Source organism: Sphingomonas sp. (genome assembly GCF_050725575.1).
Taxonomy (GTDB): Bacteria; Pseudomonadota; Alphaproteobacteria; order Sphingomonadales; family Sphingomonadaceae; genus Sphingomonas.
This window is the reverse complement of record NZ_JBOHHW010000007.1, coordinates 56,710-114,380: the sequence shown is the minus strand read 5'-3', so window position 1 is coordinate 114,380 and position 57,671 is coordinate 56,710. Positions and strand designations below refer to the sequence as shown.

The window sequence follows — 57,671 nt, the reverse complement described above, 5'->3', positions numbered from 1 at the left end:
AGCCTGGAGATCACGCTCGACGATGGATCGATTAACCGGCTGGTTGGCTTCCATGCGATCAACGAGGAGCGGCTGCAGGACCTCAATGCTGCAACGCTTGGTGAGCTGCATGTCGAGGATCATCTGATGCCGATCTTCATGGCGCTTGCCTCGCTCGGCAATCTCACTGAGCTGATCGCACGCAAGAATCGGCGAACGAGCGGTGGCTGAGGCGGATCCCGGAATCTTCGGCGCGCTTGCCGCAATCCCGGAGGTCATTGTTTCGGGGCCGGAAGCGCTCGACCGGCAACTGCGCACGGCGGATCGCCCGTTCATTGTTCGTGGCCTGGTGTCGCACTGGCCGCTGGTCGAGGCGGGGCGCCAATCGGCACGCGGTGCGCGCGATTACCTGCTAAGGCGGCGACGGGAGCGTCCCTTCACCGTTTCGGTGGGCACGCCCGGCAGTGACGGCCGGCTCTTCTACGACCACGCGATGGGGATGAATTTCCGCACGCTGCGCGCCAAGCTGCCGGAAATCTTCGCGCAGATAGACGCGCTCGAAGGAAAGGCGGATGCGCCGCCAATCTATCTCGCCTCGATCGACATGCATGAATTCTTCGCCGGACTGCATGAAGCAAACCATGTCGATCTCGGTGATCGCGGGCCGCTTGCCAGCATCTGGATCGGCACGCGCACGCGCATTGCGGCGCACAATGACATTCCCGACAATCTCGCCTGTGTGGCGGTCGGCCGCCGCCGCTTCACGCTTTTCCCGCGCGAGCAGTTCCGGAACCTCTATCTGGGACCGGTAGACAATACGCCGGCGGGCCGCGCCGTCAGCATGGTCGATTTCCACGACCCGGATTTCAGCGCGCATCCGCGCTTTCGTGACGCATTGGTCCATGCGCAGGTCGCCGAGCTGGAGGCCGGCGATGCGCTCTATATTCCCGCCATGTGGTGGCATCATGTCGAGGGGCTGGAGCCGTTCAACGTTCTGGTCAATTACTGGTGGCGTGAAACGCCGCGCTGGCTCGGCCAGCCGCAGGATGCGCTCAACCACGCATTGCTGGCGATCCGCGACCTGCCCGAAGATCAGAAGCGTTATTGGCGCGACATGTTCGACTATTATGTCTTCGGCAATGATGAGGACGTGGTCGCGCATATTCCCGAAAACGGACGCAGCATCCTCGCGCCGCTGACCCCCGAAAGCGCCGGCCGCATCCGCGCCTTTCTACTAAGGGCGCTCAGCCAATGACGGATGAAGCACGGCATCCGCGCCGTATCGTGATCGCCGGCGGCGGCACCGCCGGCTGGATGGCTGCGGCGGCGATCGCGCGGACCATGGGGCGTACGGTCGACCTGACCCTGGTCGAATCCGATGCGATCGGCACGATCGGGGTGGGTGAATCCACCATCCCGCCATTGGCTATTTACAACCGGCTGCTCGGCATCAACGAGGCCGAGTTCATGCGTGCGACTCAGGCGACGTTCAAGCTCGGCATCCTGTTCGACAATTGGAAGGAGCCCGGGCACCGCTATTTCCATTCGTTCGGTTATACCGGCAAGGATCACTGGTCGGCCGGCTTCCAGCATTTCTGGCTCTACGCTCGTGAGAAGGGATATGAGCAATCCTATGACGATTACTGCCTGGAAGTGATCGCGGCCTTGCAGGGCAAGTTCGCACATCTGCCCGACGATGCGATGAATTATGCCTATCAGCTCGATTCGACACTCTACGCCAAATTCCTGCGCACCATGGCCGAGACGGACGGGACCAAGCGCGTCGAGGGCAGGATTTCACAAGTCGAACTCGACGGCGAACGCGGCGACATCGCTGCGCTGGTGCTCGATTCCGGTACGCGGATCGAGGGCGATCTGTTTGTGGATTGCACAGGATTCCGCGCACTGCTGATCGAACAGACGTTGCACGCCGGCTATGACGACTGGACGCACTATCTGCCGTGTGATTCCGCGATCGCGCTACAGACCGAAAATGTCGGGCCGGCGGTCCCTTATACCCGTGCGATGGCGCATGATGCCGGCTGGCAATGGCGTATCCCGCTGCAGCATCGTTCCGGCAATGGGCTGGTCTATTGCAGCCGCTATCTGAGCCGTGAAGACGCGCTCGAACGGCTGCTCGGCAATATCGAGGGTGAGGTGCTGACCGAGCCGAATTTCCTGCGCTTCCAGGCCGGGGCCCGGCGGCGGCAATGGCATCGCAATTGCGTCGCCATCGGCCTGTCGAGCGGCTTTATGGAGCCGCTGGAATCCACCAGTATCCATTTGATCCAACGCGCGGTACTGCGCCTGCTGAGAATGATGCCGCAGGGCAATATCAGCGAGCGTGACATTGCGGAATTCAACGATCAGCAAAATGACGACATGCTGCAGATTCGCGATTTCCTCGTCCTGCACTATAAAGCGACCGACCGGCGCGACAGCCCCTTCTGGCGCTACTGTGCGACCATGCCGATTCCCGATACGCTGGCGCAGAAGATCGAGCTGTTCCGCGAAACCGGCCGCGTGTTCCGCAAGAATGAGGAATTGTTCGCCGAAAACAGCTGGGTGCAGGTGATGATGGGCCAGGGGATCATGCCGCGCGCCTATCACCCGATCGCCGAAAAATTGCGCGATGATGAGCTGGAGAAATTCCTCGGCACCCTGCGCAGTAATGTCACCCGGACCGTCGCGACGCTGCCCGCGCATGCCGATTATGTCGCGCGCTATTGCGGCGCGGCGCAAGCGGCGCCTGCGGCAGCGCAGGGCTGAACGGGATGGCGCGGCGGCGGCAAACGGTCACGATCAAGCATGTCGCCGCCGATGCGGGCGTGTCGCTGCAGACCGTCAGCCGGGTGATCAACAAGGAGCCGAATGTCCGCCCGGAGATGAAGCTTCGGGTGCAGGAATCGATCGACCGGCTCGGCTATGTGCCCTCGATCGCGGCGCAGCGGATGAGCGGATCGCGATCCTATCTGATCCTCGCGCTCAATGATCGGGAGCGCACGATTGCCGATTGGCGCGGGCGGCAGGGGACCGACTGGGTCGACCAGATGCTGCTGGGCGGCATGCTCACCTGCGCCGAGCATGGCTATCGCATGATCATTGAACTGGTCGACACGCATAGCGACCATATCGAGCGCGAGCTGCTCGGCGCGATCGCCGCGTTGCAGCCGGACGGGGTGATCCTGACACCGCCGCATTCGGAAAATCCGCTGATCATCAACTTGCTCCACGATCACAAGATCAGCTTCGCACGGATCGGTTCGCTGACCGCTGGTCCCGGTTTTGCCCTGACGATGGACGATGAGCGCGCCGCGCGGCTGGCGACCGAGCATCTGATCGACCTCGGCCACCGCAGGATCGGCTTCATCGCTGGCCCGGCCGATTATGAGCTCAGCGCGTGGCGTGTCGATGGCTGGCGCGCGTCGATGGCCGCGGCCGGGCTGGAAACCGATGGTCTGTTGGCACAGGGTGATTTCAGCTTCGCCTCGGGCAAACGAGCGGCACACCAGCTACTCGACCAGGATGCGCCGCCCAGCGCGATCGTCGCGAGCAATGACCAGATGGCGCTGGCGACGCTGGAGGTGGGGCGGGAGCGTGGCATTGAGGTACCGCGCGATTTGTCGCTGATCAGCTTCGACGATACGCCGATCGTGCGTTTCACCCATCCGTCGCTGACCGCCGTGGTCCAACCGATCGCGGAAGTCGCCGCGCGTGCGGTCGAGCTGATCATTGCCGATAAGGCCGGGCGCGAGGTACCCGACACGCCAATCGTGGTGCCGGCGACATTGGAGCTGCGCAGCTCGACGACTGCGCCCCGGCACGACTGAACCGAAATATGCGATCTGGCCTGGCTCGTCGTTCGCCAGAATCCTAGTAGCCGGTAAAGGCCACCAGATCCCCATCGAGCGGCAGCCATGATGGCCGCGCTCTGGTGATCGCCGTGGTGATCGTTGTGTCGACAGTTACCTTGATATGCGGATCGAGCGTATCGTCGATCCTGGCCGATCCAAGCCGCGTCACCCCATCGATCTGGAACGGCAGCCCTTCCGACCCCTCGAACGTTGCGCGGTCGCTAATGTGAAAATGCAGATGAGGTCCGCCCGCCTGACCGGTCTGGCCAAGGGCACCAATCACGTCGCCACGATGGACATGGTCCCCAATATGGACCTTGACGCTGCCGTTACGCAAATGAGCGTAATGGGCAAACACGCCCGGTGCGATTTCGATCACAACGAAATTGCCGTAGAGTGAGCGGCTGGTCAGGTTGTCGGGCTGTCTTTGCGGTGCGAGCGGCCTGCCATCCGCGAGGCCGTCGCGCGCGTCGCGCACTACCCCCTCGCCAACCGCCAGCACATCGGCGCCGAACCCTACCCAATCCGCATCGGATGAAGCGGCGAGCTGGTCGCGCGGCACCTTGGAGACGTGACCGGTGGCGTCCAGGCCGAACCAGTCGATGGCGAAGCGTTGCGGGATCGTCACCTGGCCATCGATTGCGACCACGCCGCCCCAATGGTGCGATAAATGATTGCCTGGCCCTTCATCGGCCAGCCAGGGACCTCCTTTTAATGGTGGTGTGATATGTATCGGCGGTCGATCGTTGACGGCGACGCGGACATTGTCCGCGACCTCGACCTTGCCATCCCTGGTTTCGAATTCGAATCTATGACGCAGATAGGCGGCATGTGGCGCTGATGTCGGTTGTGTCAGCCAGACGAACAGCAATACGCGGCGGCCGCCTTCGATGACAATGCCGTCGAGTACCGACACGTCTTCAGTATTCTGCGAGAGCAGCTCCTTCAGCTCCGTGCCGCTGAACGTTGCGAGCGGCGTTGTCGCGCTGTCGGCATAGATGCTGACCCGTTTCAGACGCAACGCCCCCGTTCCGGCGTAGAAATTCGTAACATGAAGTTCGTAGCCGAGGTGGCGCTTTGCGTCGCTACCCATGACTGGCCGGGGTAGCGTGGGAATGCGTATTTCCACTTCGGCTTGGCGTGGGATTTGCGCCGACAGGGGCAAGGGGAGAATGGCGGTCGACCAAGCGAGCGCCGGTAAGATAGATCGCCAACCCGAAGCACCCATGTTCAAATCCACCATCCGATCGCCAACATCGCAGGCTCGCGCCACGCGACGATTCAGTCCTCGTGCACCTGAAGGAGATGACGGATAGAGCCGTAGTGGCGCAACATTTGTTTTGTACGATAGGGCGTCGGGACGTATCCGTAACGACATGACTCCGAGCAGAACCACGTCGGGCATGTACGTCACGGAAATTCCGGCTTCTGGAACAATCACGGGCGTTCCGACCGCAGTCCCGGTTTTTATCGGCTATACGCAATGTGCTGGTGATCCGGCGACTGGCGCGGCGCTTTACGGCATTCCCGTCGCGATCACCTCGATGGCACAGTTCATCGCCTGTTTCGGCAGTGCTGCGCCGCGACCCTATGCCGTGTCGGTTGCCGCCGCGGAGGCGACGCCGGACTTGCTGGCCAATTTCACCCTGGCCGGCACCGGCCCGGATGAGTTTACCGTCGCGACGACGGGCTTCAGTCTGAAGTCGGTATCGCCCGATACCGCGGGGCCATTCTGCCTGTATTCGCATCTGTGCCTGTTCTTCGCCAATGGCGGAGGCCCTTGTTATGTCGTTTCGGTCGGTAGCTATTGGCGCGGCCAGTCGCCGGTCGCCCCGCCCGATCCGGTGCCGTCGGCCTGGATTCCGGCCGCCATTGTTGTGGGGGATCCGGCAACCGGTGCGCACGGCCTGCTGACCGGCCTCGCTGCGGCCGCCGGGATAAGCGGGCCGACAATGATCGTCATTCCCGAAGCCTGTCAGTTGAACCTGGCCGATTATGGACGTGTCGCCTGCGCCATGCTTGCCCAGGCAGGCACTTTGCAGGACCGTATGGCGATCCTCGATCTGCCCGGATGCCTGGCGGCCAATACGGTCGCCGGTCTTCAGGCGTGCCAGGATGATTTCATCGCCGCGATCGCGCCGCAGGCCGCCCATGTCGGTTATGGTGTGGCCTATGCGCCTGCGCTCAATAGCTCGATCGTCGCGCCGGGCGATATTCTCTATACCAACCTGGTGGCCGCGAACGGCGACAATTCGGTCGTCAACAACATCCTGACCACCCAGGCCAATATGCTCTATTCGGGCGCGCAACTGGCCAATGTGCAAATCGCGATCGCCGCCGCCTTTCCGGTCACCCAGAGCAGCATCAACACTGCGCAATATTCGGGATCGACCACAAGCGCCGCCACGCCACCAATTGCCTATCCAACACCGGGCACCGATCTGCCGGCATGGCAATTGACGCTCGACCGGCTGTTGCTCGATGCCCTGCCGGTATTCCAGCAGATCGTGCAGCTGATCGCCGCCGACATGAACGTGATGGCGCCCAGTGCTAGCCTGGCCGGCCTATGGGCCATGAACGACAACAAAAATGGGGTATGGGATGCCCCGGCGAATGTCGCGCTCGCCGGCGTGACATCGCTGCTTTGCGACATGAGCGACGCGCAACAGGGCGGTTTCAACACGCCATTGAATGGCGAGGCGATCAACATCATCCGCAGCCAGCCGAACCGCGGATCGGTGGTCTGGGGTGCGCGGACGCTCGACGGCAACAACCAGGACTATCGCTACATCCACGCGCGCCGGACGCTCATCTATATCGATCAGTCGATCAGGATGGCGCTGCAATCTTACGTTTTCGCCGCCAATGATGCGCTGACCTGGACAACAGTAACAGCCTCGGTTTCCGCGTTCCTGACCGGCGTCTGGCAAGCGGGCGGATTGATGGGGTCGACGGCGAGCCAGGCCTTTACCGTGACTTGCGGCATCGGCTCGAGCATGACCGCGCAGGATATGCTGAAGGGTGATATGATCGTTTCGGTCACGCTGCAGATGGTGCATCCGGCCGAATTCATCGAGTTGACCATCGCCCAGGCGATGCAGGGGTGAGTGTGGCCGTATAGGGGCTGGATCGCGCTATGTCGCCCACCTGATCGCTGACCGCGCGCCGCCGATCAGGCGCGACATGATCAATTCCTCGACTCCGGTATAACCGAGCCCAAGGTGGTCGGGCCGCACCGCGATGGCATCGCCGAGCCCAATGGTACCGGTCCGCAGCGCCGCCCGGCCGACCCGGCTCCAGCGTCGCGCGGTTTCCCAGCGAATCAGCGTCAGGCTCTCCGCATCGACGCTGCGTGTCGCCAGGAAATCCTCCTGCAACCGCGCGAGTGCCGTGCCGAGCTGAATCAGCGCGGCTCGGTGCGGCACTGGTTCCTGCCCCATGATATGCTGCACGACGAGCTGCGCGATCTGCTGCGCCTCCTCGCCGAACAGCGCGGCATAGGCCTCGGCCAGCACCAGCCTGGCATGGGCGCGCATCGTGTCGACAAAACATTGCGATGCCCCGCCGCAGTGTCGGCGATAGACGAGTAGTTCGTCATCGAGCCGCGCGATCCGGCCAAGCGCTGCCAGCCGGTGATACAGGTCGAAATCCTCAGCATAGAGCATTGCCGGGCGCGTGAAGGGGGAAAGCTGGCGCGCGGCGTCGGCGCGGATCATCACCGACGACCAGACCAGCGGATTTTCAATCCGCAACAGCCATTCAATCAGCAGTGGCGTGGATGCTGGCGCGTGACCGGTCGCCGACAACCGTCCGTCTTCCAGCGCTGTCGCGGCGGTGCCGAGCAGGACGGTGTCGGGATGCGCCTCCAGATAGGCGACCTGCCGGGCGAGCCGTTCCGGCCGGCACAGGTCATCCTGGTCGAGTCCGGCGATATAGCGGCCGCGCGCTTCCGCCACGGCGCGATTGCGCGCCCGCACCGGCCCCTGATTGGCCGCGCTTTCGATCACGCGGAGCCGCGGGTCATCGATCTCGCGCAGGACGGTGAGCGTATCATCGGTCGAACGGTCGTCGACCACGACGATCTCGAAATCGCTGAGGGTCTGCGCCTGCAAGCTGGCGATCGTCTCGCCGACCAGAGCGGCGCCATTATACGCCGCCATGATCACGCTGACGACCGGAATCGTCATGCGACCGCCCGCTCCCGTTCGCCATCGGCGTCGCCCAGAATCTGGTCGACGATCATTTGCCCGATATCATTCTGCCACAGCCACAGCCCGTTGGCCTGGCCCGAGAAGCTCGCTTCGCCGCCAAGTGGGCCCCAGGGCACGAAGCCGGCTGCCAGGCCGATGCCATAAACACCGGGGACCGGCGCGCCGCTCGCATCGATCACGCGGCAGTGCGGATCGACCATCGCACCGCCCTGCTGCGCGGAGAGGATGATCGGATTGCCATGCTGGTCGCTGATCGGCAGCGCATATGGGCGATAGCCCAGCGCCGCGACGACCAGATCGGCACGGCCGAGATGATCGCGCGCCAACTGATCGTCCGCGCCGGTGATGCGGTGCAGCGCGATGCGCGGATCAGGTGCGCGGCCATCGACGCCGAGCATGCGCAGCACCAGCTCGCGTGCTTCAAGCCGAAAGCCCGCCAGGCGATAGACGAAGCCGCTGACCGGGCAAATGTCATCGGGGCCGAAATCGGTGAAGCCCTCGGCATGCGCCGCCTCGACCGAAGGATAGAAAGGGCGCAGTGGGCGGCGGTGGAGCAAGGTGATGCCGCCCGCGCCGAACGGCAAAGCGGGAATGCCCTTGAGCAGCAGCGCGATGCTGGTCAGTGCGCTGGTCGACCCGCCAACCACTGCGATGCGCGGCGCGCGCTTGCCCGCGAGCAGATCGGCGACCTTGGCGAAGCCGCCGAGCGACAGAACCTCGTCGGATTGCAGCAGCTTGCCGCCGGCATGATCGACCAGCGAGATGCCGGCGACATTCTGCTGCACCAGCCGGTCGAGCGGCTGATGGCCACCGGTGGCGATGACGATCTGATGCGAAAGCTGGTCGAATTCGACGCCGTCGGCGCGGCGGCGGATCCGCGTGCACCACAAGCCATCGGCGGTACGCCGACTGCCCAGCACGTCATGCGCGGTCAGAACCGATCCGCCATTGGCGGTGACGATATCGGTGAGCCGGTCGCCAGTCGCGCGCAGCAGCGGCCCGGCCTCGACCAGCGGCACACCCAGCGCATCGGCATAGCGTTCGACCGCGCGGCCGGCCGGATGCGCCATGATCGCGGCGAGTTCGGGGTGGGGGTTGTCCTTGACTGCGGTCAGGAACGTCTGCGCGGTGCTGTCGGAATTGATCGCATAGCGCCCCAGCCGGCCGCCGCCGATTGCATCGTCGCGCTCGACCATGACCAGCCCGGTGCGGGCGAGATCGGCCAGCCGGCCCTTCTTGCTCGCCGCAGTGAGCAGCGCAGTCCCCGCTGGCCCGCCGCCGACGATCAACGTCGCGGCAATCGCGCGGCGTTTCGGTTCGGCTGGGACGCGCGCGGCTTCCGCGGCGCAGATTGCGGTGAAGGTCGCGGCGATCTGGTGCGCATCCTCGGGCGTCATCGCATCGGTGATCGGTAACGACAGCATGCGTGCCGCGACACGGTCGGCGACCGGCGTCGGCTCGATCAGCGCGCTGGTCTGGAACAAGAGCTGTTCGGCGAGGTGCGGGCTGAAATAGCGACCGACGCCGACGCCGGCCGCTTGCAGGTCGGTCACGATCCGGTCACGATAGGGCGCCAGCGCATCAGGCAGCAGCACCGGCATGAACTGCATCGCCCGCCGCTGGCCAGAGACCGCCTGCAAAGTGAAATCGCTCAACGTCTCGCGGTACGCCGCCTCGACCGCGGCGCGTGCCTCGCACACGGCTTCGATCTCGCCGAGCTTGGCGCGCGCCAGTACGGCAATCACTTCGGGTAGTTTGGCGTTGATGCCGGGCAGGGTTGCGCTGCGCCCGCCTTCAAATCCGAAATTGATCATTGCGCGCAACCGGTCGATCAGCCCCGCATCGCCGCTATGGATCAGCCCGCCCTCGGCCACTGCGAAGGTCTTGGTCGCGTGCATCGAGTAAACCACGGCGAACGGGGCATCATGGCCGAAGCCGTCACCCGCGCCGTCGCGCGTGCCGAGCGAGGATGCAGCGTCGATCACCACACCGACGCCGAAGCGCCGCTGCAGCCAGGCATAGCGATCTAGGTCGATCGCATTGCCAAAGGTCGCATAGGGGATGATCGCGCTGACGCGGTCGCCATAATGGTGGAGCATCCGCTCCTCGGCCTCCGGGCAGGCGCTCCATTCGTCCGGATCCACATCGCAGATCAGCGGTGTCAGGCCCGACCACAAAGCTGCCTGGCCGGTCGCGGCGAAGGTCAGGCTGGGTATCAGGGCGAGCCCCTCGAGCCGTCCGGCCTCAATCGCGGCTTGCTTGATTGCGACCATCAGGCCGAGCGTCGCATTGGCGACCGCCAGGCTCGCGCCGCGGCCGCCGAACAGCGCCTCCGTGATCTCGGCCTCGAACGCGCGGACTTCTGGCCCGTTATTGCTGAACACGCCCGACTCTTCGACCCGACGCAGCGCATCGAGCTGCTCGCTCAGGCGCGGCGGATTGGGGGCGATAAGAGGAAAGTGACGCATCGTCCGCCTTATGCCGACCGCCGCCTAAAAAGCCGTTACGACCCATCAGTTGCGATTCGGGACGTTTCCGGTTGCCTGCGTGCCGCCGCGCGCCGTATCATCGCGGAGGGTACGAAAAGGGAGACGCTGGATGGCGACCGAGTTCCTTCTCAACGGGGCGAAAGCGACGTTCGACGGTGACCCCGATACACCCTTGCTATGGGTGCTGCGCGATCATCTCGAACTGACCGGCACCAAATATGGCTGCGGCATCGCGCAGTGCGGCGCGTGCACCGTGCATCTCGACGGCAAGAACCGTCGCTCATGCGTGACGCCGGTCGGCACCATCGCCGGACGCAGCGTCACCACGATCGAGGGTGTGAAGGGCAAGACGGCGGATGCGGTCAAGGCGGCTTGGGTCGCGATCGACGTGCCGCAATGCGGCTTCTGCCAGTCGGGCCAGGTGATGTCGGCGATCGGCCTGCTCTCGATCAAGCCCGACCCGAGCGACGAGGATATCGATCACGGCATGGCTGGCAATATCTGCCGCTGCGCGACCTATGTTCGCGTCCGCCAGGCGATAAAGGATGCGGCCAGATCCGCGGGAGCGGCGGCATGAACGCGCCCTTCGATGCCAAGGGCACAAGCCGCCGCGAATTCCTCGGCACGTCGGGCCTGGTGCTTGGCCTCGCATTGCCGCTGGGTGGTCGCGCTGCCGCGGCACCGGCCAAGGCTGCCGCGCCGTTCGCGCCCAATGCGTTCGTGCGCATCGCCGCCGACAATAGCGTCACGGTGATCATCAAGCATGTCGAATTCGGCCAGGGCCCGGCGACCGGCCTGACCACGATCGTCGCCGACGAGCTGGATGCCGACTGGTCGCAGATGCGGATCGACTTCGCACCCGCCAATGACCCGCTCTACAAGAATCTCATCTTCGGCACGATGGGCACCGGCGGATCGACCGCAATGGCCAATAGCTGGATGCAGCTGCGCAATGCCGGAGCCGCCGCGCGCGCGATGCTGGTCGAGGCTGCGGCGCGGAAATGGAAAGTGCCCGCCGCCGAGATCAAGGTCTCGAAGGGCGTGGTCAGCCATGGCAAGCGCAAGGCGCGCTTCGGTGAGCTTGCCGCCAATGCGGCGCTGCTCCCGGTGCCGGAAAAGCCGGTGCTCAAGACCCCCGACCAGTTCACCCTGATCGGTACCGACGTCCCCAAGATCGATACGCTGGCCAAGACCACCGGCACCGCGCAATTCACCATGGACACGCGCCGCCCCGGCATGGTGATCAGCGTGATCCAGCATCCGCCCGCATTCGGCGGCACGGTCAAGGCAGTGCGCGATGCCGCTGCGTTGAAAGTGCCCGGCGTGGTCGCAGTCAAGGCGATACCGCATGGCGTGGTGGTCTATGCCAAGGACACGTTCGCCGCGATCAAGGGCCGTGCCGCGCTCGACGTGGACTGGGACCTGTCCAAGGCCGAGACCCGCTCAACCGAGACGATGATCAAAACCTATGCCGAAGCGGCCGCGACGCCGGGCAAACAGGCCGAGGCGAAGGGCGATGCCGCTGCCGCGATCAACAGTGCTGCCAAGACGCTCGATGCGACCTATGTCTTCCCTTATCTCGCGCACGCCCCGATGGAGCCGCTCGACGTCGTGATCGAACCGCGCGACGGCGGCGCGGATGTCTGGATGGGCAGCCAGTTCCAGGTCGGCGAGACGGCGGCGATCGCCGGCGTGCTCGGCGTGCCCTTTGCCGGCATGACGCTGCACGAACTTTATGCCGGCGGCAGCTTCGGCCGGCGCGCGACGCCGGCGATGGAATTCGCGGTCGAGGCCGCGACTGCGGTCAAGGCATTGGGCGGCAAGACGCCGGTCAAGCATGTCTGGACACGCGAGACCGACTTGCTCGGCGGCCGTTATCGCCCGCTCGTCGTCCACCGCGCGCGCGGCGGGGTCGATGCCAAGGGCGAGATCGTTGGCTGGGACTCGGTCATCGCTGCCCAGTCCTTCATGATCGGCACCCCGTTCGAGGACAAGTCCAAGGGCTATGACGATTCGATGATGGAGGGCGTCACCGAAAGCTCCTATGATTTCCCCGCCTTCCGCGCCGGTTTCCACGTCATGCAGAACGGCGTGCCGACGCTCTGGTGGCGCTCGGTCGGCAACACTCACACAGCTTATGCGGTCGAAACCTTTCTCGACCAGCTGCTCGAGCTGGGCGGTCAGGACCGCATCGCCGGCCGCCTGAAACTGATGAAGGATGACCGCGCCAAGGCAGTGCTCAACCGCGTCGCCGAACTGGCCGGCGGACTCGACGCGAAAACCGGCCGTGCCCGCGGTGTCGCCTTCCACAAGAGCTTCGGCAGCTATGTCGCGCAGATCGCCGAACTGTCGAAGGGCGCGGATGGTTTGCCGAAGGTGCACAAGATGTGGTGCGCGATCGATTGCGGCATCGCGATCAACACCAATGTCATCCGCGCGCAGATCGAGGGCGGGATCGGTTATGGTCTCGGCCATGCCCTCTACAGCGAGATCACGCTGGGTGAGGGCGGGGTGGTGCAGCAGAGCAATTTCGACAGCTATCGCTCACTGCGCATCGGCGAGATGCCGGAGGTCGAGGTGGCGATCATCAAATCGGGCGCCAATCCGACCGGCGTCGGCGAACCCGGCCTGCCGCCGACCGCCCCCGCCATCGCCAATGCGTGGCGCAAGCTGACCGGCAAGGCCGTGCGCCGATTACCCTTCGCGCATGGAGACAATGCATGATCATGCCCCGTCATGTCGTGCTCGCGATGAGCGCGCTCGCCCTTCCCGTTGCCGTGCTGGCCGGCGGTGGGGGCGGCGGGCAGGCGCTGCGCCTGCCCGCCTCAAGCGTCGAAGGCGGACCGGCCGATGGCGATGCGCGCTCCGCCGCTTTGTTCGTTGAAATGGGCAAGGTCATTCAAAGCCCGCGCTGCCTCAACTGCCATCCCCGCACCGATCGTCCCAATCAGGGCGATGCGATGACTCAGCATAATCCGCCGGTGGTACGCGGCCCCGACGGGCACGGTGCGGCCGGGCTGGAATGCGCGACCTGCCATGGCCCCGCCAATGTCGCGTTCGCCAATGGCTCGGGCAGCATTCCGGGACATCCCAAATGGCACCTCGCGCCGATCGCCATGGCATGGGAGGGCAAGACGCTTCGCCAGATCTGCGAACAGATCAAGGATCCGAAGCGCAATGACGGCAAGACGCTCGAGCAGCTGATCGAGCATAACAGCCATGACAGCCTGGTCGGCTGGGCGTGGAATCCCGGCAAGGGCCGCACGCCGGCGCCGGGCACTCAGGCCGAGTTCGGCGCGCTGACCCGGGCATGGGTGGAGAGCGGCGCGAAATGCCCGGCATGACCCGCAGTTTCGATACCATCACGCTCGGCGTCGATGACGGCATCGCCACCATCACGCTCAACCGGCCCGACAAGCTCAACGCCTTCAACAAGGCGATGATGGAGGAACTCGTCGCGGCATTCGATGCGACCGATGCCGATGACGATGTGCGCTGCGTGATCGTCACCGGCGCGGGGCGCGGCTTTTGCGCCGGGGCAGACCTGTCGGCCGGCACCGCGACCTTCGACTATGACAAGCGCGGCGGGTGGAATGGCGCAGAATCGCCGACCCGCGCCGATGGCAGCATCGATTATGCCCATCCCGCGGTCCGTGACGGCGGCGGCATTCTGGGCCTGCGCATCTTCGCCTCTAAAAAGCCGGTGATCGGCGCCATCAACGGCCCGGCGGTCGGCATCGGCGCGACCATGACCCTGCCGATGGATTTCCGCCTGGCGAGCGATACGGCGCGCTTCGGCTTCGTCTTCGCACGGCGCGGCATCGTGAACGAGGCATCGTCGAGCTGGTTCCTGCCGCGGCTGGTCGGCATCGGCCAGGCGCTCGAATGGTGCTATTCGGGTCGCGTATTCGGCGCGGAAGAGGCGCTGAAAGGCGGGCTGGTGCGCAGCCTGCATGCGCCCGACGATCTCCTGCCCGCGGCGCGTGCGCTGGCGCAGGAATTGACCGGCAACAGCGCGCCGGTCTCGGTCTCATTGCTGCGCAAGATGCTGTGGACCGGGCTCGGCATGGGACACCCGATGGAGGCGCACCGCATCGAAAGCCGCGCGGTCTGGGCGCGCGGCGCGAGCGGCGACGCGGCGGAAGGCGTGGCAAGCTTTCTCGAAAAGCGCGAACCCGTCTTCCCTGATCGCGTGTCGACGGCGTGGAATGACTTCGCCGACTGGTTCGACGACCCGCCTTACGATTGAGAAGGCCGCCCCGGCCGAAGCCGGGGCGCCCGCCGTCAGAACTTGGTGCCGGCGCGAACGCCGATCGTGCGCGGCGTGTTGGTCACGATATAGCCGCGCTGGCCGCAATTGCCGCATGCCTGGAACCGCGACAGCTCGGCGCGCTCGTCGAATGCGTTCTGCACGAACAGTTCAAGCGAGTAGGAGCCGAACTGCCCGCCCACCGCGAAATCGGCGGTGGTGTAGGATTTGAGGCGTCCCAGCGCGGTGGCCGCGTTGAAGAAACTTGCCGGATCGGCAACGGTCGCCGGATCGGTCGGGTCGAGGAAGGTGCCAATAAACACCTTGTTGCGAATGTCCGACGTTGCCGAACTCTGATGCGCGACGACGGCCTGGACATAGGCCTTGCCCGATCCGACAGGGGCCGTGTAGCGCGCCGTGCCGTTGATCTTGAAGCGCGGCGTGATCGGCAGGCGCGTCCCCTTGGCCGCCGAGATATAGTTGATCTGCCCCGTTGGCCCCGCGGTCGCGCAAGTGAAGGTCGGGTCGTCATAGCCGCACAGATTCTGCAGCGTCTTGGCATCGGTATAGGATCCGGCGGCCGTCAGGCTGAGCCCGCCGGTCGACAGGTTCGCGTCCATTTCAATGCCCCGGATACGGGCATTGGGGCCGTTATGGATTTCGGTGAAGCTGTTCGCGCCGAGGAAGGAGAACTGGAATTTCTTCCATTCCTGCTGATAGACCGCGCCGTTCAGCCGGAGCAGCCCGCCGAACAAGGTGGTTTTCGCACCGACCTCGTAATTGGTCAGATAATCGGCGGCATAGGGTTGCACATCGGCACGCCGGTTGATGCCGCCGGGCCGGAAACCGCGCGACCAGGTGCCGTAGAGCAGGATGTCCTCAGTCGGCTTCCAGGTCAGGTTGAGCCGGTGAGTCACGCCCTGACCCTCGGCCTCGACCGGATCGACCCCGCCAGTGCGGGTGTTATAGACGCCAAGGTTGGTACAGGGGCCGCCATCGACTGCGGGCGGCAACAGCGTTGTTCCCGCACCGGCCAGCTGGGCGTCGCGCAGCCTCAGCCCCTGATTGGTGAAGCATCCGGCGACGCCGGTGCGCGAGCTGCCTGCTGCGTTTGGCGGCGGGTTACCCGTCCCACCCTGGATATAGGCGGGATTCCGCCCGAAGCCGAAAAAGCCGATCAGCGAATTGTCGTAGATGAAGGCGCGCGCGCCCGCGGTCAGCGTCAGATTGGGCAGGATGTCGTAGCTTGCCTCGCCGAACATCGCGTAATCCTTGTCGACCCGGTGCTGCTGGGTCAGCCACAGCGTGCCCGGCGCCCCGTTGACCGACAGCAGCGGCGCAAGGTTGGCCACCTGATAGTCCTGATGGATCAAATTGCTCTGGCGCTGATAGAATAGCCCTGCGACGACGCGGAACCGTTCGTCCTGCGGCGATGCGACGCGGAACTCCTGGCTCATTTTCTTGAAGTGATCGGACGCGATCACATACTGGCGCGGGTCGATCGTCAGCCCGGCCGCGTTGTGGAAATAGAAATAGCTCGAGATGCCGTTGTGCGTCGCATAAAGCGAATCATAGGCTTCCGAATAATCGGTATAATCGGTCGCCGAATGGGCCGTACGGTCGAGATAGGCGCCGGCATAGGTCGCGTCCCAATTGCCGATCTTGCCCTCGATCGTCAGCGCGGCCTGGACGAAGCGCTCGCGGCGGCTGTCGGCATTGAAGCGCTGCACCTTCAGGTCGCCGACCCGCGGATCATATCCGAACAGGCCCTTGCTGCGCTGTTCCTGGTAAATCACTGATGGCGTGACCGTCCAGTTATCGTCGAGATCGACCTTCAGTGCCGCACGCCCGCCATAGGTTTCGTTGGTGTTGAAATTCTTCTTCACCAGCGCTGCGTTGGTGACCGTACCGGTATAGCCGGGCGCCAGCGGCGCTGCCGGTGCCGATACGTTGAAGTTCCGCGTGCCGGCGACATTGTCGATATAGCCGGCGTCGCGCTGGTAGAATCCGACCACGCGCAGCGCCGCCATGTCCGATAGTGGAATATTGACAAAGCCTTCCGCCTTGCCGCCCACGCCGCCCTTGGCAACGGTATTGACCTCCGCATCGACCGCGCCGGAAAAGCCGGTCGTATCGGGCTTGTTGGTGATGATGCGGATCGTGCCGGCCTGCGACGAGGCGCCGTACAGCGTGCCCTGCGGCCCGGCGAGACTCTCGATCCGCGCCACGTCATAGACATGGACGTCGAGCGTGCCGCCGATCGTCGTCACCGGCTGTTCGTCGAGATACACGCCGACCGAGGGCAGCGAGCCCGAATGATTCCCGTCGCCGCCCGATGCGACGCCGCGCATATAGACGGTGGTCACGCCTGGCTGGGAGCTCTGGAACGCGACCGAGGGGAGGAGCTGCGAATATTCGGCGAAATTGCTGATGTTGAGCTGGTCGAGCTTTTTCGTGCCGAGCGCCTGGATGCTGATCGGCACGTTCTGGAGATTTTCCTCGCGCTTCTGCGCGGTGACGATGATGTCGTCTGAATCGTCGATCGCGGGGCGGGTGTCCGCCGGTGCCTGATCCTGCGCCAGGGCAGGGCAGGCGGTGACCGCCGCGGTGGCCAGCATGGCGGCCAATATGGTGCGGCGCTTAGTGACGTGCATGACGATCCCCCGAAACGACATTCTGTTTCGACAGACTGTTCGCGCCCGCAACAATCGTCAACGGTCCGATATGGACCTTCTCATTTCATGGCGGGAACGTGACAGTTTTGCCACGCCCGAGGGAGAGATCAGGCGAAGCGGGGCGTGTCCGGATAGTGATCAAGCACCTCGCCCAGCGCCGCCTTGAGCGGATCGAGCCATGGCTCGAACGGTTTCCACGCCTCGGTCCCTTCGCGGAAGATCGGCTGGCGCACCTGTTCGGAGCTTGCGGTACGCACCGCGCGGTCGGTCTTGTGGAATTCAAGGCACGCCTGCTCGAAGTCGAGCCCGCATGCGGCGAGCAGGGCGCGGACCTCGGCCTCGGTATTATCGACCATGTTTTCGTAGGTCACTCGGTGCACCCGTCCCGGCAACGCCGTATCCACATGCGCCATCAGCCGCACATAGCCGCGATAGTAACGGCCCATATCGTCGAGCGAATAGCTGAACGCCTGGCCTCGCGCGAAATGCTGTTTGTAGTTGGAAAAGCAGCAGCCGAGCGGATGACGGCGCGCGTCGATGATCGTCGCATTGGGCAGGATCAGGTGGATCAGCGGAACATGCGCCCAGTTGTTGGGCAGCTTGTCGATGAACAGGGGCCGGTCGGTGCGGCGCTGAATGCGGGTGCGCTGGAGATATTCCTCGCCCAGCGCGCGCAGCCGGTCATGCGGTACCCCGCCAAGCCGATCGGGATAATCGGCCCAGCGCCGCGCAAGGATCGGAATATCGGGAAGCTCGGAGGTTCCTTCGACCCGGCTATGGCTCGACAGGATCTGCTCGACCAGCGTCGATCCCGCGCGCGGCATGCCGAGGATGAAGATCGGGTCGGGCGCATCATAGCCCGCCGCAACGCGCGCGGCGAAGAAATCGGGCGTGAAAAGCTGAATGCTGCGATCGACCAATGCCTCGGTCTCGTCGGCGTCATAGACGATTCTGGTCCGCCGCAACCTGTTGCCGGCCGCATAATGCGCGAACGCCGCCGCTGCCTGTCTGCGGTCCTCGAACGCCTTGCCCAGCGCGAAATCGAGATGGAATCGGTCCTCGTCCGAAATATCGGCCCGGGCCAATGCCGCTTCCATTGCCGCGATATCATCATCGTCGAACTTCACGGTCTTCAGATTGGCGAGGCTCCACCATGCCTCGCCCAGTTCCGGCATCAGCGCAATCGACCGGCGATAGGCGGCGACGCCGTCCGCCTGGCGCCCGACCGTCTTCAGCATATGGCCGTACGACATCCACACTTTGGGCTGGCGCGGCGCGGATTTCAGCACCTCTTCGTACAGTGCGATCGCGTCGTCGAAGCCGCCGATCCGCGCCAGCGCCGCGGCCTTCAGATTGGCATGGCCGGGATTGTCGGGTTCTTCCTCAAGCACCAGGTCGAGTTCGGCGATCGCTTCGTCCGGCCGGTTCTGGCGATACAGCACGATGGCAAGGTTGGCGCGCGCGGCGGTGAAACCCGGCGACAGTTCGACCGCTCGGCGCAACAGATTCTCCGCATCCCTGTAGCGCCCGATCCGCCCGGCCAGTTCGGCGAGCATGCGGATCGCCTGCACATCGAACGGATCTTCCTTGAGGTGCGTCTTCAGCAGCGGTTCGGCCTCGGACAGACGATTGTCGTGCAGCGCCAGCGCGGCGTCGATCAGGCGCTGCGGCCAGCGGGGTGTTGGAACGGCGGCAAAGGTCATCGGCATTGAGCTTTAGCCTCGTTCAACCATCTTCGTCACCCCGGACTTGTTCCGGGGGCCCTGGTGAAGCAAACCGGGGCGGTAGAATTTGCGGACTGGCGGATGCCGGAACAAGGTTCTCCTGAGCGAAGTCGAAGGGACCGGCATGACGGTGGGGGTTAAATGACCAAGGTATCACGTCGCGCGCTGGGGTTCTGGACCTGCCTCGCGCTGGTCATGGGCAACATGATCGGGTCGGGCGTCTATCTGCTCCCCGCGACGCTTGCGCCGCTTGGCTGGAACGGCATGATCGGCTGGATCGTGACGATCGGCGGTGCGCTGTGCCTCGCCTTCGTGTTCGCGCGACTGGGCGCAAAGCTGCCGATCGCCGGCGGTCCCTATGCCTTTACTCAGGCGGCGTTCGGCCCGGGGGCGGGATTCGCCGTCGCGTGGAGCTATTGGGTGCTGATCTGGGCGGGCAATGCGGCGATCGCGGTCGCGGTGGTCAGCGCGCTCAGCCTGATCTTCCCGATCCTCGGCAAGCTGCCGGCGCTGGCCGCGCTGGCGATCATCTGGGGGCTGATCGCGGTCAATATCCGCGGCGTCGGTCTGGCCGGGCGCGTACAGTTCGTGACCATGGCGCTGAAACTGGTGCCGCTGGTCGGCGTTATCGCGCTGGCGATCTGGCTGTTGCTGCGCGACGGGTCGGGGGCGATCGCCGCCAATCCGCCGGTGCCGATCGGCGCCGGAGCGATCGCGGGGGCGGCGGCGATCACCTTTTGGGGCTTTCTCGGCGTGGAATCTGCGACCGTGCCGGCCGACAAGATCGACAATGCCGCCCATGTCGTGCCGCGCGTGACGCTGATCGGCACCGCGCTGACCGGTCTCGTCTATCTGCTCGTCTCGGCGGCGACCGCGTTCCTGATGCCCGCCGCGGTCACCGCCGCCTCGCCCGCGCCGATCGCTGAATTCCTTGGTCGCGAGCTCGGATCGGGGACGGCCGATCTCGCCGCGCTGTTCGCCGCGATCAGCGCGTTCGGCGCGCTCAACGGATTCATTCTGCTACAGGGCGAAGTGCCGCGCGCGATGGCGCAGGGCGGTGTGTTCCCGGCCTGGTTCGGCAAGGAGGGCGCGCGCGGCACACCGGTCCGCGCGCATCTCGTCTCCGGCGTGCTCGTCACGCTGGTCGCGCTGTCCAATTATGCGCGCGGCATGGGGGAACTGTTCACCTTCATCGCCTCGGTGTCGCTCGCGGCGGGCATGCTTGCCTATCTCGCCAGCGCACTCGCCGCGATCAGGCTTCTGCCGGACGATCTGCCGCTCAAGATCGCGTCGCTGTTCGCGGCGGCGTTCGTGCTGTGGATGGTCTATGGCCTTGGGCTGGAGGCGGACCTTTGGGGACTGGCGCTGCTCATCGCTGGCCTGCCGGTCTATCTCTGGGTCCGCCACAGCCGCGCCGCACCGGCCTCATAGGCCCAGCCTTATAGGCCCAGCGACATCAGCCGGGCGACCGCGTGCGCGCGGTTGACCGCGCCCAGCTTGCGCCGCGCATTGTCGACATGGAAACGGGCGGTGGTCTCGGCGACGCCCATGATTGTCGCGATCTCCCAGTCGGTCTTGCCGTCGGCGACCAGGCCGATCGCATCGCGTTCGCGCACGCTGAGCGATGCGGTGCCGGGCTCGCCCTCGGCCAGCGGTGCGCGCAGCAGCCGTTCGGTCAGGATCGCGCCGGCGACGTACAGCGCTTCGGCGGTCTCGTCCTCGATCGCCGGGTCGGCAAAGCCGATATGGAGTGATGCGACCGCGCCGTCATAGCCATAGGCGGTCACGCCAAGCGCGTCGCCAATCCGCCCCTCGCTCATCGCGTCCCAATAGTCGCCGAAGCGGCGGTCCCGGCGCGGCGCGAAGTCGCTGAAGCGATAGCGCGTCATGCCGCGCGCGATCGGCTCGACCAGCGGATTGACCTCGAAGCAGATATAGCGGTGGCTGGTCCCGCCGATCCAGCCGCTCACGCAGCGCCGCTCGACCAGCCCGCCCGCCGCCCAGTGGCGCGCCGCGGTCAGCTGTCCGGGCGGTCGGCGATAATGCCGTGCCTGGAAATAGCTCACGCCGAGCGCCTGGGTTGCGTTGGAAAAATCGCGCGCCGCCTGCGCTGCATCGCGTGCGGCGACAATCGGTTCGATCAGCGACATCATCTCGCCAGGCATCGGCTCCTCCGGGCCATGCGGACGGCCTGCCAATGACTAGGCAGCGGTCCGACCGGCGGCAATGGCTTTCCGATCCAGAACCGATCGGTTCCCACCCCCTCGATTCCGTGAGGTGACCGCATCGCGACCGCTCGGTTACGCCCGGTGCACCGAGCAGCGGCAAGGGGGGTGATCGATCATGGCGGAAATCAAATGTCCAAACCGGGACTGCGTCCATGGGCAGGTACCCTGTCACGACTGTTCCTATGGCGAAATCACTTGCCCCGGTTGCCGGGGAAACCGGGACATGGACTGTCCTGAATGCCGCGGTGCCGGCTATTTCGCGCGCGGCGCAGAATATGAAGCCTGCACGCATTGCGGCGGCCGGGGATCCGGATTGCAGTTTGGCGACTTCACCAAGGGAAGCGGGCGCGTTTCCTGCCCCGATTGCAAGGGCAGCGGAAAAATGACCTGCCCGCGCTGCCACGGGCGTCAGAAATTCACCTGCCATGTTTGCGACGGGACCGGGCATGTGCCCGATCCGAACGGCTGAGGATCGAAAAATGGGCGCTGCACCGCTCTCCGATGAGCAACGCGCTCTGGTACAATCCGGTATCGATGCGCACCTCGCGCGGCTCGCCGATCTCAAGCCGCGCTACGACGCCGATCTCGCGACCCTTTATGACCGGATGCTCGCCGTGCCGGATCCTCGTGCCGATATCCATGCCCTGATGCTCGACGAACTCGGCCGCTGGGGGGCGGTGTGGCGGACCGAGGTCACCATGCTGGTCAATCGCTGCGCCCTGCTGGACTCGGACGCGGCGACACCGTGGCGCGACCTGCTTGCCGGGCATGACCGGCTGGCGGCCGAGATCGGGCAGCGCGGGGCCGAGTTCGGCAAACAGGCGCATAAGGCCGATCACGACATAGGCATGAAGCGGCTCGACCTGCAGCGGCAAACGATGGAGCGCCTCAACCGCCTGCGCCAGCGCTTCTGGTGACCGCGGCCTATCCGAACAGCCGGCCCAGCACGCTCTTGTCGCGCAGGATTTCGTGCGCCGCATTATGCCCCGGCGCGCCGGTCACGCCGCCACCCGGATGCGTGCCCGCGCCGCACATATACAGGCCCTTGATCGGCGCGCGGTAGTCGCCATGCCCAAGCACCGGCCGCGCCGCCCAGAGCTGGTCGAGTGACATATGGCCATGCATGATGTCGCCGCCGATCAGCCCGAACTTGCGCTCCAGATCAAGTGGCGAATGGATCTGCCGCGCGATGATCGATCCCTTGAAATTGGGCGCATGTTTGGTGACGGTATCGACGATCAGGTCCGCCGCAGCCTCGCGCTCATCGTCCCAGTTGCGGCCGTCTGGCAGCACCGGCGCGAACTGCTGGCAGAACAGGCTGGCGATATGCTGTCCCGGCGGGGCCAGGCTGTCATCGACTGAGGTCGGGATCTTCATCTCGACGATCGGCTCATCCGACCAGCCCTTGGCCTTCGCATCGGTGAACGCCTTGTCCATGTAATCGAGCGTCGGCGAAATGATGATGCCGCAGGTATGATGCTCGGCCACTTCCTTGCCCGGCAGGACCGAAAAATCCGGCAGTTCGGACAGAGCGACATTCATCCGGAACGTGCCGGAGCCGGCCTTGAAATTGTCCATCCGCCGCGCGAACTCGGGCGTCATATCGGCGCGGTCGACCAGCTGGCGATAGAGCAGGGCCGGGCCGACATTGGCCGCGACCACCTTGGCGGCGATCTCCTCGCCGCTTTCCAGCTTCACGCCGGTCACGCGGTTGCCGTCGACCAGCACCTTGGCGACCGGCGCTTCCAGGCTGATCTCGACGCCCAGCTCAGTGCACGCTTCCGCCATATATTTGGTGATCGCGCCCATGCCGCCGACGCTATGGCCCCAGGCGCCCTTCTTGCCGTTCACTTCGCCGAACACATGGTGGAGCAGGACATAGGCCGATCCGGGCGTGTCGACGCTGGCGTAATTGCCGACCACCGCGTCGAACCCGAACGCGGCCTTCACATAGTCATTCTCGTACCAGCTATCGAGGAAGCTGCGCGCCGATTTGACGAACAAATCCATCACGTCGCGCTGCGCCTCGATATTCATGCCAGTAAGCTTGCGGCCCTGTGCCGCCGCGGCGATCAGCGCGCGCACGCCGCCGCCGGCATTGGGCGGGGTCTTCAGCGCCATGTCGCGCAGCACCTCGGCGACGCGCTCCAGCGCTTCCTCATATTTCGGGAAGGTCTCGGCATCCTTGGGCGAAAAGCGCGCGAACTCGGCCTGAGTCCGTGCCGTGCCGCCGCCAAGCTTGAGATAGCCATCGTCATGCGGGAAGAAATTGGAAATGGTCCGCTCGATGATCTTCCAGCCGCGCTCGTGCAGCCGCATGTCCTTGATCACCTTGGGACGCAGCAGGCTGACCGTATAGCTCGCGGTCGAGTTGCGGAAACCGGGATGGAATTCCTCGGTGACGCACGCCCCGCCAATCACGTCGCGCCGTTCGAGCACGCGGACCTTCATGCCCGCCTTGGCGAGATAGAAAGCGCAGACCAGGCCGTTATGCCCGCCGCCGATGATCAGTGCGTCGTAGGATTTGGTCATTCTGCTTCCCCCATCCATCATTCCGCCTCGCGCGGAGATGACGGTTGTTATTCGGTTACGGCACGCGGCCGGCGGCTCCAGCCCGGCGCGGGCGCGCGGTGCTGGCGCGCCTCCGGGATGATGCGGCGGATCTTCTTGGCAAAGCTGCGCAGGCACACTTCGCTCGCGCCGATCGGGCCGGCGGTATAGGTCTGCGACGCCATGCCGCGCTGCACGCGCTCGATCAGCCAGGTGTCCTCGGCATTGACCGTGCGGTTGATCCGCCAATTGGCATAGCGCACCAGCTTCATTTCCCGCCGGTCATCCGGCAACGCAAAGCACATCTCGCGCAGCAGGGTCGTGGTCGGCGTCAGCGGCAGCCACTGCATGAAATCGATCTGGTCGGCATACAGGTCGAACGCCATGTTCGGCCACAGCTTGAAATAGAGCCAGAGCCGCTGATTCTCCTCGGGCAGATGATCCACCTCGGGCAGATGCTTCTGGTAGAAGCGCTCCCATGGATTGGCCGAGGGGCGATCGACCAGCCGGCCCGACATCTTGTCGACATAAGGCTCGGCCTCGATCGCATAGCTTTTGCCGAACAACCGGGTCAGCCCGTCATGCGCGACCGGGATGTGGAGATTGTCGGAATAATTGTCGCCGACATTCTTCCAGTTCACCGCCCGCTCGCGCGCCCGCACCGGGCTGATCGTCTCCATCTCCTCGAACCGGTACGGCGCGACCTGATCGTCATAAGGCGCCATCATCTCGGAGACCGCCGGCCCGCCATCATCCTCCAGCCGCACGAACACGAAGCCGCGCCAGATCTCGACCCCGATCGGGACGAGCCCGTTCTTCGCCATGTCGAGCGCCGGATAATCGCCGCGCATCGGCACGCCGCTCAGGCGCCCGTCAAGCTCATAGGCCCAGGCATGATAGGGGCAGACCAGCTTCTTCGCGCAGCCCTGCGGCCCTTCGACCAGCCGCATCGCGCGGTGACGGCAGACATTGGCGAAGGCGCGGACCTGGCCATCGTCGCCGCGCACCGCCAAGACGCTTTCGCCGATATAATCGAGCGTGTGGTAATCGCCCGCCTTGGGAATATCGCCGACATGGCACACGATCTGCCAGCTCGGGCGGATGACGCGCGCCACCTCGACGTCGAAATATTCCGCATCGGTATAGAGCCAGCCGGGCAGGCTCCAGTCCGCATCGGGGTCATGCGCTTCCATATCGGCAAAACGATGCGCCATCCCGGCCTCCCGCTTCTGGGTGATCCTTGTTGAACGATCGTACAACAGGCTGCGCGGCAACGCAATTGCTGTTATGACGGGGCGATGACCCAGCCTGCCTTCTCCCGCGCCGAACCCGATGCGCGCCGTCTCAGCCTGATCGAGGCGACGGCTCGCGTGCTTGCGTCGCATGGCGCGGCAGGAGCGTCTGTAAGAGTGATCGCGGTCGAGGCCGGCGTGTCGCCCGGGCTGGTCAGCCATTATTTCGACGGCGTCGATGCGCTGGTCGCCGCGACCTATGTGCATGTCGGTGAGCGGGTCAGCACCGCGCTCGATGCCGGTGTCGCGGCCGCCGGCCCGGATCCGCGCGCGCGGCTCGACGCCTATGTCACCGCCAGCTTCCACCCGCCGATTGCCGATCCTGGCCTGCTCGCGACCTGGCTGGCCTTCTGGAGCCTGGTCAAGGCGCGGCCGGGGATCGCCGCGCTGCACGACGATATCTACGCCGCCTATCGCCGCGACCTGGAGGCGTTGCTGGCGGAATGCGGTGTCGCCCCCGCCGACCTGCGCCTGACCGCGATCGCGATCACGGCTTTGGTCGACGGGCTATGGCTCGAACTCTGCTTGTCGCCGACCACCTTCACTGCCGATGAGGCGCGCGGCATCGCCGGGCGCCAGATCGCGGCGCTGTTGGGTTAAGAGATCGAGCCCGAAATCCATTATGATCGTATAACCATCTGATATACAACGATATTATACTGAAATAGCTGAAGCGGCGGCGAGAAAGTTTGACACAAACCGGTGTCCCATATCTCCTGCCGCCGATCGGGGCGCTCGACCCTATTTCGACAGGTCAGTGATCAGCGATTTCCAATAGGCCATGGATGGCTTGAGATTGGCCAGCGGCGTTCGTTCATTGAGGCCGTGGCTGAACGAATCCGAATCCTTGATGAAGGTCGGGCTGACCCCGTAGCTCGGGATGCCGCGGCTGCGGAACCACATCGAATCGCTCGCCCCGGCCGACATGCCGGGAATGATCGGTACGCCCTTGTAGCCGATGTCGAGCGCCTTCCTGACCGCCTTCATCACATCGGCGCGCATCGGTGACGCGTCATTGGGGATGGTGCCCATTTCGACATATTTGATCGTCATCGCCGGGTCGGCCGCGACCTCGACCAGCTTCGCCTGGACATCCTCGACCTTCACGCCGGGAAAGATGCGGCAATTGATCAAGGCGGTGGCGCGCTGCGGCAGCGCGTTGATCGCATGGCCGCCGCTCAGCATCGTCGCGACACAGGTCGTGCCGATCTGACCGATATAGGAGGGGTTGGCGGTCAGGGTCGCGATCGCCGCCTTGTCGGTCTGGTCGGCGGCAAAGGCGCGCATCGCCGCCGCGGTCTCGCCGGTCTGCTGCTTGGCGGCTTCGGTGAAGAAGGCCTTGGTCAGCGCATCGGCCTGCGGCGTGAACTGATAGGCGCCGATCCGGTCGAGCACGGCGGACAGCTGATAGATCGGGTTGAGCTTGCGCGGCGCGCTCGAATGGCCGCCGGGATTGGTGAATTCGAGCTGGAAATCGGCATAGGTCTTCTCCGCGCCCTGCAGCGTGAAGAATTGCGGATGGCCGTCCTCGGCCAGCGACCCGCCGCCGCCATCGGCATTCAGCACCAGCTCGGCATGGGCGAATTGCGCCGCCAGTGCCTGAGTGGTCTTCATCGTCGTTTCCTCATCGCCCGAATAGGCGATGACGATGTCGCGGCGCGGCTTGAACCCGTCGCGCTTGAGCTGCAGCAGCGTCGCGACCACTTCCGCCCCGTCGAGCTTCATGTCGGTCGCGCCGCGCCCGAACAGATAGCCATTCTCGATCACCGGCGTGAACGGGTCGCGCTGCCAGTCGGCGGGCTTGGCCTCGACCACGTCCATATGGCCGGACAGGACCAGCGGCTTGGCCGCGCTGTCGGTGCCGCGATAATAAGCGACAAGCATCGCAGTATCGTCGACTTTGGTCACCGTCACATCGTCGGCGGCAAACCCGCCCGCGACCAGCAGGCCCTTCAGATACTCGGCATAATCGGGGGTCTGGTTGCCGGGGCCCTGCACGGTGCGAAAGGCGATCGCGCGCTTGGTGATCTCCAGCGCTTGCGCTTCAGCCTGGCTATTGTCGGCGCCCTTGGCCTGTGCCGTCCCCGTCATCAGCGCAAGCGCCGCCACCATCGAACCCAAATGCCGCATCTGCATGACCCCTTATCGTTGAGCGCGCGATGCTAGGGGGCGACGCGCGCACGTCAACGGGGGCAGCCTACCCGTCATGGGTGGGGCTCGGAAGGCGCCGGGCGGGCATCATGGCGGCCCCCGGGTGCGGCGTTACTTGCTCTGGCTGTTCGTCACGGGCGCGGTGTCGTCAGCGGCCGGCTCGCCGCGCGAGGTGCGCGCTGTCATGCCGGTGGCGGAGGCATCGTCGAGCATCTGCTCGTCGGGCGCGACGGCGGCAGGCTCCGGTGCGGCTTCGGCGGTGGCGTTGGTTTCAATGACCGGCGAGGCTTCCGGGGTCGGCGACGCGCTTGGCTCGGGTGTCGGTTCGCTGATCGCTTCGCTGTTCTCGGTCGGTGCCGGGGCTGGTTCGGATCCTGAGCAGGCCGTCAGTCCGGCGGCCAGCAACGCAGTGCTGGCGACAAGCAGGGCTTTGCGGATGGTCTTCATCGTCATTCCTCGAAAAACAGTATCAGAATATCAGGTTTTAGCGCGCGGCGAGCGCCTGGGTGGCCGATCGTGCCTCGATCTTGCTCGCCAGCGTCCCGTCCCATTTATACGGGTCGTCGCGGAAGCTCACCACCCCGTTCGCATTGGCGAACGCGGTCCAGTACAGCAGATAGACCGCGACCTGATCGGTCAGTTTCGCGCGCACGGTCTTGCCCTCGGCGATCGTCGCGTCGATCGCGTCCGGCGTCCATTCGGGCGTCGTCCGCATCAGCAACTTGGCGAGGTCGGCCGGCTTTTCGAGCCGGACGCAGCCATGGCTCGCCAGCCGGTCGAAGCGCGAGAAACCCGCCTGCGCCGGCGTGTCGTGGAGATACACCGCGAACTGATTGTCGAAATCGAACTTGAACTTGCCCAGCGCGCTCTTTTCCGACGATTGCTGGAGCCGCTTGCTGCCATCGCCATTGTCGATGATGCGGAAGCCATTGGCCTTGAGATAACCCGGCTTCTTCTTTTCCTTGGGCCAAAGCTCGCGATTGGCGATCGAGGAGGGTACATTCCACGGCGGATTGAGCACCACGCTGTGAATCCGCGACACCAGCATCGGCGTTTCGTCACCGGGCCGGCCAGTCACTGCCTTCATCGACATCACCGGCGCATCGCCGTCGAACACGGTCAGCACGGCTGCTGCGATATTCACCTGGACGCGGTTCTTCTCGATTTCACCCGGCAGCCAGCGCCACCGTTCCATATTGGCCATGATCTGGCGAATGCGCGCGTCGACCGGCACGTTGAGCGCGGCGATCGTCTGACTGCCGACGACGCCGGCCGGGTTGAGACCATAACGACGCTGTGCGCGGCTCACTGCCTCCGTCAGTGCGGCATCGAACTTATCACCTTTGGCGTCGAGCTGCGGATCCTCGACCGCAAGGCGCTGGCGCAGCGCCAGCACTTGCTTGCCGCTTGATCCCAGTTTCAGCTCGGGGCCGGCGGTCAGCGCCGACCAGCCGCCGGCATCGGCAATGGCATGATAGCGGGCGAGCCCCGCGGCAAGCGCATCATAACCGGCATAAGGCGGCGGCAGCGAAGCGATCCACGCCGCCAGCCGGTCGCGCTTCAGCGCGTCGATAAAGCCCGGGCGCGGGTCATAGGCTTGCGGCCGGATGCCCCATTGAAGCTGGAAGTCGGCGGTGTCGAGCCGCCCGGCATGCACGGCCTTGGCATGGTCGAGCGCGGCGCCGATCAGCGCATCGCGATCGAGCTTGGTCGCATGCGGCGCGGAATCGGCGCGCAGCCCCTGTGCGACCGAATCCTTGTCGAGCAGCACGGCGAGCTGTTCCGCCTGCGCATCGGTCAGGTCGGGAAGCACCATCGGCGGCTGGACCGGCACAGTCGGCACCACCGGCGGCGGGGCGACCCGCTGCGGCAGCGGCACCTGCTGGGCCGTGGCGGGCGCCGCCACGAGCGATACGGCCAGCGCAGCCGTCAAAAAACGGCGGCCGGCGGTGGAAGCCAGGATACATCCCTGATCGTAAAGCATATACATGTCCGAACCTCTGCCAAGGAACGCGCGATATAGAAAGCTCATACTGCGGCAGGATGAACGGACGAAGGTAAATCACGTGCGATGCGCATACCTCGGCCAGCGTGATCGCAGCGCCGGCAACCAGGACAGCCGACGCCAGACGAGACGCTGACGCTGTCCCGGTGCCGGCGTCGCTCATATGCTGGCGCCGTTGTCGATCGTCCAGGCGGCGCCCGTCACTGACCGCGCGGCGTCCGAGGCGAGATAGGCGACGATATCGGCGACCTCGCCCGGGTCGGCAAAGCCGGTGGGATTGGCCATCAACTCGGTCTGGTGCGTCGCGCCGGGCCCGTCCTTCGGGTTCATGTCGGTATTGGTCGACCCCGGATGCACGACATTGACGGTGATCCGCCGCGGCCCGAGTTCGCGCGCCAGGGCGATGGTCAGGCCGCCGATCGCCGCCTTGCTCGCGGTATAGAGGCTGAGCCCCGGGTGCGGCGCGCGCAGTGCCAGATTGCTGCCGATCGACACGATACGCCCGCCATCCGGCATCGCCGCCAGCGCCGCACGCGACGCGACAAAGGCGGCGCGGACATTGACTGCCATGGTGTCGTCGAAATCGCTCGCGGTCAGTTCGGCGATCGGCGCGGCGTGGAAGATGCCGGCATTATTGACCAGGATATCGATCCGGCCAAAGGCCCGCGCGACCTCCGCCACGGCGGCTTCAACAGCGACGGGGTCACGATTGTCGCTATGTATCGCCAGCGCCCGGCCGCCCGCTTCCTCGATCGCGCGTACCACCGCCTGCGCCTGATCGGCGCCCTGAACATAGGTGAGGGCAACGATCGCGCCGTCCCGCGCCAGCCGCCTGGCGATCGCGGCGCCGATGCCGCGGCTGCCGCCAGTGACCAGTGCCACCTTTCCTTCGAGGGTCTGCATGGTAAATCCCTTTCTGTGTTGATCAATACAGAATTCCTGCAACGCCTTGCAAGCTTGCGTCAACCGATTATTGTAACGAGTGGCACAAAAAGAGATTGACGATGGAAAAGCGTGGCCGCCCCCGGGCCTTTGACCGCGATGCGGCGTTGCAACGGGCGATGGAGCTGTTCTGGGAGAATGGCTTCGAAGAGACGTCGATGACGGACCTGACCGATGCTATGGGTATCGCATCGCCCAGCCTCTACGCTGCGTTCGGCAGCAAGGAGGCGCTGTTTCGCGAGGCGGTCGATCGTTACAAGGGCCGTGTCGGCGTCGAGATCTGGAAGGCGCTGGAGAGCGAGCCCGACATCGTCGACGCGATCGGCGCCTTCCTGATGAACACCGCGCGCTCCTACAGCGATGAAGCGACGCCCCGGGGCTGCATGATCGTGCTTGGCGCGCGATCGACCGGCCCATCGAGCCATCCGGTGTGCGATACGTTGAGGCGTCATCGCGCGATGAACCTGGACCAGCTGCAGCAGCGATTCGAGCGCGCCGTGGCCGATGGGCAATTGCCGCCGCACTTCGATTGCGCCGCTGCCGCTGCCTTTTACGCCTCGCTCCAGCACGGCATGTCGATCATTGCCCGCGACGGCGCGGACGCTGCCACGCTCGAATCGATCGCCATTGGCGGGCGGCAATCCTGCGCCGCATTGCGGGATGCGCGCGGATGATCTTCGAGAGCAGGCTGGAGACCCCGCGCCTGATCATCCGGCCCTTCATTCCGGCGGACGCATCGACGCTGGTGGCATTGTTCGCCGATCCGCAGGTGGCGCGATTCGTCGACGACGGCACTGCATTGTCGGCCGACAATGCGGCCTTATGGGTGCTCAGATCGGCCGAGAATCTCGCCCGCCACGGCTATGGCACCGGGGCGGTGGAGCGAAAGGAAGACGGGCTGATGATCGGCTGGGCCGGGGTCGCGCGGCCAGCGGACGGATCGCAGGAGATCATCTATGGGCTGGCGCGCGCTTTCTGGCGGCGGGGCTATGGCGGCGAAATCCTCTCGGCACTGGTCGAATTCGCGGCCGGGCGCGGCATCGATCCGGTTCGCGCGACGGTCGATCCGCGCAACCTGGTCTCGGTCCGGCTGCTGACCGGGCACGGATTCGCGCTCGCGGCGCGCGGCTATAACGGCGATGCGGATTCCGACCTGTACCAGCTCGGATCGTGACGTGTGACGGCACCAGGGGAAAATGGTGCCCGAGGGCGGGTTCGAACCACCGACACCACGATTTTCAATCGTGTGCTCTACCAACTGAGCTACTCGGGCACTGCCGGACATGTCCGGCGAGAGGCGGCCTCTTAGTCGTCGTTATCGGCGGTGTCCAGTCCGGTTGAGGAAGCATTTTCAGCTTCCGGATCGGCCGGGCCGACCGGGATGCGATACCCCTCGCCGAGCCATTGCAGCAGGTCGCGGTCGCGGCACCCCTGGCTGCAGAACGGCTTGTGCGAGTCGCTCGGGGGCTTGCCGCAGATCGGGCAGGCGATTTTCTTCATATCTCTCTCGTCTCGAATATCGGCTCGACGCCGGTACGGCGGGCCAGCGCCTCGCGCCAGTCACGCCGCGTCGCCAGCAGGTCGCTGACGCGTCGGGACACGATATGGTGTCGCGGGGCCGGCGGGGGAATACGCTCGATCATGCGCAGCAGCGCGCGTGCCTCGGCCCCGGCAGGGTCGGCGCGCAGCCGCTCGGGCAGCGAGGCGCGGGTGCGCGGGCGGACGATCTGCAGGAAACCGAAGCCGTTCATCGCGGTGCGCTCGAACGGCAGCGGCAGCGCTTCGTCGATCGCGGCGGCGACAGCCTGGCGCGCGGCTTTGCCCGCCAGCGTTGGAAAGTCGATGCCGATCGATCCGCCGATATCATGGCGCAGGATCGCGGCGGCGACGGCATGCGCCGCGGCAATGGCAAGCGGCTCAAGCGCGCCGCCACGATCCTTGGCACCATCGACATCGAACAGGGTCATCGCCGGCGTCGGCGTCATGCGCAGCGCGCCGCCGGCAAAGGCGATCTCTCCGCCGGTCGCTTCTTCCAGTATTTCGGACCAGCCCGCCGCTTCGAAATGATCGGCCTCATGCGCGCGGCACTGCCGCACCGGGTGGCCGGTGGCGGTGATCCGAGCAAGCAGGTCTGCGCCCGTGACGGGCGGCGAATCACTCGGGACGCAGCGGGCAAGCTTGGCGCGGCCGGGTTCGGGAATGGCCTCGCGGATGATCTCGACGCTCAGCCTGGCGCCCTGGGTGATGCCGGCGGGAAGCGGGGAGAGCAGGGCCTCTGCGCCATCGTCGAACATGACCCGGCCTTCGCGGCCCTTGACCGTGATATCGACCAGGCGCGTAACCGCGACGGTGCCGACCAGCGGGCCGATCGTGTCGGGCTCGATCCGCGCCATGATGATCGTGTCGTCTTCGACCAGCGCAGCGCGGCACTCGCCGATGCCCGCTTCGTAAAGCCATTCAGCCAAGGGGGAGGCCGGCGCTGGTCAGCAGCGCGCGCGTTTCGAACAAGGGTAGCCCAACCACGCCCGAATGGCTGCCCGACAGGAAGCGCACCCAGCTCTCCGCCCGACCCTGAATCGCATAGCCCCCGGCCTTGCCCATGCCTTCGCCGCTCGCGACATAGGCATCGATATCCAGGGGGCCGAGCGGCTTGAAGGCGACGATCGTGTCGGACAGGCGCGTGCGCGCCTTGCCCGTCCTGTCGATTACGCACACGGCGGAGAGGCAATGATGGCGCCGGCCGGAGAGCAGGCCGAGCATGCGGCGCAGATCGGCCTCGTCCTCGGGCTTGCCGAGAATGCGCTGGCCGACCGTGATCGTCGTGTCGCCGGCCAGGATGACCTCAGCCGGTGCACGATCGACCGCATGCGCCTTGGCGGCCGCGATGCGCTCGACATAGACGCGGGCCCCTTCGCCTTTGACCGGGTCTTCATCGATATCGGGCGCAGCGATGCGATCGGGCACGATGCCGATACGGGCCAGCAACTCCAGCCGGCGCGGGCTGGTCGATGCAAGGACGAGACGGGGCACGCTATCGGGCACAAGATCGGGCTCGGGGGCCATGCCCTCGGCTCCGTTACTTGAAGCGATAAGTGATGCGGCCCTTGGTCAGGTCATAGGGCGTGAGTTCGACGAGCACTTCGTCGCCGACCAGCACGCGGATGCGGTTCTTGCGCATCTTGCCGGCAGTGTGACCAAGAATTTCATGGTCATTCTCAAGCTTCACGCGGAACATGGCGTTGGGCAAAAGCTCCACCACCTGGCCGCGCATTTCGAGCAGTTCTTCCTTGGCCAAACAAACCTCTGGTGATTTCGGGGAATTCTTGAACGCGGGCCTTTAGCCGAAGACGCGCGAGAAGGGAAGCGGGGGACTTCATGGCAGAGATTGAAGCGTGTCGCCGTGCAGGGGCGGATCGATTCAACCACCATAGCGATCATGCCAGAGTCGCGGCGGTCGGGATCTTCACCAGGTGCCGGCCGGCTCTTTCTCATGATGAATATAAAAAACGATCGGCACCGCTGTTCCGGTGAACGGCGACCCCTGTTCCACCCCTGTTATGCCGCAATCCACCCCTGTTATTCATAACAAGGGTGGACAGACGTAAGATACTGAAAAAAGGGAGTAATTCTGTTCGCAAAATCCAACTTAACAGGGGTGGCTTTTTTTATTTCTCGGAAACAGGGGTGGTTACCCGCGCGAGGCGGTCCGCGCACGCAACAGCGAATCCTTGCGTGCGGTGCGTTCGCTGAGCGCCCAGCGCAGCGCCATGCCGATGCTTGCGGTGCCGGCGCGGACCAGATGGCGCTGCCCGCGCGATCGGGTCAGGCCGTGCATCGCCGCGGCCCAGGGTGGCAGCAGGTCGATCCCCGCTGCCATGGTCAGCGATTGCATCGGCTTGACCGCCAGCGTGTCGGCGGGCGGGTTGAACAGGGCATGGGCGATGGTGCGGGTGCGCTCGTCGCTGCGCAATTGCGGACGCATCGCCTGCAGATAGGCGTCGACCGCCGCGCGTGTCCGCGGGATGTCGGTCGCGCCGAGCCGCTCTGCGACCACTGCGACCTCACTGAAATAGCGGTCCTGTCGCGCCACCGGCATCGCCGGGTCGCGATAGCGGCGATAGGCGGCCAGGAAGCTCGCCGATTCGGCGACATGCACCCAGGTGAGCAATACCGGGTCGGTCGCGGAATAGGGCGTGCCGTCCGGCAAAGTGCCGCTGACCCGGTCATGGATGCGGCGCACCCGGTCGATCATCGCCTCGGCCTGTTCGGTCGAGGCATAGGTGGTGCCGCCGACGAAACGCGCAGTGCGGCGCAACCGTCCGCGCATGTCGCGGCGGAAATCGCTATGGTCCCATACACCGGCCAGCGCCGCGGGGTGGAGCATCTGCAGCAGCAGCGCCGCGACGCCGCCGACCATCATCGTCGCGAAATCGCCATGCACCTCCCACGCGACCGACCCGGGGCCGAACAGGCCGTCATCGCCGGTCGACAGGTCGAACGGAATATCATTGGGCGACGGACCGACCAGGCTGTCGATCTGGCGTTCGACCAGGGCGCGGACCGGGTTCATGCCGGTGATGTGGGCCAGCGGACCCGCAATCGCAATCCTCCCTCGGCGGGACGCGGTCTATTTGACGAATCGTGTGATCGGCGCGGGCGGCTTGCTGCCCTTCTTTCCCGCTGCAAACGCACGATGCGTGCCGTTGCGCAGCCGTTGCAGGATTGCGGTGATGGCGGCGGCATCGAGCTTTCCGTCGTGCATCTCGGTGAGCGAGTCTGTTTTCGTATCGCGCAGCGCGAAATAGGTCAGCGGCTGCCGCAACGACAGGCCGTCGGGCGCCTCCTTCTCGATGGCCGTGATGGCTTGCGGCGGGAAAACAACGCGCACAGCGCTGACAGTCAATCCGTCACCGGGCGAACATTGTGCAGCCACCCAGATGGGGTCGGCCAAGCCGTTTTCCTTGGTCTTTGCGGGCGTGACGATGTCGGCGTTGAGCCGGTTGGGGTCACATGGCTCCACCTTTGCGGCAAACACATCCGGCAGCTTGCTGTTCAGCATCGATACCAGCATCTCCGGGATATATGCATGGACGGGGAGCGGGCGATCGACCTGGCAGGCGGTGGCCGAACATGTGTTGTCAAGCGCCAGGCTTTGCCACGGAAGCGCGCGCACGAACGAATCCGGCACTGTGAAATCATTGTCCTGCAACGTCACACGAACCTTGATCCGCCATTTGCCGGTTTCGAAATAATAGAGGTTGGTTTGCCAGCTCTGCGGTCCGAGGCCGATCTTGTAAAAGGCCTTTTCGCCCACCAGCGGCCGGGCGGTGCCGACGCGGAATGGCCCCTCCGACCAGAGCTGCGACAGGAGCTGGTCCTTCAACCCGGCGACAATGGCGGCTTCGGCGCCCTGAAAATCCGCATCGGCTGCGCTTGATGTTGATGGATAGACATAGACCGAGGCAATGGTCCGCTTGCCCCCGTCGACGCGTTCATAATCGACCGCGACATCGCCCTGCGGTGCCAGAACCTTGGCGTCGCTGGTGCGCTGAAATCCCTCCACGGACGGCGGGAATATCCATCCGCTTTCGGCATGGCGAATGTCCGTCGCGGGGGCCGTCTTGCCGTCGGCTGTCTGGGCGGATCCCGGTGCTGCAAGTAGAAAAATGGCCGCGATGGCCAGCAACCGATATGCCTTGGTCATTTCTGCGTCCCCCTGGTCGTTGATCCAAGCATCACATGATGACGCAATCGGCAACTCACTCCGGCGGTCCGTTGCCGGCCGCGTGGAAAGCCGCTCACGCCGGATTATGCTCCTTCAGAAACGCCTCGAGCTCGGTCAGGAACTGGACGCGATCGGCCTGGCGCGAGAAATGATGGTCGCCGAGCGGCTGTTCGACATAGCGATAGGGTTTGCCCGCCGCTTTCAGCTTCTCGGCCATCTCGCGCGACTGGCGAACCTGCACGACGCGGTCGAGCTTGCCATGTATGATCAGGATCGGGGTGCTGAACTGGGCGGCGTAGTTGATCGGCGACACGCTTTTCAGGTCAGGCGCAAAGCTCCGGAAATAGTCGTTGGTCTGCCCGCCATTCAGGAAACCCCTGTCGTAACGCTGCATCGCCGGCATGTCGGAGACGCCGGCGAAGGATACGGCGCAGCGATAAATCCCCGTATCGCGCTGCGCCGCGCGGAATGCGGCATAGCCGCCATATGACCCCCCGACGATGCACACGCGCTTTGCATCGGCCAGGCCGGAGCTGGCCGCCCATTTGACCGCATCGACCAGGTCGTCCTGCATCGCCAGGCCCCATTGGCCCTGGCCCTTTTCGTTGAATGCGGTGCCGAAGCCGGTCGAGCCGCGATAATTTGGCTGCAACACGGCATAGCCACGACTGGCAAGGAACTGGGCCTGCCAGTCCCAGCTCTCATCGTCGCGTACGGCCGGGCCGCCATGTGGCATCATGATCAGCGGCAGGTCCTTTGCCGCCTTGCCTTTGGGCAAAGTGAGGACTGCGGAAATCTCCAGTCCGTCGCGCGCCTTGTACTTGATCGTGCTGACCGGCGACTGGGCGTCGGTGCCCAGTGCTTCATTGACTTTGGCCAGGATACGCAATCGGCCTTCGTCCGGGCGATAGACATAATAGGCGCCGGGGCGGTCGGCGCCGGCGACCTTGACGATCAGCACGCTGAAATCATTGCTCCAGGAGGTAATCTGCGCGTGCCGCGCGCCGATTGCCTGGTCGATATCGGCCTGGATCTTCGCCAGCACCGGGTCGAACCAGTGTGTCCGCGCGCGCGTGTCGGTATATCGCACGCCGATGACCCGGGTGCCGGTGGCGTCAGGTATGATCTCCCCGATGTCATAGCCCGGCTTGCCGAACACTTTCTCGCCGATCTTCAACGTGGCGAGGTCGAAGGCGTAGAGCGCGTTGAAACCATCGTCGTCATCGAACGCGAGAGCCTTGCCGGGTTCGGGCAGGAACATCGCGGGCAGGCTGCCGAGCGAGGCGCCGCGGCCGCGCACCTTGCTGACGGTGTGGAACGATTTGGTCGGGTCGGTGCGATAGAGCAGGCGATAGGACCGGCGGTCGTCATCATAGGCAACGCCCATCCGTACCGCGCCTGAGGCATCGGTGAACCAGCTCGATACCTTGTCGGTCGAAGGGACGACCCGGACACTCTTGCCCGTGCTGACATCGAAATCGCGCACCTCGGGCCAGAGACCCACATCGTTCGAATAGATCGAGGTTTGCATGGCGAGCAGGATGTGCGGCGATCCGTCGCGTGCCGTCCACAACACGTTGCCGGCATGCTGCGCCGCGGTCTTCGCGCCAAGTATGGAGATCTTCTTGCCGTCCGCGCTGACCGAGGCGATGCGGGTGAGGTACCAGTCGTCGCCCTCCACTTTCTCGGTCGAGCCGATATTGGCGATCAGCCAGTCGTTATTGACCCATTGCCAGTTGTTGAGATCACTGTCTCCCATCCCGAGCATGATCATCTTCTTCACATCGGCAAGCGGCACGATCGCCAGGCGCAGCTGCCCCGCGATCGCGATCCGCGCGGCGATTCTGGTACCGTCGGGCGACAGTTCCGGTGCGGTCAGGAACGGCAGGCTGGCGAAATGATCGATCGGTATCGGCGCCGTCGGCGCAGCTGTTGAGGAGATCGTTGGCGGGGCCGGCGACTGCCCTGCGGTCGGGCCGACGGCCATGGCGACGGCAAATGCCCCAATCAATGTCCGAATCATGTTCCCCCTGCCCCGATCCCATACCCCAATGGCCTGTGTTGATATCGTGTCGCGCAGCCGCTTGAAAGCATTGCCGAAAGAGAGCGTATTCATGGCGGGCAAAACGGAAACGGCCCGCGCGGATATCCCCGCGCGGGCCGCTCCTGCGACCATAGGATCGGGCCTGTCAGGCCGCGTGCGCGAGCGCCGCGAGCAGCAGCAAGGCCACGATGTTGGTGATCTTGATCATCGGGTTGACCGCGGGACCCGCGGTATCCTTGTACGGATCGCCGACGGTGTCGCCGGTCACCGCGGCCTTATGGGCCTCGCTACCCTTGCCGCCGTGATTGCCGTCCTCGATATACTTTTTGGCATTGTCCCACGCGCCGCCGCCCGAGGTCATCGAGATGGCGACGAACAGGCCCGACACGATCACGCCAAGCAGCAGCGCGCCGAGTGCCGCGAAGCCGCTCGCCTGGTCCGATACCGCGGTGATGATGAAATACACCGCGATCGGTGCGAGCACCGGCAGCAGCGACGGGATGATCATCTCCTTGATCGCCGCCTTAGTGACGAGATCGACGGTGCGGGCATAGTCGGGACGGCTAGTCCCTTCCATGATGCCGGGATTGTCGCGGAACTGAGCGCGGACATCCTCGACCACCGAACCCGCCGCGCGGCCGACCGCGGTCATGCCGAACGCGCCGAAGCTGAACGGCAGCAGCGCGCCGAGCAAAAGGCCGACGATGACATAAGGATTGGAGAGCGAGAAATCGACATTGAGATCGGGGAAGTAGATTCCGAGATCAGTCGTATACGCGCCGAACAGCACCAGTGCAGCGAGTGCGGCCGAGCCGATCGCATAGCCCTTGGTCACCGCCTTGGTGGTGTTGCCGACCGCATCGAGCGCGTCGGTGCGGTGACGGACATCGTCAGGCAGGCCGGCCATTTCGGCGATGCCGCCGGCATTGTCGGTGACCGGACCATAGGCGTCGAGCGCCACGACCATGCCGGCCAGCGCCAGCATCGAGGTTGCGCCGAACGCGATGCCGATCACGCCGGCCAGCTGATAGGCGGCGATCACCGCGATCGAGATGACGATCGTGGGCAGTGCCGGGCTCTCAAGGCTGACCGCGAGACCCTGGATGACGTTGGTGCCATGGCCGGTTTCCGATGCCTTGGCGATCGACTTGACCGGGCGGTAGTTGGTGCCGGTGTAATATTCGGTGATCCACACCAGCGCGCCAGTCAGCGCGAGGCCGATCATCATGCACCAGAACAGCTTCATGCCGGTGAAGCCGGCATTGGCCGCGCCGGGATCGAGGAACGACGCGCCGCCGATCACGGTATTCATGTCGCCGAGCGTATATTGCGTGGCGAAATAGATTGCCGGGATCGACAGGATGACCGTGGTCCAGAAGCCCTTGTAGAGCGCGCCCATGATCGAGTTGTTGCTGCCGAGACGCACCATATAGGTGCCGATGATCGAGGTGATGATGCACACGCCGCCAACGATCAGTGGCAGGCCCATAAGGGCGAGCAGCTCACTGGCCGAGGCCTGGACGAGCAGGGCGATCGACACCATCGTCACGCCGAGCGTCACGACATAGGTTTCGAACAGATCGGCCGCCATGCCGGCGCAGTCGCCGACATTGTCGCCGACATTATCGGCGATGGTCGCGGGGTTGCGGGGGTCGTCTTCGGGAATGCCCGCCTCGACCTTGCCGACCAGGTCGGCGCCGACGTCAGCGGCCTTGGTGAAGATGCCGCCGCCGAGACGCGCGAAGATCGAGATCAGCGACGCGCCGAACGCCAGCGCGACAAGCGAGTCGATCACGATGCGCGATGTCGGCGCATGGCCGCCGGGGCCGGTCAGGTACCAGAAGAAGCCGGCGATCGCGAGCAGGCCAAGGCCGGCGACGAGCATGCCGGTGACCGCGCCCGAACGGAACGCCATGGTCAGGCCGCCCTGCAGCGAAGTGCGCGCGGCCTCCGCGGTGCGGACGTTCGCCTTGACCGACACGTTCATGCCGATGAAGCCGGTCACGCCCGACAGGATCGCGCCGATCGCAAAGCCGATCGCGGAGACATAGCCGAGGAAATAAGTGACCAGCGCAGCGACAACGATGCCGACAACGGCGATGGTGCGGTACTGACGGCCGAGATAGGCCTTGGCGCCTTCGGCGATCGCCGCGGCGATATCCTGCATCTTTTCATTGCCTGGACTCGCAGCGAGCACCTGGCGGCTGGTGATGATGCCGTACACTACGGCAATCAGGCCGCAGATTATGGCGGCATAGACAATCGTCATGCTGATCCTTCCCCTTTATGTCGCTTGGGACGGATGGTCAGGTTGACCGCGTCCCCTACGGTTTGGCGAAAGGTATAAGGCGGGTAACGCGGAGCGCAACCCGGTCAGATGTCGTGCTGAAATCCGAGATGGCCGGGAAGCGGCAGCACGTCGCCGCCGTCATGCAGGATCAGGCCGGCGCCAGGATCGAAGCGGCCGATCGGCGTTGCGGTTGCCGGTGGGGCATGGCCGGGTGGCGCGGCGAACAGCAGCTCGTAATCGTCGCCCGCGGTCGCGGCGGCAAGGCGCGCGTCGCGGGTGCGGCCGGCAAAATCGAGATAGGCGGGGGAGAGCGGTACGGCGCCAAGATCGATCGTCACCGCCAGCCCCGACGTCTCGGCCATGCGGCGCGCGTCGATCAGCAGGCCGTCCGACACGTCCATCATCGCATGGACATGCGGCGCCAGCGCGCGGCCTTCGGCGAGACGGGGATGGGGACGGCGATAGGCGTCAAGCAGTTCGTCGGATCCCGGCTTGCCCCGCGCGATGGCGAGGCCGGCACCGGCATTGCCGATCGTGCCGGTGACATAGAGCAGGTCGCCCGGCCTGGCGCCCGATCGCAGCGGCGTCGCGGCGGCGGCGCTGCCGATCGCGGTGAGCGTCAGGACACGGCGCGCGCCCTGCGGCAGCGACACCGTGTCGCCACCAAGCAGCGGCGTGTCGAAGCTCTTCAGTACATGGGCGAAGCCGGCAAGGAACGCCGTGTCCCAGGCGCCGCTGCTCAGCGGGTAGTTGAGCAGCACGCCGAGAGGTGTCGCTCCTTTGGCGGCAAGATCGGACAGATTGGCCACGACGAGCTTCCAGGCCACGTCCCCGGGCAGGTCGCCGGGCAGGAAGTGGATCGTCTCGACGATCGTGTCGGTGGTGAGGATAAATTGGCCGAGGCTCGCGCTGTCGTCGGACAGGCCGTTTGCCCCGGGATGGAGCGGCAGGGTGCGCAACGCGGCGAGAAACTCGGCCTCGGTCACTTAACTCCTGACATCTTTCGCGATTCCGTCGAGCAGTCCATTGACGAAGCCCGCCTCGCGCTTGTCAAAAAAGGCGTGGGCGACATCGACATATTCGGTGATCACCGTGCCGACCGGCACGTCTGGCCGCGCAAGCAGCTCATATGTCCCGGCGCGCAGGATCGCGCGCATCGCCTTGTCGAGGCGGGTCAGGCTCCAGCCCTTGGCGAGCTTGGCCGCGACGATCGTGTCGATCTCGGCCAGCCGGGCATGCGTGCCCTTGACCACATCGTCGAAGAAATCGACCTCCGCCTCCGCATATTCTGCGTCCTCGATCGTCGCGCCGAGCCGATGATTGTGGAACTCATGGAGCAGCGACGGGATCGCCGTGCCCTCCATCTCATGCTGATACAGTGCTTGTATGGCGGCGAGACGCGCAGCGGCGCGGGCTTTGGAGCGGGAGGCGGTACGATTGGACATTGGCCCGCTCTTAACGCGGCTGAATGAAAAACCCCACCCCGTTTCCAGGCTTATTTGGTCAACCGTACAGCCACAGACCTGGCATGCGCCGGCAAACCCTCGGCTTCGGCCAGCGCCACTGCCGCCGGACCGATCGCGGCGAGCGCCGCTTCGTCGCATTGCAGGAAGCTGGTGCGCTTCATGAAATCGAGCACCGACAGGCCGGACGCGAAGCGCGCGCGGCGGCCGGTGGGGAGCACATGATTGGGTCCGGCGACATAATCGCCGATCGCCTCGGGCGTGTGGCGGCCGAGAAAGACCGATCCGGCATGGCGGACGCGGTCGAACAGCGCCTGTGGGTCGTCGCACGCCAACTCGAGATGCTCGGGCGCAAGGCGGTCGACCAAGGGCATCGCCTCCATCAGGTCGGCGGTGACGATGATCGCGCCGTTCGCATCCCAGCTCTCGCGTGCGACGCGAGCAGTGGAAAGCTGGCCGATCTGCAGGTCGACCGCATCAGCGACACGTTCGGCAAAAGCGGCATTGTCAGTGAACAGGATCGATTGACTGGTGGGATCGTGTTCGGACTGGCTGAGCAGATCGGCGGCGATCCACTCGGGATCGTTCCTGCCATCGGCGACGACCACAATCTCGGACGGGCCGGCGACCATGTCGATTCCGACCACGCCGTAGAGTTGGCGCTTGGCCTCGGCGACCCAGGCATTGCCCGGCCCGGTGATCACATCAACCGCCGCGATGCGGCCGGTGCCGTAGGCGAGCGCGGCGATCGCCTGCGCGCCGCCGATGCGCCAGATCTCGTCGACTCCGGCGATATGCGCGGCGGCGAGCACCAGCGGATTGATCTCGCCCTTGGGGGTCGGCGTGACCATGACGAGGCGCTCGACACCGGCGACCTTGGCGGGGATCGCGTTCATCAATACCGAGGAGGGATAGGCCGCGCGGCCGCCGGGGATATAGATGCCGGCATGCTGGATCGCGTTCCAGCGCGCACCGAGCCGGACGCCGGCGCTGTCGGTCGTGTCGCTGTCCGCCGGTTTCTGCTTCTCGTGATAGGCGGCGATGCGTGCGGCGGCGAGCTCGAGTGCATCGCGCAAGACCGGGTCGAGACCCTCATAGGCCGCGATCCAGTCGGCCTTCTCGATCCGCCAGCCGGTTTCGTTCAGATCGTGCTGGTCGAACTTCTTGGTGAACGCGGCAATCGCCGAGTCGCCTTCATCCCGCACGCTGGCAATGATGGTGCGGACGTCACGCGCGACATCAGCATCGGATTCGCGCCGCGCATTCACCAGAGCGGCGAAGTCGCGCTCGAATCCGGGATCCGATGTGGAGAGCTTCAGCACGAGATCAATGCCCGACTGAGGGAGGGGGAAATGGTGTCAGGCCGCACGCGCATCACCCACCGCGCGCCGGAATGCCTCGACCAGCGGCACGATCTCGCCCCGCGTCTTGAACGCGGCGCGGTTGACGATCAGGCGCGAGGTCACTTCGGCGATCACCTCGACCTCGACCAGGCCATTCTCCTTCAGCGTGCGCCCCGACGATACCAGGTCGACGATGCGCGGCGCGAGGCCAAGCAGCGGTGCCAGCTCCATCGCGCCGTTCAGCTTGACGCATTCGGCCTGCACGCCGCGCGCCTCGAAATGCGCCCGGGTGATGTGCGGATATTTGGTCGCGATGCGCACATGGCTCCAGCCGCGCGGATCGTCGGTCGCGGCCAGCGCCGCCGGCTCGGCGACCGACAGACGGCAATGGCCGATGCCGAGATCGACCGGGGCATAGAGTTCGGAATAGTCGAATTCGGCCAGCACATCCGACCCGACAATGCCGAGCTGTGCCGCGCCGTGCGCGACGAAGGTCGCGACATCGAATGCGCGGACCCGGATCAGGTCGATGCCGGGATTGTTCGTCGCGAAGCGCAGCGCGCGGCCGTCCTCGTCGGAAAACGCCGCTTCAGGCTCGATTCCGGCACGCTGCAGCAGCGGCACCGCCTCGGCCAGGATGCGTCCCTTGGGGACGGCGATAATGATTGGGTCGGCCATGATCGAGCGGGGCTTTACTTGGGGCTGTTCGCGGGCGCAACAACGCCGCCAAAATGGAGGCCGATATGGCGGACGAGCAGAATAATCGCGGCGCGTTCCTGATCCAGGAGCATTTCTGCACCGTGATGGGTGCGCCGATCACCGCGCGGATCTGCGCTGGCCTCGCAATCAGCCTCGACCGCGACACGCGCACCGGCCGACGGGTACTCGACTGGCCGGGCGAGCCGACCACCGACGCCTTGCCGTTGCGGCTGGTTGGCGGGCTGCATGCGCTCGACCTGGCGGGCGTCGCACCCGGCCTCTCTGCTTTATTCGGCGGACGGATCACAGATCCTGAAGAGGTCCAGCAGGTGCTGCGCGACAGCTTCATCACGCATGACGCGGCGATCTATCCCTGGCTCGACGGCCCGCCCCAGACCAATGAGGCGGGGCGATCGGCGGCACTGATGACCGGCCTGATCGAGGTCGCACGGCAGCATGGGCCGAGGCTTGAACTGCTCGAGATCGGGTCGAGCGCCGGCCTCAACCTGCTGATCGATCGCTTCCGCTTCGATCTTGGCGGCACGATGGTCGGGCCGGCCGATTCGCCGGTGACGATCCGTCCTGAATGGCGCGGTGCGCCGCCGCCGCAGGTGCCGGTCGAGATCGTGTCGGTGCGCGGCGTCGAGATCCAGCCGGTCGATGTGACCGACCCGAAAGCGGCGGACCGGCTGCGCGCCTATATCTGGGCCGACAATCCCGAACGCACCGAACGCCTGTCGCGCGCGATCGCGATGATCGAAGCCCGGCCGGTCGATATGATACTGGGCGATGCCGCAGACTGGATCGAAGCACGGCTGGCCGAGCCGCAGGCGGCGGGCGTCACCCGCGTGCTGATGCATTCGGTGGTGTGGCAATATCTCGGTACCGAGCGCCAGGGGCGGATCGAAGCGGCGGTGCAGGCGGCGGGCACGGCGGCGACCGCGGAGCGGCCGCTCGCCTGGGTGCGGATGGAACCGAACCGTAACACCGCGCAGCAGCAGGTGTGGGTGCAGAGCTGGCCGAGGTTCGGGGAAGCCGTGCAACTGGCGAATGTGCAGGCGCACGGGGCGTGGGTGGAGCCCTTAAATCCTCCCCGGCACGGGGAGGGAAACCATGCGAAGCATGGTGGAGGGGGTGGACCGGCGGCATAACGCTGCTTGGCACGTCCCCTCCACCACCCGCCTTCGGCTCGCGGTTCCCTCCCTGTTCCGGGGAGGATTAGTTCAGCCACTCCTGAATCGCCTTCGTCACTGCCTCGGGCGCTTCCCAGGGTACGAAATGGCCCGCATCGACCTTGACCAGGGTCATGTCGGGCACCAGCGTATCAAGCCCTTCGAGCTGGCTCGGCAGCAGTGCTGCGTCCCTCAGGCCCCAGATGACGAGGGTCGGCTGCTTCAGTGGTGGGAAGGGAGCGTTGAGAAAGGCCGGGCGCTCCGGCGTCTCGTCCATTTCAGGCACGACGATCGCGCTGGCGCGGTACCAGTTGAGCATGGCGGTCATTGCCCCGGGCTGGCCCCATTGGTCGAGATAGATCGGCTTTTCATCGGCGACTTTGGCGAAGTCGGTGTGGCGCAGGAAGCTGCTGTCGAAAAAGGCGCTGAGACCGATGCTCTCGATATGCTTCTCGAACGCCGGGTTGCGAAAGGCGCGGATATACTGGCTCGCCTCGCGCTGGCGAAGGTCTTCGAACATTGTCTTCTGGAAGACATAGGGGTGCGGCGCATTGACGATGATCAGCCGCGCGACGCGGTCGGGGCGGGTCAGCGCCGCCATCCAGGCGATCGCGCCGCCCCAATCGTGCCCTACCAGGATGAAGGTCGCGATCCCGAAATGATCGGCCAGCGCCGCCAGATCGCCGACCATCTTGTCGGGGGTATAATCGCTCACCTCGGCCGGCTTGGACGAGCGGGCAAAGCCGCGCTGGTCGGGAGCGAGCACGAAATGGGTCTTGGCCAGTTCCGGAATCTGATGGCGCCAGGTGCGGTGCGATTCGGGAAAGCCATGGAGCAGGATGATCGCCGGGCTGGCCGGATCGCCCGCCACCGCGACGTCGAGCGTGACACCGGTTGGCAGCGTGATGGACTGGAGGTCGAATGCTTCGGTCATCTTCTCTTCCTCTTGCGTCTGGACCGTACGTGCCGTGTCCGATCAACAGGGTTCAGCATAAGCAAGGGGCCGGCCGGGGCAATCCCGAGCCGCTCGCGCAAGGCGCCGGTCTTCTATGAAATGCATTTCTTGCAGGGTGGCGATTTCGCGCTAAGGTCTATTTCAAGGTTCGCGTGACGGATCGGACAGGATAATGGATGGGCGGGGAATGGCGATGGGCACACAGACGCGCGCGGTCATTGCGCTGATCCTGACATATGCGGTGCTCGGCATGCTGATGAACAGTGTCGGCGTCGTTATCCTGCAATCGATCCGCCATTATGGGGTGACCAAGACGCATGCCTCGTCGCTGGAGGCATGCAAGGACCTCTCGGTCGTCATTGCCTCGTTCCTGCTTGCCACGCGCTTGCCGAAATTCGGGTTCCGCCGCGCGCTGATCGCATCGATGACCCTTGTCGGTATCGGCGCGCTCCTCATGTCGGTCGCCAATGCCTTTTGGATGACTCAGCTTTTCTTCGTCCTCACCGGCATCTGCTTCGGCACCGGCAAGGTCGCGACCTATGCCTCGATCGGCCTGCTCCGCCCCGATCGCGCCGGGCACGCCAGCCTGACCGGGCTGGTCGAGGGGGTGTTCATGGTCGGCGTGCTGATCGGCGTCTGGATGTTCTCCTGGTTCATCGGTGCCGATGCGACCGGGACCGAGTGGCTGCGCGTCTATTGGCTGATCGCCGGCCTGTGCGCGGTCGCGGCGGGATTGTGGGCAATCACGCCGATCGACGAGAGCAAGGCTGAGCCGGAAAGCGCGGCGGCGAAAAGCGCGGGCTGGCAGCAGATGCTGCGGCTGCTCGCTTTGCCTACCGCAATCGCGTTTCTGGTCTCGATCTTCTTCTATGTGCTGATCGAACAGAGCATCGGCACCTGGCTGCCGACGTTCAATAACGAGATCCTCCATCTGCCGCCCGAGATGAGCGTGCAGGCATCGAGCATCTTCGTTGCCGCAATCGCGATCGGCCGGCTCGGCGCAAGCGCGCTGCTGCGGCGGATCCACTGGCTGAAGCTGATGCTGGCCTGTATCGTCTGCATCGCTGCCCTCGTGCTGCTGACCCTGCCGACTACTCAGGGGCTGACGCTGCGCCCCGGTGTCGGCTGGCTCAATGCGCCGATCGCGGCCTATGTCTTTCCGTTGATCGGGGTGTTCATGGCGCCGATCTACCCGACCCTGTGCTCGGTCATGCTCACGTCGCTCCCGCAGGAACGGCATGCGGCGATGGTCGGGCTGATGGTGATCTTCTCGGCGCTGGGTGGTACGATCGGCTCGTTCCTGACCGGCATGATCTTCCAGCATTTGTCGGGGCAGAACGCCTTCTACATGACATTGGTCCCGCTGACGCTGATTGCGATCGCGCTGATCCGCTTCGACCGGATGATCGGGCGCGGGGCGGGGAGCGCAATGCCGGCGGCGGCATAGCGTATCGAGCGCGACATCGGGCATATCGGCAGCCATTGGAAACGGACGGCCGGAGATATGTTACACCAGGGATGTAACATATCTCCTCCGCCGTCGTGTCAGTGAGATTGTCTGTAATTTCATTTATATCAGATACTTATGTCGTAAGTTGAGTGTCGGGACCATCAAGCCTGGCGTGCCATGCCGACCCCTTCGGCGGCCGCGACTGCCACGAGCATCAACAGCGTGAGCAGCGCGATGGCGATGCCCAGCCCGGCCCAGCCCCACAGGCCAACGACCAGGCCGCCCAGCGGCGGCCCGATCAGCGCACCGCCCGCACCGAATTGCGTCAGCAGGCCATTCGCGGTGGCGATGCGCGGATCGTGCGGGCTTTGCGCACCCGCCAGGATCGGCAGCCGCGCGAACATCAGCGGCGAGACGAGGCCGCTCAGCAGGATCGCGACCACAAGGATCGTTGCCGTCGCGGTCAAGCCGGTCACCTGGCCGCCCAGGGCGACGGGAACCAGCAAGGCGGCCGCGACAAGGGCAGGGACGGTCACGACGAGAAGGCGGCGTGCCGACAGCGTGCCGCCGCGCATTGCCAGGATCGCCAACCCGGAGGCCGGCAAGGCGGACAGCGAGGCGACCGCCGCGATCATCCCGGCCGCGCCCAATGTCGCGGATCGCTGCTCGATCAGGAAGGTCGGCAGCAACATGGTCAGCGCGCAGAGGAACAAGGTGTAGACGCCGAACGCCAGGGTCGAGATCCAGGCGGCGGGCGCGGGCAGCGCGATCCTCTGGCTGTCGCCGCCGCCGATCGGCAGGCGCAGTACCGGCACAATCGCCGCCGCAAGCAATGCCGCCCATAGCAGCATGATGCCGCGCACGCCGATTGGCGTCGTCGCCACGCTGGTGATCGCGCTGCCGATCGCGATCCCGACCGGGACGAAGCTGCTCCACAGCGCCAGCGCGCGCGGCCGGCTGCGGTCATCGGCAATGCCGGCGATCGCAGTCGGCGCGGCGATGACAGCGAGGAGATAGCCGATCCCTTCGAAGGCGCGCACCGCGAAGAGCGCGCCGACGCTGGTGACCAGCGCTTCCAGCAGGCTGGTCAGGGTGAGAATCACCATGCCAGCGAGCAGCGAGCGCCGGCAGCCGATCCTGCCCAGCGCGAGCCCCGCGACGAAACCGAACAGTCCGCCCCCAACCTCCAGCAGCGAGATCAGCAAGCCCGTTGCCGGCAGCGACAGGCCGAATTGTGCGCGAAGCAGCGGCGCGATGACCGAGAATTTGGCGAGCTGCGCGGCGGCAAGCACGCCGATCAGCCAGAGCGTGATGATGGTGGGCCAGCGTCCGAGCATGGGCAGCGGCTAGCCGCTACGCGGCGGTTAGAACACGAATAAAATATGCATCAGCCGATTGTCGTGGTGAGCCGGCCGGTGCGGCCGTCCGCCAGCGGGATCGTCTCCCACTCCATCAGGCTCGGCAGCACTTCGACGATGGGGCTGTGATTGGCGCCGGTGTGGAAGCGCAACTGCTGGCAGGGGCGGTCGAACCAGCCGCGATCATGAAGGCTTTCCTGGGCCATGACGATCTCGGGGCTGGCGAAACGCCACAGCGACTGGCCAATGAGTGTATCCGCATTCGCTGCCCAGCTTGCCGCGCGGGCCGGTGACGCGGCGAGCAGCCGGTGAGTCGCGTCGCACACCAGATGCACCGGCAGCGTCGAACTGGCGACGAGTCGTTTCAGCGCCGCATCGGCATCATTGTTCGCCTGTGCCGCGATCCATTCGATGATGCGGTCGCGGTGACAGGCCTCGGGCTCATGCGCACCACTTTCCCAGCGTGAGATGCTGCCCTGCGAAACGCCAAGCAGCTCGGCGGCATGGCCTTGTTTGATGCCGTTGAGACGGCGGAAGCGGCGCAGGGCTCTTCCGACAGGCAGATCGCACGTCATGGGCGGCGGTATAGCGGGATGGAGCGATCCGGTCATCCGCCGGTGTCGCGAAACTCTATGCCGACCGATATTCGCCGAGCCGGAACTCGCCGATTGCGGCAATTACCCGGTCGGCTTCGGCGAGTATCGCCGGTGACCCGATCCCGAGCGATGCCATGCCGGCGGCGCGGATCGCGGTGATCCCGGCCTCGGCATCCTCAACGCCGAGGCACAGCGCCGGCGCGACGTCGACTGCGCGCGCGGCGGCGAGAAAGATGTCGGGCGCGGGCTTGCCCACCGCGACGGCGGCCGGGTCGGCCACCGCGTCGAACAGGGCGGCGATGCCGAGCCGTTCGAGCAACAGCGGCGCATTGCGGCTGGCCGAGGCGAGGGCGATCTTCAGCCCGGCGCCGCGCGCTTCCTTCAGCACGGCGCTGGCGCCGGGAAACAGGTCGGTAGGGGTGAAGCCGGCGATTTCCTCAAGATACCAGCCATTCTTGACCGTCGCGAGCCGGGTGCGTTCGGTGGCGTCGAAGCCGGGCCGGTCGCCGATGATGCGGTCAAGCGAGCCCATCCGGTCAATGCCCTTCAACTGCTCATTGGCGGCATGGTCGAACGGCACGCCGATGCTGTCCGCGAGCCGTTTCCAGGCGCGGAAATGTGCTTCGGCCGTGTCGGTCAGCACCCCGTCCAGATCGAAGATGATCGCGTCCAATGGGCGCGGGAAGGCGCTCATGCGTCGAACCGCCGCGTCTCGCCGGGGGCGAGCGTGACGCTCTGGTCGCGGCGCGCGAAGGTCACCGCCGGACCGTCGAGGTTGCGATAGGTCACGCCGCTCGCGTCCACATCGACCCTGAGCCGCGACCCGCGCCACAGCATGGCGAAGCCATAGCCGCGCCACGCCGCGGGCAACGCCGGTGCGAAGCTCGGAACACCCTCGCGCAGCCGGAACCCGCCAAAACCCCAGGCAAAGGCAAGCCAGCTGCCGGCCATCGCCGCCATATGTACGCCGTGATCGGTATTGTGGTGCAGATCGTCGACATCGACGAACGCCGTGCTGCAGAAATGCCGCCACGCCTCGTCGCTGTGTCCGACATCGCTCGCCAATATGCTGAAGCTGCACGCCGACAGCGTCGAATCATGCGCGGTGACCGAATCATAATGGTCATAGGCGCGGCGCTTGCGTTCCACATCGATGCCGTCGCCGCCAAGCACCAGGCCAAGCACCAGATCGGCCTGTTTGGCGACCTGATGCCGGTACAATGTCATCGGGTGATAATGCAGCAGCAGCGGGAATTTGTCGGCCGGGGTGCCGGCCAGGTCCCAGCGCGGCTTGTCGAGAAAGCTGTCGTCCTGCGCGTCAATGCGCAGCTTCTCGTCATAGGGCAGGCGCATCGCATCGGCGGCGGCGGTCCAGGCGGCGGCCTCGGCCGGGGCATAGCTGATCCGCGCGGCGGTCTTGGCCCAGGCGTCGGGCGCGGCGGCGGTGACGCGGTCGACCACCTCGACCGCGAGACGCAGATGCGCCTGCGCCATGCGGTTGGTGTACCAGTTATTGTCGATCAGCGCGGTATATTCGTCCGGACCGGTGACGCCGCGGATGCAGAACTGGCCGGTGCGCTCCTCATGCGCGCCAAGTGCGATCCACAGCCGTGCGGTCTGCACCAGCATCTCGGCGCCCATCTTGATCAGGAAGCCGGTGTCGCCGGTCGCCTTGTCATAAAAGCCGATCGCATAGGCGATCGCGGCGTTGATATGATATTCGGCCGAACCACTGGGATAATGCGCCGAACATTCGCGCCCGGCGATGGTGCGCCAGGCGTAGAGCGCGCCCTGATCATGGTTGAGCGCACGGGCATTGGCGATCGCCGCGTCGAGCGTGGCATAGCGATAGGCCAGCATCGCCCGCGCGATCTCCGGCGCCGACACCGCCAGCACCGGCAGCATGAACACTTCGGTGTCCCAGAAATAATGGCCTTCATAGCCCTGGCCGGTCAGCCCCTTGGCGGCGGCACTGCCCTGGCCGTCGCGCCCGGCCGACTGGAACAGATGGAACAGGTTGAGCCGCAGCGTGGCCATCGCCGCTTCATCGCCGTCAATCTCTACCACTGCGTTCTGCCAGAAGGCGTCCAGCGCAGATTGCTGGCGCTCGACCAGCGCATTGAAACCGGTATCGGCCAGAGCGGCAGCGGTCGTCGCCGCGTTATCGCCCAGACGCTGCGGATCGCCCGCATTGGCCGCAACCGCATAGCCGGTGACGATCTCGATCGAGATACTGCCATCCGCTGCGACCTGCGCCTTAGTCGCGCCGCGCACGGCCTGAGTCGCGGCAACGGCGATACCACTGCCGCGCAGCTTTTCGACCACCATGTCCGGTCGCGGCTCGCCGAACGGTGCGAAGCCGTGTGCGTGGAGGTTGACGCCGAGCCGGGGGTCGTCGGCCTGTCCTGCCGCGGTCGGGGCGGCGAGCAGGCGCGGGGTGAGTGCGATCTCGGCTGTAAAGCCGATCGGCGATACGGCGATGCGCCGCGCATAGCCGGTTGTGCCGTCAAGCGGCACGAGCCGTTCCGCCCGCACCGCGATGTGGCGGCCATCGGCCAGCCGCCAGCGCGTCTCACGGGTCAGCACGCCCGAGCGCAGGTCCAGCCTGCGTTGTGTGCGCTCCGCCGACGCCGTGGTGAAATCGATCGCCGCACCGTCGATCGCTATGTCCAGCCCGATCGCCTCGGCGACCGGCACGCGGGTGTCGGTGGTTTCGGCAAAGCCGCGGAATCGCTCATGATAGGCGATCGGGCTGACTTCATAGGCGGCGGTCAAAAAGGTCGATCCGTCACCCCCGCCAAGCTCGTCGATGCTCGCGCGGACGCCGATTGCGCCATTGGCCAGCGCGAAGATCGTCTCGGCCCAGCGCTCCTGTTCGGGCGCCGGCCCATCGATCGACAGCGTCCAGCCGCCCTCGCCAATCGCCATGCGCGACTCGCTTGCCGGTTCGGCCCGCTCCAGCTTCGCGTCCATCGTCACCCTCTGCCTCATGCCGCGCGCAATCGACCGCTTTCCAACGATGCTGCGCGATGATATCGATTTCAGTAATGGCGTCCGGATTGAGATGCCGCAAGGAGAAATGTCATGAATAGGGTGCTGCCGGTCCTGATTGCCGCCTTTGCTTCACTCGTGCCGATGCTTGCTCATGGGCAAAGCGCGCCACCGGCGAAACAGGCCGGCGAAGTCGCTGTGCCCGCCTTTACCGCACCCTATTCGGCTTTCGCCTCGGATGAGGCGCGGCGGCTGTTCGTGCGCGACGTGCTGCAGCCGGGGCTGCCGGCCGGCACCGAAATTGCCGCTGCGCGCGCCCATTATGACCGGATCAATTCGGACCGCGTGACGCGGCTGCGTGCGCTCTATCCGGTCGATATCAAGGAAACCACGATCGGCGGCGTCGGCGCGCAGATCGTCACCCCGCGCGGCGGCCCGAGCAAGGCGAATGCGCAACGCGTGCTGATCAATCTGCATGGCGGCGCGTTCCTCTGGGGGGCGGGGTCGGGCGCGCTGGTCGAGGCGATCCCAGTTGCATCGGTCTCGGGTATCACCGTCATCACGCTCGATTATCGCATGGCGCCCGAGGCGCGCTTTCCCGCCGCGAGCGAGGATGTGGCGGCAGCCTATCGCGCGCTACTCAAGACGCACAAGTCAGGGCAGATCGGCATTTATGGCTGCTCGGCGGGCGGCATGCTGACCGCTGAATCGGTCGCCTGGATCGCTCATCAGGGCCTGCCGCGCCCGGCCGCGATTGGCATGTTCTGTGCGGGCGCCACCGAGTTGTCGGGCGATTCGGCGGTGATCGCTCCGGCGCTGACCGGCCAGCCGGTGACTGGCCCGGTCACCATGGCCTCATTGCCCTATTTCATGGGCGCGAGAGCCGATGACCCGCTGGTTGCGCCGGTGCGCGATGCGAAAGTGCTGGCGGCGTTTCCGCCGTCGCTGCTGATCTCCGGCACGCGCGATTTCGCCATGAGCGCGGTGCTGAAGACGCATCAGGAGCTGGTGCGGCTTGGCGTTGAGGCCGAACTGCACGTCTGGGACGGGATGTGGCACGCCTTTTTCTCCGATCCCGAACCGGCGGAATCGAAGGAATCCTATGCGGTGATGGCGCGCTTCTTCGACCGACACCTGGCGCATTGAGTCAATTCACTTCATCCGCTTGCCCAGAGCTCGTCGAAGGGCCGTTCCTCCTCTTTGGCAAAGTAAGAGCGGTGCTTCGACAAGCTCAGCACGAATGGGGAGAGAGGATTCCCTCAACCTCGATCGGTTTTCAGGTGTCGCGCACGATCAGCCGGGTCGGCAGCATCACCGATTTGGGCCGCGTGCCGTCGATCAGCTGCATCAGTTTCTCGACCAGGATCGCGCCGGCAATGCCGGTCTCCTGCTCGATCGTGGTGATGCCTGGGGTGAAATGCGCGGCGGGCGGGATGTTGTTGTAGCCGACCAGCGCATAATCCTGCGGCGTCTGGTGCCCGGCGGCGCGGAATGCGCCGATCACGGCCATCGCGGCGGTGTCGGAAAAGGCGAACACCGCGTCGGGCCGCGCATGATCGCGGATATAATCGGCGGCGCGCTGAAAGGTCAGCGCATAGGCCATGGAATCGATCGCCAGATGATCAATCACGATATCCTGCCCACTGTCGCGCGCCGCCTGTTGCAGCCCCTTGAAGCGCAGGTCGATCTCGGCATGGTCGATATTGCCGACGAACAGCCAGCGCTTCGCACCGCGCGCCAGGAAACGCTCGCCAGCGAGACGTCCCCCGGCAAGATTGTCGCTGCCGACCGCGCAATAGGGCCCGCCGGGATCGACCGCACCCCATACCACCAGCGGCAGGCCGGCCTTGGCGAGCGTGGTCAGCAACACATGGCGCGTGCCCTGGCCGAGGATGATGAAGCCGTCGGTCGCGCGGGCGCGGTACAAATCCTGGAACCCGCGTGCGTCGCTCAGGCCGGGTGGTGAAAGCAACAGGTCCTGATCGCGCACTGACAATGCTTCCGACACGCCGGCGAGCAGTTCGAAGATGAACGGGTCGCCGATCGCGCCGGCACGGTGCGATCCGAAATCGAGCACCACGGTGACGGTGTTGGCGCGCGACTGGCGCAGTTTCTGGGCGTTGCGGTTGACGGCATAGCCATTGGCGCGCGCCACTTCGAGCACGCGGTCGCGCGTCTCCGCAGTGACCAAAGGGCTACCGTTGAGCACACGCGACACGGTCGGTTTCGACACTTGGGCGAGTCGCGCAATGTCGCTCATGGTCAGCGTGCCGCCGGCCGTATCGGCCGCCCGCGCGCGTTTCTGTTTCACTCCTTCGGCCATCGCCCCACCCTAGGATGAGCACGCAGTAGCGGCAAGACGGCATGAAGAGCGGTGGATGCAATAGTTCTTGAAATGCATTTCATGATTAGATACCAATGTGGCTCGAAGGCGCCGCGAGATGCGCCTGACCGGGAGGATGGACATGGCATTTCAGATCAACCGTACGCTGCTGCTCGGCACGGCTCCGCTGGCCCTGGCGATCGCCTGCGCCGCGCCGGCTTATGCGCAGGACGCGGCACAAGCAGCCGCGCCTGCTGCTGACCAGGCCGCCGCACCGGCTGACGAGCAGATCGATACCAGCACCGACGACATCATCGTGGTCGGCACCGCCGGCGGCGGCACGCGGCGTCAGGATGCGGCCTTTGCCGTGACCTCGATCAATGCCGAGGATATTTCGCGGCTCGCCCCGTCAAGCACCGCCGACCTGCTGCACTCGGTTCCCGGGGTCAGCGCGGAAAGTTCGGGCGGCCAGAACGGCGCCAACATCTTCGTGCGTGGCTTTCCCTCGGGCGGCGACGCGGAATTCGTGACGCTCCAGTCTTCCGGCGTCCCGATTTTCCCACCGCCCACTTTGTCTTTCCTCGAAAATACCCAGCTGTTCCGCATTGATGATACGATCGCCCGGGTCGAGGCGGTGCGTGGCGGCACCGGCGCGCTGTTCTCGTCGGGCCAGCCCGGTTTGACGGTCAACTTCGTTCAGCGCGAAGGCAGCCAGACGGCCAAGGGATCGGTTCGGATCAGCGCGACCGATTTCGGCGAGGTGCGCGGCGATGCCTGGGTCTCGGGTCCGCTCGGTGCGAATACCACGGCGATGATCGGCGGCTATTATGCGCAGTCGAACGGCATCCGCGACCCGCAGTTCCGCGCCGAAAAGGGCGGGCAGATCACCGCCAATATCCGGCATGACTTCGGCCAGGGCTCGCTGCTCGTCTATGGCCGCTATCTCAATGATCATGGCCAGTGGCTGTTGCCGGTACCGATTGCCCAGAACGGCAGTTCGCTCAGCGACTTTCCCGGTTTCGACGCGCAGACCGGCGTGCTCGCCGGGCGCGAGACGCGCTTCTCGACCATCAATACCGGCCGCGTGGTTGACCTGGCCGATGGCCGCGGCGCGAAGATCTTCAATGGCGGGGTGAATTTCGACTATGAAATCGCCGATGGCCTGAAGATCCGCGAACGCGCCAGCTATATGAAGGGCAGCGCCGACACGGTCGGCCTGGTGCCTGCCGGCGCGCCGATGACCGCTGCCGCCTTTGCAGCGGGCTATACGCTGGCTAACAGCCCGACCGCGACCATCGGGTCGCTGACTTATGTCGATGGCGGCGGCGCGGTATCGGGGTCGACTCAGGTGATCCAGGCCGGCGTCTGGGAAGTCCGCAAGCAGATCGAATCCTTCGTCAACGACCTGTCGCTGGAATTCAAGAGCGGCGACAACACGTTGACCGTCGGCGGCTATTTCGCCGCCTATTCGTCGGACGATCGCTGGAATCTCGGCAATGGCCAGTTGCTGACCGCCGAGGAACATGGCCGCCGCCTCAACCTGACGCTCGCCGATGGTCGTCAGGCGACTCGTGCCGGTTTCGTCCAGGGCGCGACCTTCAACGTCAATGCGCAATATGACGGGCGGGATTATGCCGCCTATGCGGTTGACGAATATCAGATCACGCCGGAATTGCGCATCGATGGCGGCATTCGCTGGCAGCGTCACACGGTGACCGGCCGGCTCGAGAACAACACCTTTGGGGTCGATACCGACAGCAATCCGAACACGCTGTACAATAACGGCACGGCAGTGCTGAACGGCACGTTTTCGGCCCTGCCCACTCCCACGGGAGATTATCGCGGTTCGAAGCTGTCATGGACGGCGGGCGTCAATTATGACTTCTCCAGCCAGATTGGCGCGTTCGCGCGCTACAGCCGCGGCAACAGCTTCCCGTTCTTCGATGCGCTCCGCGACGGCGTGACAATCGCGCCAAGGGTCGACAGCTACGAACTGGGCCTGAAGGTATCGACTCCGCTGGTCAGCGCCTATGCGACGCTGTTCCACAACGACTTTACCGGACTGGCCGTCAGCCGCATCATCAATGACCTTCCGGTGACCTCGATCGGGGGCGCGCGGACGACCGGTATCGAGTTCGAAGGATCGATCCGGCCCTTCCAGGGCTTCAGCATCGATCTCGGCGCGACCTATCTCGATTCGAAATATCGCAACTTCTTCACCAGCATCGATGTCAGCGGCTTGCAGGTACAGCGCCAGCCCAAATGGCAATGGCGCGTGACGCCGACCTATGAGCATGATTTCGGCGGCGCCAAGGCAGCAGTCTTCACCACGCTCAGCTATATCGGCGACCGTTTCTCCGACCCCGAGAACAAGCAGGTGCTGCCGAAATATTACAAGCTTGATGCCGGCGTGTCGCTGACGGTGTCGGAGAAGATCAAGCTGCAGGTCACCGGTGACAATCTGACCAACCGGATCGGCCTGACCGAGGGCAATCCGCGGATCATTGGCGCGCAGGGGGCCGGTACGATCCTCGCCCGACCGATCCTGGGCCGGTCGTTCCGCTTCTCGGTCGGCTATAGCTTCTGATCCCCGGGACGCGGGGTGCCTTGCCCGGGCACCCCGCGAATCCGCTCAGGGATAGCTGACCGTCAGGGGCACGTCCGGGATTGGGATCCATTCCTTGTCGTCTCCCGGCACTTTGGGGAAATTCCCCGCGGTCCAGTCGCGCTTCGCCTGCTCGATGCGGTCGCGGTCGGATGACACGAAATTCCACCAGACATGGCGCGGGGTCGCAAACGCTTGGCCGCCGCACAGCATGATCCGGCCGCCATTCGCCGAACGCAGGGTCGCGGTGACGCCGGGCCGGAGCACATAGAGCGTCATCGGCTCGAGCGTCATGCCGTCGAGGCTCG

Annotated in this window: 49 protein-coding genes and 1 tRNA gene (2 of these 50 only partly in view); 18 read left to right on the top strand and 32 right to left on the bottom strand. The window is 65.2% G+C overall.

Annotation, left to right across the window (positions count from 1 at the left end; all coding sequences use genetic code 11):
• The 4 genes in view from ACRECS_RS07370 to ACRECS_RS07355 are tightly spaced (at most 5 nt apart) and all read left to right on the top strand, a layout consistent with a single transcriptional unit that may run on beyond the window.
• Positions 1-210, top strand: partial view of a SapC family protein gene (locus tag ACRECS_RS07370; protein WP_431582317.1) — the final stretch only. 504 nt of this gene lie to the left of the window's left edge; only the last 210 of its 714 coding nucleotides appear in the window; its start codon lies off the left edge, out of view; it ends in the stop codon at positions 208-210.
• On the top strand, positions 203-1,234 hold the full coding sequence (locus ACRECS_RS07365) for a cupin-like domain-containing protein (protein WP_431582316.1): 1,032 nt from the start codon (positions 203-205) through the stop codon (positions 1,232-1,234). Before ACRECS_RS07370 ends, ACRECS_RS07365 begins: the two co-directional genes overlap by 8 nt.
• A complete protein-coding gene (locus ACRECS_RS07360; protein WP_431582315.1) occupies positions 1,231-2,748 on the top strand; it encodes a tryptophan halogenase family protein in 1,518 nt (505 codons plus the stop codon). The genes ACRECS_RS07365 and ACRECS_RS07360 overlap by 4 nt, the downstream gene beginning before the upstream one ends.
• A gap of 5 nt (positions 2,749-2,753) precedes the next feature.
• Complete coding sequence (locus ACRECS_RS07355) at positions 2,754-3,809, top strand: LacI family DNA-binding transcriptional regulator (RefSeq protein ID WP_431582314.1); 1,056 nt, start codon at positions 2,754-2,756, stop codon at positions 3,807-3,809.
• A 43-nt stretch (positions 3,810-3,852) separates the two neighbouring features.
• On the opposite strand, the gene ACRECS_RS07350 is transcribed toward ACRECS_RS07355, so the two are convergent.
• A complete protein-coding gene (locus tag ACRECS_RS07350; protein WP_431582313.1) occupies positions 3,853-4,926 on the bottom strand; it encodes a M23 family metallopeptidase in 1,074 nt (357 codons plus the stop codon).
• A gap of 283 nt (positions 4,927-5,209) precedes the next feature.
• Here ACRECS_RS07350 and ACRECS_RS07345 point away from each other — a divergent pair, with 283 nt between their 5' ends.
• The gene (locus ACRECS_RS07345; RefSeq protein ID WP_431582312.1) at positions 5,210-6,940 is read left to right on the top strand and encodes a phage tail sheath family protein; all 1,731 of its coding nucleotides are present in this window, start codon (positions 5,210-5,212) and stop codon (positions 6,938-6,940) included.
• A gap of 27 nt (positions 6,941-6,967) precedes the next feature.
• Here the strand turns inward: ACRECS_RS07345 and ACRECS_RS07340 are convergent, their stop codons facing one another.
• Together ACRECS_RS07340 and ACRECS_RS07335 are read right to left on the bottom strand one after the other, a co-directional pair.
• The gene (locus ACRECS_RS07340; RefSeq protein ID WP_431582311.1) at positions 6,968-8,020 is read right to left on the bottom strand and encodes a glycosyltransferase family 2 protein; all 1,053 of its coding nucleotides are present in this window, start codon (positions 8,018-8,020) and stop codon (positions 6,968-6,970) included.
• Positions 8,017-10,512 (bottom strand): DegT/DnrJ/EryC1/StrS family aminotransferase, encoded by a 2,496-nt coding sequence (locus ACRECS_RS07335; protein WP_431582310.1) that lies wholly within the window; start codon positions 10,510-10,512, stop codon positions 8,017-8,019. The genes ACRECS_RS07340 and ACRECS_RS07335 overlap by 4 nt, the downstream gene beginning before the upstream one ends.
• Before the next feature lie 130 nt (positions 10,513-10,642).
• Between ACRECS_RS07335 and ACRECS_RS07330 the strand changes: the two genes are divergently transcribed.
• From ACRECS_RS07330 to ACRECS_RS07315, 4 genes are read left to right on the top strand one after another with little or no spacing between them, the layout of a single operon-like run.
• Positions 10,643-11,110: a (2Fe-2S)-binding protein gene (locus ACRECS_RS07330; RefSeq protein WP_431582309.1), complete on the top strand. Its 468-nt coding sequence runs from the start codon at positions 10,643-10,645 to the stop codon at positions 11,108-11,110.
• Positions 11,107-13,257 (top strand): molybdopterin cofactor-binding domain-containing protein, encoded by a 2,151-nt coding sequence (locus tag ACRECS_RS07325; protein ID WP_431582308.1) that lies wholly within the window; start codon positions 11,107-11,109, stop codon positions 13,255-13,257. Before ACRECS_RS07330 ends, ACRECS_RS07325 begins: the two co-directional genes overlap by 4 nt.
• Positions 13,254-13,877 (top strand): Isoquinoline 1-oxidoreductase subunit, encoded by a 624-nt coding sequence (locus ACRECS_RS07320; protein ID WP_431582307.1) that lies wholly within the window; start codon positions 13,254-13,256, stop codon positions 13,875-13,877. Before ACRECS_RS07325 ends, ACRECS_RS07320 begins: the two co-directional genes overlap by 4 nt.
• On the top strand, positions 13,865-14,782 hold the full coding sequence (locus ACRECS_RS07315) for a crotonase/enoyl-CoA hydratase family protein (protein WP_431582306.1): 918 nt from the start codon (positions 13,865-13,867) through the stop codon (positions 14,780-14,782). The genes ACRECS_RS07320 and ACRECS_RS07315 overlap by 13 nt, the downstream gene beginning before the upstream one ends.
• A 35-nt stretch (positions 14,783-14,817) precedes the next feature.
• Here ACRECS_RS07315 and ACRECS_RS07310 read toward each other — a convergent pair whose 3' ends face one another.
• On the bottom strand, positions 14,818-17,436 hold the full coding sequence (locus ACRECS_RS07310) for a TonB-dependent receptor (RefSeq protein WP_431582305.1): 2,619 nt from the start codon (positions 17,434-17,436) through the stop codon (positions 14,818-14,820).
• Between the two features lie 128 nt (positions 17,437-17,564).
• Positions 17,565-19,166: a tetratricopeptide repeat-containing sulfotransferase family protein gene (locus tag ACRECS_RS07305; RefSeq protein ID WP_431582304.1), complete on the bottom strand. Its 1,602-nt coding sequence runs from the start codon at positions 19,164-19,166 to the stop codon at positions 17,565-17,567.
• Positions 19,167-19,322: 156 nt separating this feature from the next.
• Here ACRECS_RS07305 and ACRECS_RS07300 point away from each other — a divergent pair, with 156 nt between their 5' ends.
• Positions 19,323-20,612: an amino acid permease gene (locus ACRECS_RS07300; RefSeq protein WP_431582303.1), complete on the top strand. Its 1,290-nt coding sequence runs from the start codon at positions 19,323-19,325 to the stop codon at positions 20,610-20,612.
• An 8-nt stretch (positions 20,613-20,620) separates the two neighbouring features.
• On the opposite strand, the gene ACRECS_RS07295 is transcribed toward ACRECS_RS07300, so the two are convergent.
• Complete coding sequence (locus ACRECS_RS07295) at positions 20,621-21,346, bottom strand: LuxR C-terminal-related transcriptional regulator (RefSeq protein ID WP_431582302.1); 726 nt, start codon at positions 21,344-21,346, stop codon at positions 20,621-20,623.
• A 542-nt stretch (positions 21,347-21,888) separates the two neighbouring features.
• Here ACRECS_RS07295 and ACRECS_RS07290 point away from each other — a divergent pair.
• Positions 21,889-22,326 carry a hypothetical protein gene (locus tag ACRECS_RS07290; RefSeq protein WP_431582301.1) on the top strand — a complete coding sequence of 146 codons (438 nt, stop codon included), beginning with the start codon at positions 21,889-21,891 and terminating at the stop codon, positions 22,324-22,326.
• A 7-nt stretch (positions 22,327-22,333) separates the two neighbouring features.
• Here ACRECS_RS07290 and ACRECS_RS07285 read toward each other — a convergent pair whose 3' ends face one another.
• Together ACRECS_RS07285 and ACRECS_RS07280 are read right to left on the bottom strand one after the other, a co-directional pair.
• Positions 22,334-23,941, bottom strand: a complete 1,608-nt coding sequence (locus ACRECS_RS07285) for a phytoene desaturase family protein (RefSeq protein WP_431582300.1) — start codon at positions 23,939-23,941, stop codon at positions 22,334-22,336.
• A 47-nt stretch (positions 23,942-23,988) separates the two neighbouring features.
• Positions 23,989-25,173 (bottom strand): aromatic ring-hydroxylating oxygenase subunit alpha, encoded by a 1,185-nt coding sequence (locus ACRECS_RS07280; protein WP_431582299.1) that lies wholly within the window; start codon positions 25,171-25,173, stop codon positions 23,989-23,991.
• Between the two features lie 84 nt (positions 25,174-25,257).
• On the opposite strand from ACRECS_RS07280, the gene ACRECS_RS07275 reads away from it, so the two are divergent.
• Positions 25,258-25,851: a TetR family transcriptional regulator C-terminal domain-containing protein gene (locus ACRECS_RS07275; RefSeq protein WP_431582298.1), complete on the top strand. Its 594-nt coding sequence runs from the start codon at positions 25,258-25,260 to the stop codon at positions 25,849-25,851.
• A 141-nt stretch (positions 25,852-25,992) separates the two neighbouring features.
• Here the strand turns inward: ACRECS_RS07275 and ACRECS_RS07270 are convergent, their stop codons facing one another.
• The 4 genes from ACRECS_RS07270 to ACRECS_RS07255 all read right to left on the bottom strand — a co-directional run bounded on the left by ACRECS_RS07270 (position 25,993) and on the right by ACRECS_RS07255 (position 30,310).
• A complete protein-coding gene (locus ACRECS_RS07270; RefSeq protein ID WP_431582297.1) occupies positions 25,993-27,381 on the bottom strand; it encodes a M20/M25/M40 family metallo-hydrolase in 1,389 nt (462 codons plus the stop codon).
• Positions 27,382-27,513: 132 nt separating this feature from the next.
• Positions 27,514-27,849, bottom strand: coding sequence for a hypothetical protein (locus ACRECS_RS07265; protein ID WP_431582296.1), 336 nt, complete (start codon positions 27,847-27,849; stop codon positions 27,514-27,516).
• 37 nt (positions 27,850-27,886) lie between these two features.
• Positions 27,887-29,386: a L,D-transpeptidase family protein gene (locus ACRECS_RS07260; RefSeq protein ID WP_431582352.1), complete on the bottom strand. Its 1,500-nt coding sequence runs from the start codon at positions 29,384-29,386 to the stop codon at positions 27,887-27,889.
• 180 nt (positions 29,387-29,566) lie between these two features.
• Positions 29,567-30,310 carry an SDR family NAD(P)-dependent oxidoreductase gene (locus ACRECS_RS07255; protein WP_431582295.1) on the bottom strand — a complete coding sequence of 248 codons (744 nt, stop codon included), beginning with the start codon at positions 30,308-30,310 and terminating at the stop codon, positions 29,567-29,569.
• 101 nt (positions 30,311-30,411) lie between these two features.
• Here ACRECS_RS07255 and ACRECS_RS07250 point away from each other — a divergent pair, with 101 nt between their 5' ends.
• Positions 30,412-31,023 (top strand): TetR/AcrR family transcriptional regulator, encoded by a 612-nt coding sequence (locus ACRECS_RS07250; protein WP_431582294.1) that lies wholly within the window; start codon positions 30,412-30,414, stop codon positions 31,021-31,023.
• Positions 31,020-31,523, top strand: coding sequence for a GNAT family N-acetyltransferase (locus tag ACRECS_RS07245; RefSeq protein WP_431582293.1), 504 nt, complete (start codon positions 31,020-31,022; stop codon positions 31,521-31,523). The genes ACRECS_RS07250 and ACRECS_RS07245 overlap by 4 nt, the downstream gene beginning before the upstream one ends.
• Positions 31,524-31,546: 23 nt before the next feature.
• Here the strand turns inward: ACRECS_RS07245 and ACRECS_RS07240 are convergent.
• The 13 genes from ACRECS_RS07240 to hisG all read right to left on the bottom strand — a co-directional run bounded on the left by ACRECS_RS07240 (position 31,547) and on the right by hisG (position 43,892).
• Positions 31,547-31,622 (bottom strand) — tRNA-Phe (locus tag ACRECS_RS07240).
• Between the two features lie 32 nt (positions 31,623-31,654).
• Positions 31,655-31,849, bottom strand: coding sequence for a DNA gyrase inhibitor YacG (locus ACRECS_RS07235; protein WP_431582292.1), 195 nt, complete (start codon positions 31,847-31,849; stop codon positions 31,655-31,657).
• Positions 31,846-32,814, bottom strand: a complete 969-nt coding sequence (locus tag ACRECS_RS07230; protein WP_431582291.1) for a ribonuclease E/G — start codon at positions 32,812-32,814, stop codon at positions 31,846-31,848. Before ACRECS_RS07230 ends, ACRECS_RS07235 begins: the two co-directional genes overlap by 4 nt.
• The gene (locus ACRECS_RS07225; protein WP_431582290.1) at positions 32,807-33,412 is read right to left on the bottom strand and encodes a Maf family protein; all 606 of its coding nucleotides are present in this window, start codon (positions 33,410-33,412) and stop codon (positions 32,807-32,809) included. Before ACRECS_RS07225 ends, ACRECS_RS07230 begins: the two co-directional genes overlap by 8 nt.
• Positions 33,413-33,425: 13 nt before the next feature.
• Positions 33,426-33,644, bottom strand: a complete 219-nt coding sequence (gene infA, locus ACRECS_RS07220) for a translation initiation factor IF-1 (protein ID WP_010162480.1) — start codon at positions 33,642-33,644, stop codon at positions 33,426-33,428.
• Positions 33,645-34,037: 393 nt separating this feature from the next.
• A complete protein-coding gene (locus ACRECS_RS07215) occupies positions 34,038-34,919 on the bottom strand; it encodes an oxygenase MpaB family protein (RefSeq protein WP_431582289.1) in 882 nt (293 codons plus the stop codon).
• A gap of 57 nt (positions 34,920-34,976) precedes the next feature.
• The gene (locus ACRECS_RS07210; protein WP_431582288.1) at positions 34,977-36,053 is read right to left on the bottom strand and encodes a hypothetical protein; all 1,077 of its coding nucleotides are present in this window, start codon (positions 36,051-36,053) and stop codon (positions 34,977-34,979) included.
• 94 nt (positions 36,054-36,147) lie between these two features.
• The gene (locus tag ACRECS_RS07205; protein WP_431582287.1) at positions 36,148-38,097 is read right to left on the bottom strand and encodes an alpha/beta hydrolase family protein; all 1,950 of its coding nucleotides are present in this window, start codon (positions 38,095-38,097) and stop codon (positions 36,148-36,150) included.
• Between the two features lie 166 nt (positions 38,098-38,263).
• Positions 38,264-40,387, bottom strand: coding sequence for a sodium-translocating pyrophosphatase (locus ACRECS_RS07200; RefSeq protein ID WP_431582286.1), 2,124 nt, complete (start codon positions 40,385-40,387; stop codon positions 38,264-38,266).
• Between the two features lie 104 nt (positions 40,388-40,491).
• On the bottom strand, positions 40,492-41,394 hold the full coding sequence (thiL, locus tag ACRECS_RS07195; protein ID WP_431582285.1) for a thiamine-phosphate kinase: 903 nt from the start codon (positions 41,392-41,394) through the stop codon (positions 40,492-40,494).
• Positions 41,395-41,853, bottom strand: coding sequence for a transcription antitermination factor NusB (gene nusB / locus ACRECS_RS07190; RefSeq protein WP_431582284.1), 459 nt, complete (start codon positions 41,851-41,853; stop codon positions 41,395-41,397).
• Between the two features lie 50 nt (positions 41,854-41,903).
• Positions 41,904-43,193 (bottom strand): histidinol dehydrogenase, encoded by a 1,290-nt coding sequence (hisD, locus tag ACRECS_RS07185; protein WP_431582283.1) that lies wholly within the window; start codon positions 43,191-43,193, stop codon positions 41,904-41,906.
• Positions 43,194-43,229: 36 nt separating this feature from the next.
• Positions 43,230-43,892: an ATP phosphoribosyltransferase gene (gene hisG / locus ACRECS_RS07180; RefSeq protein WP_431582282.1), complete on the bottom strand. Its 663-nt coding sequence runs from the start codon at positions 43,890-43,892 to the stop codon at positions 43,230-43,232.
• A gap of 65 nt (positions 43,893-43,957) precedes the next feature.
• Between hisG and ACRECS_RS07175 the strand changes: the two genes are divergently transcribed.
• Positions 43,958-45,064 (top strand): DUF2332 domain-containing protein, encoded by a 1,107-nt coding sequence (locus ACRECS_RS07175; protein WP_431582281.1) that lies wholly within the window; start codon positions 43,958-43,960, stop codon positions 45,062-45,064.
• Positions 45,065-45,131: 67 nt separating this feature from the next.
• Here the strand turns inward: ACRECS_RS07175 and ACRECS_RS07170 are convergent, their stop codons facing one another.
• Positions 45,132-46,019, bottom strand: a complete 888-nt coding sequence (locus ACRECS_RS07170; RefSeq protein ID WP_431582280.1) for an alpha/beta fold hydrolase — start codon at positions 46,017-46,019, stop codon at positions 45,132-45,134.
• Positions 46,020-46,227: 208 nt separating this feature from the next.
• Between ACRECS_RS07170 and ACRECS_RS07165 the strand changes: the two genes are divergently transcribed.
• Complete coding sequence (locus ACRECS_RS07165) at positions 46,228-47,487, top strand: MFS transporter (protein WP_431582279.1); 1,260 nt, start codon at positions 46,228-46,230, stop codon at positions 47,485-47,487.
• Between the two features lie 164 nt (positions 47,488-47,651).
• On the opposite strand, the gene ACRECS_RS07160 is transcribed toward ACRECS_RS07165, so the two are convergent.
• The 4 genes from ACRECS_RS07160 to ACRECS_RS07145 are packed head-to-tail and all read right to left on the bottom strand — an operon-like array spanning position 47,652 to position 52,435.
• Positions 47,652-48,827: an MFS transporter gene (locus tag ACRECS_RS07160; RefSeq protein WP_431582278.1), complete on the bottom strand. Its 1,176-nt coding sequence runs from the start codon at positions 48,825-48,827 to the stop codon at positions 47,652-47,654.
• Between the two features lie 50 nt (positions 48,828-48,877).
• Positions 48,878-49,423, bottom strand: coding sequence for a helix-turn-helix domain-containing protein (locus tag ACRECS_RS07155; protein ID WP_431582277.1), 546 nt, complete (start codon positions 49,421-49,423; stop codon positions 48,878-48,880).
• Positions 49,424-49,478: 55 nt separating this feature from the next.
• The gene (gene pgmB, locus ACRECS_RS07150; protein ID WP_431582276.1) at positions 49,479-50,138 is read right to left on the bottom strand and encodes a beta-phosphoglucomutase; all 660 of its coding nucleotides are present in this window, start codon (positions 50,136-50,138) and stop codon (positions 49,479-49,481) included.
• Complete coding sequence (locus tag ACRECS_RS07145; protein WP_431582275.1) at positions 50,135-52,435, bottom strand: glycoside hydrolase family 65 protein; 2,301 nt, start codon at positions 52,433-52,435, stop codon at positions 50,135-50,137. The genes pgmB and ACRECS_RS07145 overlap by 4 nt, the downstream gene beginning before the upstream one ends.
• 93 nt (positions 52,436-52,528) lie before the next feature.
• On the opposite strand from ACRECS_RS07145, the gene ACRECS_RS07140 reads away from it, so the two are divergent.
• Entirely contained in the window at positions 52,529-53,581 is a 1,053-nt protein-coding gene (locus ACRECS_RS07140) for an alpha/beta hydrolase (RefSeq protein ID WP_431582274.1), read from the top strand.
• Positions 53,582-53,711: 130 nt separating this feature from the next.
• Here ACRECS_RS07140 and ACRECS_RS07135 read toward each other — a convergent pair whose 3' ends face one another.
• A complete protein-coding gene (locus ACRECS_RS07135) occupies positions 53,712-54,758 on the bottom strand; it encodes a LacI family DNA-binding transcriptional regulator (protein ID WP_431582273.1) in 1,047 nt (348 codons plus the stop codon).
• Between the two features lie 142 nt (positions 54,759-54,900).
• On the opposite strand from ACRECS_RS07135, the gene ACRECS_RS07130 reads away from it, so the two are divergent.
• The gene (locus tag ACRECS_RS07130) at positions 54,901-57,345 is read left to right on the top strand and encodes a TonB-dependent receptor (protein WP_431582272.1); all 2,445 of its coding nucleotides are present in this window, start codon (positions 54,901-54,903) and stop codon (positions 57,343-57,345) included.
• Between the two features lie 45 nt (positions 57,346-57,390).
• Here the strand turns inward: ACRECS_RS07130 and ACRECS_RS07125 are convergent, their stop codons facing one another.
• On the bottom strand, positions 57,391-57,671 hold the 3' end of the coding sequence (locus ACRECS_RS07125) for a pirin family protein (protein ID WP_431582271.1). The gene runs 622 nt beyond the window's last position; the window shows 281 of its 903 coding nt (coding positions 623-903); its start codon lies off the right edge, out of view; the stop codon is at positions 57,391-57,393.

Coding starts and splice junctions, on each gene's coding strand:
- ACRECS_RS07360 (WP_431582315.1), top strand. CDS start 1,231: ATGACGGATGAAGCACGGCATCCGCGCCGTATCGTGATCGCCGGCGGC.
- ACRECS_RS07355 (WP_431582314.1), top strand. CDS start 2,754: ATGGCGCGGCGGCGGCAAACGGTCACGATCAAGCATGTCGCCGCCGAT.
- ACRECS_RS07350 (WP_431582313.1), bottom strand. CDS start 4,926: ATGGGTAGCGACGCAAAGCGCCACCTCGGCTACGAACTTCATGTTACG.
- ACRECS_RS07345 (WP_431582312.1), top strand. CDS start 5,210: ATGACTCCGAGCAGAACCACGTCGGGCATGTACGTCACGGAAATTCCG.
- ACRECS_RS07340 (WP_431582311.1), bottom strand. CDS start 8,020: ATGACGATTCCGGTCGTCAGCGTGATCATGGCGGCGTATAATGGCGCC.
- ACRECS_RS07335 (WP_431582310.1), bottom strand. CDS start 10,512: ATGCGTCACTTTCCTCTTATCGCCCCCAATCCGCCGCGCCTGAGCGAG.
- ACRECS_RS07330 (WP_431582309.1), top strand. CDS start 10,643: ATGGCGACCGAGTTCCTTCTCAACGGGGCGAAAGCGACGTTCGACGGT.
- ACRECS_RS07325 (WP_431582308.1), top strand. CDS start 11,107: ATGAACGCGCCCTTCGATGCCAAGGGCACAAGCCGCCGCGAATTCCTC.
- ACRECS_RS07320 (WP_431582307.1), top strand. CDS start 13,254: ATGATCATGCCCCGTCATGTCGTGCTCGCGATGAGCGCGCTCGCCCTT.
- ACRECS_RS07315 (WP_431582306.1), top strand. CDS start 13,865: ATGCCCGGCATGACCCGCAGTTTCGATACCATCACGCTCGGCGTCGAT.
- ACRECS_RS07310 (WP_431582305.1), bottom strand. CDS start 17,436: ATGCACGTCACTAAGCGCCGCACCATATTGGCCGCCATGCTGGCCACC.
- ACRECS_RS07305 (WP_431582304.1), bottom strand. CDS start 19,166: ATGCCGATGACCTTTGCCGCCGTTCCAACACCCCGCTGGCCGCAGCGC.
- ACRECS_RS07300 (WP_431582303.1), top strand. CDS start 19,323: ATGACCAAGGTATCACGTCGCGCGCTGGGGTTCTGGACCTGCCTCGCG.
- ACRECS_RS07295 (WP_431582302.1), bottom strand. CDS start 21,346: ATGCCTGGCGAGATGATGTCGCTGATCGAACCGATTGTCGCCGCACGC.
- ACRECS_RS07290 (WP_431582301.1), top strand. CDS start 21,889: ATGGGCGCTGCACCGCTCTCCGATGAGCAACGCGCTCTGGTACAATCC.
- ACRECS_RS07285 (WP_431582300.1), bottom strand. CDS start 23,941: ATGACCAAATCCTACGACGCACTGATCATCGGCGGCGGGCATAACGGC.
- ACRECS_RS07280 (WP_431582299.1), bottom strand. CDS start 25,173: ATGGCGCATCGTTTTGCCGATATGGAAGCGCATGACCCCGATGCGGAC.
- ACRECS_RS07275 (WP_431582298.1), top strand. CDS start 25,258: ATGACCCAGCCTGCCTTCTCCCGCGCCGAACCCGATGCGCGCCGTCTC.
- ACRECS_RS07270 (WP_431582297.1), bottom strand. CDS start 27,381: ATGCGGCATTTGGGTTCGATGGTGGCGGCGCTTGCGCTGATGACGGGG.
- ACRECS_RS07265 (WP_431582296.1), bottom strand. CDS start 27,849: ATGAAGACCATCCGCAAAGCCCTGCTTGTCGCCAGCACTGCGTTGCTG.
- ACRECS_RS07260 (WP_431582352.1), bottom strand. CDS start 29,386: ATGCTTTACGATCAGGGATGTATCCTGGCTTCCACCGCCGGCCGCCGT.
- ACRECS_RS07255 (WP_431582295.1), bottom strand. CDS start 30,310: ATGCAGACCCTCGAAGGAAAGGTGGCACTGGTCACTGGCGGCAGCCGC.
- ACRECS_RS07250 (WP_431582294.1), top strand. CDS start 30,412: ATGGAAAAGCGTGGCCGCCCCCGGGCCTTTGACCGCGATGCGGCGTTG.
- ACRECS_RS07245 (WP_431582293.1), top strand. CDS start 31,020: ATGATCTTCGAGAGCAGGCTGGAGACCCCGCGCCTGATCATCCGGCCC.
- ACRECS_RS07235 (WP_431582292.1), bottom strand. CDS start 31,849: ATGAAGAAAATCGCCTGCCCGATCTGCGGCAAGCCCCCGAGCGACTCG.
- ACRECS_RS07225 (WP_431582290.1), bottom strand. CDS start 33,412: ATGGCCCCCGAGCCCGATCTTGTGCCCGATAGCGTGCCCCGTCTCGTC.
- ACRECS_RS07215 (WP_431582289.1), bottom strand. CDS start 34,919: ATGAACCCGGTCCGCGCCCTGGTCGAACGCCAGATCGACAGCCTGGTC.
- ACRECS_RS07210 (WP_431582288.1), bottom strand. CDS start 36,053: ATGACCAAGGCATATCGGTTGCTGGCCATCGCGGCCATTTTTCTACTT.
- ACRECS_RS07205 (WP_431582287.1), bottom strand. CDS start 38,097: ATGATTCGGACATTGATTGGGGCATTTGCCGTCGCCATGGCCGTCGGC.
- ACRECS_RS07200 (WP_431582286.1), bottom strand. CDS start 40,387: ATGACGATTGTCTATGCCGCCATAATCTGCGGCCTGATTGCCGTAGTG.
- nusB (WP_431582284.1), bottom strand. CDS start 41,853: ATGTCCAATCGTACCGCCTCCCGCTCCAAAGCCCGCGCCGCTGCGCGT.
- hisG (WP_431582282.1), bottom strand. CDS start 43,892: ATGGCCGACCCAATCATTATCGCCGTCCCCAAGGGACGCATCCTGGCC.
- ACRECS_RS07175 (WP_431582281.1), top strand. CDS start 43,958: ATGGCGGACGAGCAGAATAATCGCGGCGCGTTCCTGATCCAGGAGCAT.
- ACRECS_RS07170 (WP_431582280.1), bottom strand. CDS start 46,019: ATGACCGAAGCATTCGACCTCCAGTCCATCACGCTGCCAACCGGTGTC.
- ACRECS_RS07165 (WP_431582279.1), top strand. CDS start 46,228: ATGGCGATGGGCACACAGACGCGCGCGGTCATTGCGCTGATCCTGACA.
- ACRECS_RS07160 (WP_431582278.1), bottom strand. CDS start 48,827: ATGCTCGGACGCTGGCCCACCATCATCACGCTCTGGCTGATCGGCGTG.
- ACRECS_RS07155 (WP_431582277.1), bottom strand. CDS start 49,423: ATGACGTGCGATCTGCCTGTCGGAAGAGCCCTGCGCCGCTTCCGCCGT.
- pgmB (WP_431582276.1), bottom strand. CDS start 50,138: ATGAGCGCCTTCCCGCGCCCATTGGACGCGATCATCTTCGATCTGGAC.
- ACRECS_RS07145 (WP_431582275.1), bottom strand. CDS start 52,435: ATGAGGCAGAGGGTGACGATGGACGCGAAGCTGGAGCGGGCCGAACCG.
- ACRECS_RS07140 (WP_431582274.1), top strand. CDS start 52,529: ATGAATAGGGTGCTGCCGGTCCTGATTGCCGCCTTTGCTTCACTCGTG.
- ACRECS_RS07135 (WP_431582273.1), bottom strand. CDS start 54,758: ATGGCCGAAGGAGTGAAACAGAAACGCGCGCGGGCGGCCGATACGGCC.
- ACRECS_RS07130 (WP_431582272.1), top strand. CDS start 54,901: ATGGCATTTCAGATCAACCGTACGCTGCTGCTCGGCACGGCTCCGCTG.